General features: G+C 64.5%; 47 protein-coding genes, 1 pseudogene and 1 riboswitch. Of the genes and pseudogenes, 29 read left to right on the plus strand and 19 right to left on the minus strand.

Features of this window, described 5'->3' with window-relative positions; all coding sequences use genetic code 11:
• Positions 1 to 2,537: hypothetical protein (locus EYQ35_07315; protein ID HIF63943.1), on the minus strand; the 2,537-nt coding region annotated here is incomplete at its 3' end.
• Positions 2,538 to 2,804: 267 nt separating this feature from the next.
• On the opposite strand from EYQ35_07315, the gene EYQ35_07320 reads away from it, so the two are divergent.
• The 6 genes from EYQ35_07320 to EYQ35_07345 all read left to right on the plus strand — a co-directional run bounded on the left by EYQ35_07320 (position 2,805) and on the right by EYQ35_07345 (position 7,284).
• A complete protein-coding gene (locus EYQ35_07320) occupies positions 2,805 to 4,037 on the plus strand; it encodes an acetyl-CoA C-acetyltransferase (GenBank protein HIF63944.1) in 1,233 nt (410 codons plus the stop codon).
• Between the two features lie 67 nt (positions 4,038 to 4,104).
• Positions 4,105 to 5,025, plus strand: a complete 921-nt coding sequence (locus tag EYQ35_07325) for a TIGR03564 family F420-dependent LLM class oxidoreductase (GenBank protein HIF63945.1) — start codon at positions 4,105 to 4,107, stop codon at positions 5,023 to 5,025.
• The gene (locus EYQ35_07330; protein HIF63946.1) at positions 5,022 to 5,501 is read left to right on the plus strand and encodes a hypothetical protein; all 480 of its coding nucleotides are present in this window, start codon (positions 5,022 to 5,024) and stop codon (positions 5,499 to 5,501) included. The genes EYQ35_07325 and EYQ35_07330 overlap by 4 nt, the downstream gene beginning before the upstream one ends.
• 3 nt (positions 5,502 to 5,504) lie before the next feature.
• Positions 5,505 to 5,846, plus strand: coding sequence for a hypothetical protein (locus EYQ35_07335; protein ID HIF63947.1), 342 nt, complete (start codon positions 5,505 to 5,507; stop codon positions 5,844 to 5,846).
• A 17-nt stretch (positions 5,847 to 5,863) separates the two neighbouring features.
• The gene (locus EYQ35_07340; protein ID HIF63948.1) at positions 5,864 to 6,268 is read left to right on the plus strand and encodes a hypothetical protein; all 405 of its coding nucleotides are present in this window, start codon (positions 5,864 to 5,866) and stop codon (positions 6,266 to 6,268) included.
• 425 nt (positions 6,269 to 6,693) lie between these two features.
• On the plus strand, positions 6,694 to 7,284 hold the full coding sequence (locus EYQ35_07345) for a hypothetical protein (protein ID HIF63949.1): 591 nt from the start codon (positions 6,694 to 6,696) through the stop codon (positions 7,282 to 7,284).
• A 49-nt stretch (positions 7,285 to 7,333) separates the two neighbouring features.
• Here the strand turns inward: EYQ35_07345 and EYQ35_07350 are convergent, their stop codons facing one another.
• Positions 7,334 to 7,951, minus strand: a complete 618-nt coding sequence (locus tag EYQ35_07350) for a hypothetical protein (protein HIF63950.1) — start codon at positions 7,949 to 7,951, stop codon at positions 7,334 to 7,336.
• 83 nt (positions 7,952 to 8,034) lie between these two features.
• On the opposite strand from EYQ35_07350, the gene EYQ35_07355 reads away from it, so the two are divergent.
• Genes EYQ35_07355 through EYQ35_07365 form a run of 3 tightly spaced genes read left to right on the plus strand, consistent with a single transcriptional unit; the run spans position 8,035 to position 11,046 of the window.
• Positions 8,035 to 8,586, plus strand: coding sequence for a hypothetical protein (locus EYQ35_07355; GenBank protein HIF63951.1), 552 nt, complete (start codon positions 8,035 to 8,037; stop codon positions 8,584 to 8,586).
• Positions 8,583 to 10,187 (plus strand): GMC family oxidoreductase, encoded by a 1,605-nt coding sequence (locus tag EYQ35_07360; GenBank protein HIF63952.1) that lies wholly within the window; start codon positions 8,583 to 8,585, stop codon positions 10,185 to 10,187. Before EYQ35_07355 ends, EYQ35_07360 begins: the two co-directional genes overlap by 4 nt.
• Positions 10,168 to 11,046, plus strand: coding sequence for a hypothetical protein (locus tag EYQ35_07365; protein HIF63953.1), 879 nt, complete (start codon positions 10,168 to 10,170; stop codon positions 11,044 to 11,046). Before EYQ35_07360 ends, EYQ35_07365 begins: the two co-directional genes overlap by 20 nt.
• Here the strand turns inward: EYQ35_07365 and EYQ35_07370 are convergent.
• Positions 11,014 to 12,303, minus strand: coding sequence for a hypothetical protein (locus EYQ35_07370; GenBank protein HIF63954.1), 1,290 nt, complete (start codon positions 12,301 to 12,303; stop codon positions 11,014 to 11,016). The two genes, EYQ35_07365 and EYQ35_07370, sit on opposite strands and share 33 nt — an antisense overlap.
• 307 nt (positions 12,304 to 12,610) lie before the next feature.
• Positions 12,611 to 14,413 carry an apolipoprotein N-acyltransferase gene (gene lnt / locus EYQ35_07375; protein HIF63955.1) on the minus strand — a complete coding sequence of 601 codons (1,803 nt, stop codon included), beginning with the start codon at positions 14,411 to 14,413 and terminating at the stop codon, positions 12,611 to 12,613.
• Here lnt and EYQ35_07380 point away from each other — a divergent pair.
• Entirely contained in the window at positions 14,197 to 16,713 is a 2,517-nt protein-coding gene (locus tag EYQ35_07380) for a GAF domain-containing sensor histidine kinase (protein ID HIF63956.1), read from the plus strand. The two genes, lnt and EYQ35_07380, sit on opposite strands and share 217 nt — an antisense overlap.
• Positions 16,714 to 16,748: 35 nt before the next feature.
• Here EYQ35_07380 and EYQ35_07385 read toward each other — a convergent pair whose 3' ends face one another.
• A complete protein-coding gene (locus EYQ35_07385; GenBank protein HIF63957.1) occupies positions 16,749 to 18,143 on the minus strand; it encodes a sigma-54-dependent Fis family transcriptional regulator in 1,395 nt (464 codons plus the stop codon).
• Between the two features lie 385 nt (positions 18,144 to 18,528).
• Between EYQ35_07385 and EYQ35_07390 the strand changes: the two genes are divergently transcribed.
• The 3 genes from EYQ35_07390 to EYQ35_07400 all read left to right on the plus strand — a co-directional run bounded on the left by EYQ35_07390 (position 18,529) and on the right by EYQ35_07400 (position 22,600).
• The gene (locus EYQ35_07390; protein ID HIF63958.1) at positions 18,529 to 19,041 is read left to right on the plus strand and encodes a hypothetical protein; all 513 of its coding nucleotides are present in this window, start codon (positions 18,529 to 18,531) and stop codon (positions 19,039 to 19,041) included.
• The gene (locus tag EYQ35_07395) at positions 19,038 to 21,062 is read left to right on the plus strand and encodes a hypothetical protein (protein HIF63959.1); all 2,025 of its coding nucleotides are present in this window, start codon (positions 19,038 to 19,040) and stop codon (positions 21,060 to 21,062) included. Before EYQ35_07390 ends, EYQ35_07395 begins: the two co-directional genes overlap by 4 nt.
• 329 nt (positions 21,063 to 21,391) lie before the next feature.
• Positions 21,392 to 22,600, plus strand: a complete 1,209-nt coding sequence (locus EYQ35_07400; GenBank protein ID HIF63960.1) for a hypothetical protein — start codon at positions 21,392 to 21,394, stop codon at positions 22,598 to 22,600.
• A 129-nt stretch (positions 22,601 to 22,729) separates the two neighbouring features.
• Here EYQ35_07400 and EYQ35_07405 read toward each other — a convergent pair whose 3' ends face one another.
• Complete coding sequence (locus EYQ35_07405) at positions 22,730 to 23,005, minus strand: hypothetical protein (protein HIF63961.1); 276 nt, start codon at positions 23,003 to 23,005, stop codon at positions 22,730 to 22,732.
• Positions 23,006 to 23,091: 86 nt separating this feature from the next.
• Here EYQ35_07405 and EYQ35_07410 point away from each other — a divergent pair, with 86 nt between their 5' ends.
• Together EYQ35_07410 and EYQ35_07415 are read left to right on the plus strand one after the other, a co-directional pair.
• Positions 23,092 to 23,748: a hypothetical protein gene (locus tag EYQ35_07410; GenBank protein ID HIF63962.1), complete on the plus strand. Its 657-nt coding sequence runs from the start codon at positions 23,092 to 23,094 to the stop codon at positions 23,746 to 23,748.
• A complete protein-coding gene (locus EYQ35_07415) occupies positions 23,745 to 24,095 on the plus strand; it encodes a 4a-hydroxytetrahydrobiopterin dehydratase (protein HIF63963.1) in 351 nt (116 codons plus the stop codon). The genes EYQ35_07410 and EYQ35_07415 overlap by 4 nt, the downstream gene beginning before the upstream one ends.
• 49 nt (positions 24,096 to 24,144) lie before the next feature.
• On the opposite strand, the gene EYQ35_07420 is transcribed toward EYQ35_07415, so the two are convergent.
• The 4 genes from EYQ35_07420 to EYQ35_07435 form a co-directional block, all read right to left on the minus strand.
• Positions 24,145 to 25,569: an alpha/beta hydrolase gene (locus EYQ35_07420; protein HIF63964.1), complete on the minus strand. Its 1,425-nt coding sequence runs from the start codon at positions 25,567 to 25,569 to the stop codon at positions 24,145 to 24,147.
• 133 nt (positions 25,570 to 25,702) lie between these two features.
• The gene (locus EYQ35_07425) at positions 25,703 to 26,605 is read right to left on the minus strand and encodes an MBL fold metallo-hydrolase (GenBank protein HIF63965.1); all 903 of its coding nucleotides are present in this window, start codon (positions 26,603 to 26,605) and stop codon (positions 25,703 to 25,705) included.
• 21 nt (positions 26,606 to 26,626) lie between these two features.
• Positions 26,627 to 27,274, minus strand: coding sequence for a glutathione S-transferase family protein (locus tag EYQ35_07430; protein ID HIF63966.1), 648 nt, complete (start codon positions 27,272 to 27,274; stop codon positions 26,627 to 26,629).
• A 105-nt stretch (positions 27,275 to 27,379) separates the two neighbouring features.
• Positions 27,380 to 28,132 (minus strand): TVP38/TMEM64 family protein, encoded by a 753-nt coding sequence (locus tag EYQ35_07435; protein ID HIF63967.1) that lies wholly within the window; start codon positions 28,130 to 28,132, stop codon positions 27,380 to 27,382.
• A 114-nt stretch (positions 28,133 to 28,246) separates the two neighbouring features.
• Between EYQ35_07435 and EYQ35_07440 the strand changes: the two genes are divergently transcribed.
• Complete coding sequence (locus EYQ35_07440; protein HIF63968.1) at positions 28,247 to 29,365, plus strand: hypothetical protein; 1,119 nt, start codon at positions 28,247 to 28,249, stop codon at positions 29,363 to 29,365.
• On the opposite strand, the gene EYQ35_07445 is transcribed toward EYQ35_07440, so the two are convergent.
• A complete protein-coding gene (locus EYQ35_07445; protein HIF63969.1) occupies positions 29,366 to 30,385 on the minus strand; it encodes a fatty acid desaturase in 1,020 nt (339 codons plus the stop codon).
• On the opposite strand from EYQ35_07445, the gene EYQ35_07450 reads away from it, so the two are divergent.
• Positions 30,242 to 31,420, plus strand: coding sequence for an alpha/beta hydrolase (locus EYQ35_07450; GenBank protein HIF63970.1), 1,179 nt, complete (start codon positions 30,242 to 30,244; stop codon positions 31,418 to 31,420). The genes EYQ35_07445 and EYQ35_07450 overlap by 144 nt on opposite strands.
• Here the strand turns inward: EYQ35_07450 and EYQ35_07455 are convergent.
• Positions 31,417 to 33,087: an acyl-CoA synthetase gene (locus EYQ35_07455; protein HIF63971.1), complete on the minus strand. Its 1,671-nt coding sequence runs from the start codon at positions 33,085 to 33,087 to the stop codon at positions 31,417 to 31,419. The two genes, EYQ35_07450 and EYQ35_07455, sit on opposite strands and share 4 nt — an antisense overlap.
• 156 nt (positions 33,088 to 33,243) lie before the next feature.
• On the opposite strand from EYQ35_07455, the gene EYQ35_07460 reads away from it, so the two are divergent.
• The 6 genes from EYQ35_07460 to EYQ35_07485 all read left to right on the plus strand — a co-directional run bounded on the left by EYQ35_07460 (position 33,244) and on the right by EYQ35_07485 (position 38,235).
• The gene (locus tag EYQ35_07460; GenBank protein HIF63972.1) at positions 33,244 to 34,419 is read left to right on the plus strand and encodes an isovaleryl-CoA dehydrogenase; all 1,176 of its coding nucleotides are present in this window, start codon (positions 33,244 to 33,246) and stop codon (positions 34,417 to 34,419) included.
• A 60-nt stretch (positions 34,420 to 34,479) separates the two neighbouring features.
• Complete coding sequence (locus tag EYQ35_07465) at positions 34,480 to 35,565, plus strand: acyl-CoA dehydrogenase (protein ID HIF63973.1); 1,086 nt, start codon at positions 34,480 to 34,482, stop codon at positions 35,563 to 35,565.
• A gap of 106 nt (positions 35,566 to 35,671) precedes the next feature.
• Positions 35,672 to 36,376, plus strand: a complete 705-nt coding sequence (locus EYQ35_07470) for a DUF2461 domain-containing protein (protein ID HIF63974.1) — start codon at positions 35,672 to 35,674, stop codon at positions 36,374 to 36,376.
• 28 nt (positions 36,377 to 36,404) lie between these two features.
• Positions 36,405 to 36,809, plus strand: a complete 405-nt coding sequence (locus EYQ35_07475) for a hypothetical protein (protein ID HIF63975.1) — start codon at positions 36,405 to 36,407, stop codon at positions 36,807 to 36,809.
• A 30-nt stretch (positions 36,810 to 36,839) separates the two neighbouring features.
• Positions 36,840 to 37,610 (plus strand): SDR family oxidoreductase, encoded by a 771-nt coding sequence (locus tag EYQ35_07480; GenBank protein ID HIF63976.1) that lies wholly within the window; start codon positions 36,840 to 36,842, stop codon positions 37,608 to 37,610.
• Between the two features lie 10 nt (positions 37,611 to 37,620).
• On the plus strand, positions 37,621 to 38,235 hold the full coding sequence (locus EYQ35_07485; GenBank protein HIF63977.1) for a glutathione S-transferase family protein: 615 nt from the start codon (positions 37,621 to 37,623) through the stop codon (positions 38,233 to 38,235).
• Positions 38,236 to 38,311: 76 nt separating this feature from the next.
• Here the strand turns inward: EYQ35_07485 and ychF are convergent, their stop codons facing one another.
• A complete protein-coding gene (ychF, locus tag EYQ35_07490; GenBank protein ID HIF63978.1) occupies positions 38,312 to 39,412 on the minus strand; it encodes a redox-regulated ATPase YchF in 1,101 nt (366 codons plus the stop codon).
• A 79-nt stretch (positions 39,413 to 39,491) separates the two neighbouring features.
• A complete protein-coding gene (locus EYQ35_07495; GenBank protein ID HIF63979.1) occupies positions 39,492 to 40,724 on the minus strand; it encodes an aspartate aminotransferase family protein in 1,233 nt (410 codons plus the stop codon).
• Between the two features lie 79 nt (positions 40,725 to 40,803).
• Here EYQ35_07495 and EYQ35_07500 point away from each other — a divergent pair, with 79 nt between their 5' ends.
• The 5 genes and pseudogenes from EYQ35_07500 to EYQ35_07520 all read left to right on the plus strand — a co-directional run bounded on the left by EYQ35_07500 (position 40,804) and on the right by EYQ35_07520 (position 45,188).
• Positions 40,804 to 41,592: a hypothetical protein gene (locus EYQ35_07500; protein ID HIF63980.1), complete on the plus strand. Its 789-nt coding sequence runs from the start codon at positions 40,804 to 40,806 to the stop codon at positions 41,590 to 41,592.
• A 24-nt stretch (positions 41,593 to 41,616) separates the two neighbouring features.
• Positions 41,617 to 42,009, plus strand: coding sequence for a limonene-1,2-epoxide hydrolase (locus EYQ35_07505; GenBank protein ID HIF63981.1), 393 nt, complete (start codon positions 41,617 to 41,619; stop codon positions 42,007 to 42,009).
• Between the two features lie 36 nt (positions 42,010 to 42,045).
• Positions 42,046 to 42,237, plus strand: a riboswitch (cobalamin riboswitch).
• Positions 42,238 to 42,268: 31 nt separating this feature from the next.
• On the plus strand, positions 42,269 to 43,720 hold the full coding sequence (locus EYQ35_07510) for a hypothetical protein (protein ID HIF63982.1): 1,452 nt from the start codon (positions 42,269 to 42,271) through the stop codon (positions 43,718 to 43,720).
• Between the two features lie 104 nt (positions 43,721 to 43,824).
• A pseudogene (locus EYQ35_07515) lies at positions 43,825 to 44,370 on the plus strand (cell surface protein).
• 317 nt (positions 44,371 to 44,687) lie between these two features.
• Positions 44,688 to 45,188: a ribonuclease HI gene (locus EYQ35_07520; protein HIF63983.1), complete on the plus strand. Its 501-nt coding sequence runs from the start codon at positions 44,688 to 44,690 to the stop codon at positions 45,186 to 45,188.
• Positions 45,189 to 45,218: 30 nt separating this feature from the next.
• Here EYQ35_07520 and EYQ35_07525 read toward each other — a convergent pair whose 3' ends face one another.
• The 5 genes from EYQ35_07525 to EYQ35_07545 form a co-directional block, all read right to left on the minus strand.
• Positions 45,219 to 46,013 carry a metal ABC transporter permease gene (locus tag EYQ35_07525; protein ID HIF63984.1) on the minus strand — a complete coding sequence of 265 codons (795 nt, stop codon included), beginning with the start codon at positions 46,011 to 46,013 and terminating at the stop codon, positions 45,219 to 45,221.
• Positions 46,013 to 46,855: an ABC transporter ATP-binding protein gene (locus EYQ35_07530; protein HIF63985.1), complete on the minus strand. Its 843-nt coding sequence runs from the start codon at positions 46,853 to 46,855 to the stop codon at positions 46,013 to 46,015. The genes EYQ35_07525 and EYQ35_07530 overlap by 1 nt, the downstream gene beginning before the upstream one ends.
• Entirely contained in the window at positions 46,837 to 47,823 is a 987-nt protein-coding gene (locus EYQ35_07535) for a zinc ABC transporter substrate-binding protein (GenBank protein HIF63986.1), read from the minus strand. Before EYQ35_07535 ends, EYQ35_07530 begins: the two co-directional genes overlap by 19 nt.
• A gap of 50 nt (positions 47,824 to 47,873) precedes the next feature.
• Positions 47,874 to 48,620, minus strand: coding sequence for an SDR family oxidoreductase (locus EYQ35_07540; protein ID HIF63987.1), 747 nt, complete (start codon positions 48,618 to 48,620; stop codon positions 47,874 to 47,876).
• Between the two features lie 84 nt (positions 48,621 to 48,704).
• On the minus strand, positions 48,705 to 50,210 hold the full coding sequence (locus EYQ35_07545) for a hypothetical protein (protein HIF63988.1): 1,506 nt from the start codon (positions 50,208 to 50,210) through the stop codon (positions 48,705 to 48,707).
• A gap of 246 nt (positions 50,211 to 50,456) precedes the next feature.
• On the opposite strand from EYQ35_07545, the gene EYQ35_07550 reads away from it, so the two are divergent.
• Positions 50,457 to 51,604 (plus strand): MRP family ATP-binding protein (locus EYQ35_07550; GenBank protein HIF63989.1); only part of this gene is annotated, 1,148 nt, incomplete at its 3' end.

Genomic DNA, 51,604 nt, shown 5'->3' on the forward strand with positions numbered 1-51,604 from the left:
CCTTCGCGCACTCCGTCACCGCACACCGGCGGTAACGCGGGCGTGCTGTTGGGATCTGCCGGGTCTGAACCGGCCCGAGTTTCGGTAGTGTCAAAGAACCCGTCTTCGTCCCGATCCAGGGCCAGGCGCGTGCCCGAGCCGGGGGGCACACAGGTGTAAGTTATTTCCTGGCCGGCGGTAGCTGCCAGCAGGCGCACGTCGTCGGCTGCGAGTGCGGGCTCGCCGTTTATATCCAGCGAGAAGCTGCCGCCGTTAAGGTAAAGCGCGCCACGTTGTTCGCCCGCCAGCGTTCCCCTGGCCATGAGCTCGCAGTCGCCGGCTTCGTCGCGGGCAATGAGCAGGTCTATGCGGTCAATTATGGCCTGGGAGTTGAGATTGGCCGGCGTGGCCGTCAGCTGCTGGCCCACGGCCGGGGCCAGGCCGGTGTCGAACGCGAGCATGAAGGCTTCGAGCTGCCGCTGCTCGACGTCGTTGACCTGGAACACCGGTGCCGCGAAGAAATCGAAGAGCGTCGGGATGGCCCCGTCGTGCAGGAATCCGCTCTCGGCCACCTGCGGTCCGGCGGCATTGAACTCGCCGAGCTTGTCGTAGCCGTTACGAAGGTGGGGCACCTTGAATTCCTGCGACTCGCCTTCGAAGGTCGAAAATCCACCGGTGCCGAGCGGCAGGTTGTGGCAGCCTTCGCAGGTGGCGATGACGTCGTGGTTGCCGGTCACAAAAAGGCTGGCGCCGGCGGCTTGCTGGGCGGTGAAGCTGCCGTCGAGATTGGCCACCGGGTTTGGCGGGTAGCGTACTTGCAGGATGAAATCGGTGTAGGCCTGCATCTGTTGGGGCGTAAGCGGCAGGGCCGTGCCCATGAGACCCACAAATGCTCCGTTGAACTGCTTGAAGCTGAGGTCTTCGTTGAGCGGATCGCCGCCGCCGCCGTTGCGGTCGCCGCGCCAGTGCATGGAGCCGGCGCCGTCCATGCCCCTGAGGCTCTGCGTGGTCATCGGGCCCTTGGCGGGATGAAAGGGGTCTCCGCTGCCTATGATGGGGAACGGGTTGGGGTTGGGAACCAGCTGCCCGAAGGGGTCGCCGAGGTTCCAGGCCTTGCGGTCCATGTCGGCCGAGAAGTGACAGGTGGCGCAGGAGTTGTCACCGTGTCCCGAGGTGAGCGTGGAGTCGTAGAGAAAGCGCCGACCGTCGCGTACGTTGGCGGGTTCGGGGTCGTAGCCAAGGGCCACGGTGCCCAGCTCACTGGCGCTGCCGGTGTCCACCAGCGATATGGTCTTGTCAAAGAGGTTGAGAACGTAGAGCCGCGAGTGCCCCTCGTGCAGGGCTACTCCCACGGGGCCCGCGCCCACCGTGATGCGATTGGTCACAGTGCCGGTGGCGTCTATCTCGCCCACCAAGCCAGAACCGAAGGCCGCTATCCAGGCCCGCGTGCCCGCTGCGTTGAAGACGAGGTCGAGCGGCATGCCGAGGCTGTCCGCTCGTTCCGACGGCGGTCCGGGGCTGGTTAAATAATTGACGTGAGGGTTGAGGTGAACCGCCACCGGCGTGCTGCCGCTTATGATGCTGACCCGCTGCTCGGCGATGTGACCGCGCAGCACGGGCTCGAAGCGCACGTGGTTGCGCGCGTCCTGGTTTGTGACGTAAACGTCGCCCGTGGCCGGGTTGACGGCCATGTTGAACAGCATGGAGCCCACCCCGGTGGCAAAGCCGGTTTCAACCGGCGGGTCGGAGTCGGCGTCTATGGCAAACACGTCGCGGTCGGGCAGGTCGAAGGGTACAAAAGCACTCCAGTCGCGGCCGTCGGCGTCGAGCCAGTTGCCCGAGCCATCAAACTTGAGGATCAGCCCGGTCTCGGGCTGGTTGGGCGTTGAGCCTGGCGGAAAGGAAGCCGCGCCGCCGTTGGGCGTGACCAGCACTTCGGGTATGACAACCGTCTGGCTGCCCGAGTGCAGCACGGCCGCGTACACGGTCGAGCCATCGGGCGTGACGGCCAGCGCGCGCGGCTTGTCACCGAACAGCACCACGACGTCCGCTTGCGCGGAGGGCGCGTCGGCATCAATGACCCACACGTCGCTGCGGCCTACGCCGGGCGTTGTGAGCTGCGGATCAAAGGGCAGGGCCTGGCCGCGATGCGCGCAGGCCACGAAGATCTTGTTGCCCGCGCTGCCACCCACCACGATGTCGCGCGGCTCGTCCCCGACCAGGATCGTGGCCACTACTCGCGCGGTGGCTGGGTCGCTAACGTCGACCAGGCTGACGCTGTCTGACAGGTGGTTGGACACCCACAGTTGGTTGTTGCCGCGAGCGGCCAGCGCCACCGGCTCAAGACCAACCGCTACCACGCCAGCCCGGCTGAGGCTGCCGTTGGCCGACACTTCAAAAATCTCGACGCGGTTGTCGTGGGTGTTGGCGGCGTACAGCCGCGTGCCGTCGGCCGAGAGCACCAGCGGGCGAACAGGTACCGACTCGAACAGGGTGTATGATCCCTGGGCGTCGGCCGGCCCGGCGTTCAGGCCGATGAGCGCCGGGGAGACAGTTATCGCCAGCACAAGGCCTGCGAGCAGGCGCGGGAGGGGGCTGCGGAGGCACTGCATTGCACCTGTTTACTGTGCACGCAGGGTGTTTTGCAAGGCCAATTGCGCCTTGCACTGCCCGCGGGGGTTGGAAACAGCGTTTGCGCTTGGATAAACACTCAAGGGCGGCCCTGTTCTATCTGCCGCCGAGTGCGTATTTCCCCAGCCTCGACCGGGGGGGACGCAGCGCCGGCAGGGCAGGACCACGGGCCCGCAAAGGAGATCAAACAAGGCATGGGAAACGCTTACATTCTTGACGCCGTTCGTACGCCCCGGGGCAAGGGCAAGTCCTCGGGACGCCTGCACGAGACCCACCCCCAGGAGTTGCTTGCCACCTGCCTGAGGGCCCTGCCCGAGCGCAGCGACTTCGATCCGCGCGAGGTAGAAGACGTGGTCGTGGGCTGCGTGACCGAGACCGGAGAGCAGGGCGGCTGTGTCGCTCGGCACTCGGTGCTGGCCGCACAGTGGCCGCAGGAAGTAACCGGCGTGTCGCTCAACCGCTACTGCGGCAGCGGTCAGCAGGCCGTCAACTTTGCCATGATGGGTTGCGCGGCTGGTTTCCAGGACCTCGTGGTGGGCGGCGGCGTGGAGAGCATGTCGCGGGTGCCCATGGGCGCCGACAAGTCGGGTCTCGACGGCCACAACCCGGCCTTGAGGGAGTTGCACCCCTTGGTGCCGCAGGGCATTTCGGCCGACCTCATTGCCACCTGCGAGGGTTTTACCCGCGACGATTGCGACCAGTGGGCGGCTTCGAGCCAGGCCCGCTGCGAGCAGGCCGTGGCCGACGATCGTTTCGTTGCGAGCATGGTTCCAGTGTGCAACACCGATGGCGAGGTCATGCTCGACCGCGACGAACACCCGCGACCAGGCACGACGGCCGAGAGCCTGGGTGCCCTGCCCCTGTCGTTCGACCAGATGGGCGACTACGTGCAGAAGGGCGATGAACTCAGCTTTGACCAGAAGGCGGTGTCGGTTTATCCCGAGCTGGACGGCATCAATCACGTGCACCATGCGGGCAATGCCAGTGGCATTGTCGACGGGGCCTCTGCCGTGCTCGTGTGTTCGGATGCCTACCTGGCCGCCCACCCCGGCGCCAAGCCGCGCGCGCGCGTCGTGTCGATGGCCACCATGGGCGACGAGCCGGTCATAATGCTCACCGCGCCGGCCCCGGCCTCGGAGGTCGCGCTCAAGAAGGCCGGCATGACCTGGGACGACATCGATCTCGTGGAGGTCAACGAGGCCTTCGCCGCGGTCGTGCTCAAGTTTCTCAAGGAAACCGGCTATGACGGCGACAAGGTCAACGTCAACGGCGGGGCCATTGCCCTGGGCCACCCGCTGGGAGCCACCGGTGGCATGCTGATGGGTACGGCGCTCGACGAGCTCGAACGCCGCGACGCGACCACGGCGCTTGTGACCATGTGCATAGGCGGCGGCATGGGCATAGCCACCGTTATAGAAAGAGTCTGAAGCAACACGGGCCGTAAAACTACAGGGCCGTAAAACTACAGGGGCCACCACCCCGGGGGGAGACAGGATGAAGATAGGGATATTTGCCGGTGGAGGAGAGTCTACTCTCGAGGAAGCAGTAGAGCGCATAGTACAGGCCGAGCGCGACGGTTTTGCGTCGGCGTGGCTGGCCAACATTTTTGCACTCGATGCGCTCACGGTGCTGGCCCTGGCCGGCCGCGAGACCTCTCGCATAGAGCTCGGCACGGCCGTGGTACCTACTTACCCGAGGCATCCGCACTCGCTGGCCCAGCAGGCGGCCACAGTCAACGCGGCCTGCGGCGGCCGCTTGTCGCTGGGCATAGGACGTAGTCACAAGCTGGTCATCGAAGACATGCTGGGCTTGACCTACGACAAGCCCATCGGCCACATGCGCGATTATCTCGAGGTGTTGCGCTCTTTATCAGACACTGGCAACTGCGCTTACACGGGCGACCAGTACACGGTCAACGCGCCCCTGCAGGTAGAGGAAGGTGTGGGTTTCGGCTTGTTCGTGGGCGCGCTCATGCCGCGCATGCTCGAACTTTGCGGCCAGCTCTGCGAAGGCACTCTCACCTGGATGAGCGGTCCGAAGCATATCGAGAAAAACATTGCGCCGGTGCTCAACGCCGCGGCCTCGGCCGCCGGAAGGCCCGCCCCCCGGGTCATAGCCTCGTTGCCGGTCTGCGTGACCTCCGACGAAGTGCGTGCGCGCGAAGAGGCGGCGAGACTGTTTACCATCTACGGCAGCCTGCCGGTCTACAGGGCCTGCATGGACGAGGAGGGAGCCGACGGTCCGGCCGACCTCGCGCTGGTGGGTGACGCCGGGCAGGTAAAGGAGGCCATCAACAGGGTGCGCGACGCTGGCGCAACTGATTTTTACCCGGCGGTGTTTCCCTCGGGTGTCGAAGGCGAGGACTCCGAACGCGCGTCCTACGACCTGATGGCGTCACTGGGGGGCGAAGTCTGAAAACCGTAGACTACGTAGAGCGTACGCGTGAGCTCTACGAACCGCTGCCGGCTTACCGCTGGGTCGACAACAGCGGCGAGCCCGTGCCCTGGACTCCTCTGTCGCGGCCGCTGGCCGAGTGCCGCGTGGCCCTGGCCGGTTCGGGCGGGGTGCACCTGCAGGGGCAGCAAGCGTTTCACTTCAGCGACGACACCAGCATTCGCGAAATTCCAGCCGACAGCGACAGCGGCGACCTGCGCGTGTCGCATTTTGGCTACCCGGTGGGCGACGCGCGCAAAGATCCGAACTGCGTGTTTCCGCTTGAGCGACTGCGCGAGCTTGCCGACCAGGGTGTCATAGCCGGTGTCGCACCCACGGCCTTTACTTTCATGGGAGGCATATACTCGCATCGGCGGGTGGCCGAAGAGCTCATCCCTGCACTGCTCGACGGCCTGCGCAGCCAGGAGGTCGATCTTTTTCTGCTCGTGCCGGCTTGACCGGTGTGTCACCAGACCGTCGGTCTGGTTGCAAGGGCGGTGGAGGCGGCGGGCATAGCCACCATGACGGTATCGGTGGGCCTGGATATTACCCGCCTTGTGCGGCCACCGCGGACGGCGTTTCTCAATTATCCCATGGGCAACGAAACCGGCCGCCCCGGTCGCGCTGATGAACAACGGTCAATAGTGCAAAAGACCCTCGAGGCTGCGGCGAGTATCAAAAAGGCCGGCGAGATAGTCGACCTCGGCATGGTTATGGAAGGCGAGGCGCCGGGTGGTGGTCCCTGGCAGGACTGGGTGTACACTACAGACTTTCGCGATAGCCTGATGCGGTCGCGTTCGTAGATCTAAGGAGGAAAACAATGACGGAAGCTGGAAGAGACAAGACGCTGAGGGTTTTTGCGCTGCTGTTCGGGTTGCTGGCCATATCTAACTTTCTCAAGCCCCTGCAGTTGAGCCCCGACGTGGGCTTCGTGCTTTTCGGTACGCGACTGGAGGGCAGCGCCAACGCGATTGCCGGCCCGGCTTTCGGTCTCTACCTGGCTGCCTACGCACTGGCGCTGTGGCGACGGCTGCCGGCCGCGCTGCCACTGGCCCTGATCTACGTGGCCTACGTGGCGGCCAACCTCGTATTGTTCAACATGACGCCGCTGGCCGACGACAGCGGGCTGCTCTTTGGCCTGGCCTACACTGCCGTGGCGCTGGGCGTTTCGGGTGGCTCGGCCTGGCTGCTGTGGACCGGCCGCCCCCGGTCCGGCCAGGGCTGACGGCTGGGCTCCCGGGACCGGAAACTGGCCCCCCAGATAACCTGCCCCCCAGTTGGGGGGCAGGTTATCTGGCCATCAACTGGGGCAATTCGCAGCCCGGACACCTTAAGTTCGCCGATAAAAACAAACGAAGGTGCCGGGTTTCCGAGTTTTTGTCCCAAAAAATAATGCCGGGGGTCTGGCACGTTTTCTGCTTTACCCCAAGTATCTTTGCTTGAATTGGGGGGCGAGGAGAAAACAGGTTGATTGAAAGTGCATTAATGGTCGCGTTGTTTATTGCTGTCGGAGTTTTCTTTCCTTCCAGCTGAGACTCAGCGCTAGGGTATTGAAGGCTGGCTGGCCGCCTTCTGGCTGGCCGCCTTCTGGCTGGCCCCAGTTTCCGAGCCAGAGTTGGCGCGTACGAACTGTAGCGAAGGAGTTATCCTGTGATGAATGCTGCTGTAGAAGTAATTCGTACTGGTCGCTTGGTGACCGCGCTTGGCGCAGCCGCCCTGGCCGCCGTTTTCATATTGTCGGCTGTTCCGGCCGAGGCCAAGCGCGACGAGTGTCGCCACGCCTGCAACGACGTACGCAAATCGTGTAAGCGGAGCGCCAAGGCCATCCGCAAAGCCGAGAAAAAGGCCTGCGACGGCGAGCGCAAGACCTGCCGCGTTGATTGCCAGTTTGATTCTGACCCCAAGGATTGCAAGAAGCGCTGCGGCGACGATCGCAAGGATTGCAAGGACAGCGTCAAGGATCTCGAAGATATCGTCAAGAAGGAGTGCAAGGACGACCGCGAGACTTGTCGTAACGCCTGCGAGGCCAACGCCGGTAATCCTTGCTTTCAGGACTGTGGCTCGAGCATGGGTAGCTGCATTTCAACGGCTACTGATACCTACGACGCTTGCCGCAGCGCCTGCCTGGACGACGGCTTTCGCGACGAATGCCGCGACGCCTGCACGGTGGACAGGCTGTTGGCCGGCGAGTCCTGCTCTGCGGTGTTCAACACCTGCCACGCTGCCTGTATCGGCGGCTGAGAGCTGCAGTGGTTCTACTGCTGCGCGGACTCTGGGTTTGGAACCAGGCTTAGAGTTCGCGCACCAGCACGAACCAGCTCGACATCGATTTCTCGTCCTTGGTGGCCAGGCCTATGAATACGTCGTCGGCCACCCGTCGCATGTAATCGATCATGCGGTTGTAAACAAAACGCGATACCCCGCGACCGTTGGGCTTTATGTCCGGCCAGCCTTCGGCGGCTAGCAGGGGCAGGCGGTTGTAGTCAAAAGCGCAGGCCCCCAGCTCTGAGTCGGGCGTGTCGTGGGTGACGTAGTAGCCCGGGCCCACCACCTTCATGGTGGGGGAGCGGTTGTAGCCCCACAGCTCGTTGAGCGAGCTGTCGGCCTGCGAGCTGGGCCGGCAGCAGATCTTTTCAAACTCTGTGAACAAGGGCAGCGAGTTCTTGCCGTGGAAAACAACTGCTTGCATGGCGGGATGATCGATGGGCACGAGATCGCTGGTGACCACCGGGGGGTTGCTGGCCACCAGCTCCCACAATCGACTCTGCACCCGGGTTCCCGACAGCGAGCGCGCAGCCGCAACGGCCCGTTCGAGCGGCAGGCGGTTGAAAAAGTCCGCGAGGTCGACGGCCGACACCGAATCATCGGCGATAATAGAGAGTAGTTCGTTCTGCTTGTCGTCTGCCATTTGCTGCCCACCTCTTAACTTCGCCATGCTAGGTCGCCCGGCCGGTCGTGGCAATGGCAATGGCACCAACCTAAACTCGGCTCGTGTCCGCTTTCAGCCCCACTGTTTCCTGGCGAGACCGCGGCAGCTACGGTCTCAGCGACCGAGTGTTACTGGCTGTCATAGACGCGCTCTGCCCGCACGAAGAACCTTTTGATTTCGACGCCACCAGCGATGTCCTCAGCGAGGTGAAGAGCTTTCTGCCCTTTCTACCCGGCGCGCTCAGGCTGGGCTTGCCCGCGGGTCTCGCCCTGCTCGAGTTTGCAGGAACAGTGCTGCCGCCCCGGGGTTCGTCCCGGGGGCGCTTCACCAGCGCTGACAGGGACTCGCGACGAAACTCCCTGCAAGCCTGGCTGGAGGCTGGCGGTGTACGTGAAGCCATGGTGGCCGGCCTCAAGGCGCTCTCGCTGCTGTGTTTTTACCAGCACCCCTCGGCCCAGGCTTCGCTGGGCATTGATTGGCAGGCGCGAGCCGATCGGCTGACGCTTGAGCGTGGCAAGCTGATGGCCGCCGTGGCTGCGGTCGGCGGCGGTACGGATAAAGCTGCTGCGGATGCCGGCGATGCGGATAGTGGCGAGCAGGGGGCCGACCGGTGAGCGTGGGCCGGCAGGGGCAGGGTATGCTACCGCCCGAGTACTCCCTGGCTTACCCCAACGTGGAGTCCGGCCTCGACCTGGCGCCGCGGCTTTCTTCGCCCCGGGTCTATCACGCCGACGCCGTGGTGGTGGGCAGCGGCGCGGGCGGGGCCCCGGTGGCTGCGCGGCTGCGCGACGCTGGCCTCGACGTGCTCCTGCTCGAAGAGGGCGGGCTCTACCGCACGGCTGATTTCGTGACCGATCCCCTGGAGTCGGCCCGGCGCATGTATCGCGACGCGGGCACCAGCCTCATCCTGGGACAGCCGCCCATAACCTTTGCCGAGGGCAGGTGCGTCGGCGGTTCTACTGTTATCAACGGCGGCATGTCCTGGCGCACACCCGGGCGCGTACTACAGCACTGGGATCGCAAGCTGGGCCTGGACGGTTGCGATGAGAAGAGCATGCAGGGCTGGTTTGAGCAGGCCGAGCGCATATTGACTCCGGAGACCCAGCATCCCGAAACCATAGGAAAACCGCTGGCGCTGTTCGCCGACGCGGCCCGTCGCAAGGGTTGGGACCCGGTCGACAACCAGCGCAACATGCAGCGCTGCATGGGGCTCAACAACTGCGGCTTCGGTTGTCCGACGGGAGCCAAGCGATCGATGCTGGTCACCGAGATTCCTCGCGCGCTGGCCGCCGGTGCGCAGCTGGTAACCAACGCCAGGGTGGACCGCGTACTGAAACGCCGCCGCCGCGTGGCTGGCGTGGCGGGTAGTTTTGTCGACCTTCACGGGCGTAGGCAAGGCCGCTTCGAGGTTCGCGCGCGCCTGGTGGTGCTCGCGGCGGGCGCCCGCAACACGCCGGGCCTGTTGCTCAGGAGTCGGCTGCGCGGTCCGATGACCGGCCGCGGCCTGCACGTGCACCCCAACGCCAAGGTGGTGGGGCTGTTTGACCAGCCGCTCGACAGCTGGGTGGGCACCCACCAGGCCCACCAGGTCCATCGCTTCATGGACGAGGGCATACTCATGGCCGCCGCCGGTGTTCCACCGGGCATACTGGCGGCGGGCATTCCCGGCCTGGGCGAGGAACATGGCCGCTTGATGGCGCGCTACAACCACATGCTGACCGCCGGTTGCCTGGTGGAGGACAGCGGCGAGGGCCGTGTCCGCCTGGGCCCGGACCGCCGGCCGCTGATGACTTTCAAGTTGTCGTCGCGGGATCTCGAGGTGCTGCACCGCGGCGTTCGCCTGCTCGCCGAGGGTGTATTCGAGGCTGGTGCTGAGCGCGTGTTGTTGCCCTTTGCCGATCTTCCGCTGCTCGAGTCGGCAGACGAACTCGAAAAGATTGACCAGCGGCCTCGGTCGCCGCAGGGGCTCGAACTGATGACGGTGCACATAATGGGCAGTTGTCGCATGGCCGTCGAAGAGCGCCACGGGCCCTGCGACCCCTGGGGGCGCGTGCGTGGCATAGAAGGGCTGGCGGTGGCCGACGCAAGCGTTATCCCCTCGCCGGTGGGGCTCAATCCCATGGAAAGCATCGTCGCGTTGGCGCTGCGCAACTGCGAGCGCTGGATCGAGGGCTACAAGAGCCAGGGAGGCAACAGTGCTGTTCACTCGTCCTGACGGCGTAAAACTGGGCGGGCTCGACCCGGTGCGGCGCATGCTGCCCTTCATCCTGCCCACCCGTAACCAGGCCGCGGTACTGTGCCGTCAGCAGGTCGAGGTCGCCCCGCTCCGGGAGTTCCTGGCCGATTGGAATCGCGACCGCGAAGCGGCCCGGCAGGCGACGCTGTTTCATCTCGTGCTCAGGGCGCTCGCCATGTCGCTGCACGAGCGCCCTCGGCTCAACCGCTTTGTCATGGGGGGCAGGCTATGGGCCCGTAAGGGCTTGTGGATTTCGTTTTCGGGCAAGCAGGGCATGAGCGATGACGCGCCGGTGTACACCCGTAAGCGTGAGTTCGCGGCCAACGAGGACCTGGCCTCGGTTGTGGATGGTCTGACCGCGGCATCGGTCAGCGGCCGCTCGGGAGTGGAGACCGATTCGGACAAGGAGGTGTCGTTGCTGCTGAGGCTGCCGGCTCCCTTGCTACGCCTGGTCATCGGCCTTGCGCGCCTGCTCGATACCCTCAACCTGCTGCCGGCCGCCATGCTGCGGGCCGATCCGTTGTACGCCTCTGCCTTCGTCGCCAACCTGGGCAGCGTGGGCATCGACGCCTGCTATCACCACAACTACGACTACGGCAACATCCCTATCTTTGTAACGATGGGGCGGATTCACAAGGCGGTAGTCGTCACCGCCGACGACCAGTTGCAGGCCAGGGAAGTTTTCGAGCTCAAGTTTACTTACGACGAGAGGGTGGAAGACGGTTTCTATTGTGCGCGTGCACTCGAGCGCCTGGCCGAGCTGCTTGCCCACCCCGAACGGCTGCTCGAGGCCCCGGATCTTCCGTTATCTGCCGCTGGCTCCGGTTCGGCTTGCTGACCTGGCCTCTTTGTCCAGCGACGAACAGTTGGTCAGGTATTCGCGCAGGATGCGCGTGGTAGTGCTGCCGCCCTCCATGTTGTAGCCCAGCTCTGGCGGATTATTGTAGCGCGCTTTCTGCACTGCCTTGAGCAGCGATTTGCCGTCGAGCTGCCAGGGCTCAACGACCACCGCCTGGCCTTCTTGTTCGAGGCGCCGGGCCCGGCGGGTCTGGCTGCCGCCCGGCTGCCGGCGCGGGATGATCACGGCCGGTGTTGAATTCTGCAACACGTCGAGGCTGGCGTTGAAGCCTGCCTCTCCGACCACGACCTGGGCCTGGTTCAGCAGCGGGACAAGGTTCTCGACACTGCGCTGTAGTTTCACGTGGCGGCTTGAGCGGGTGAGGTGTCGCAGTTCTTTCCAGTCCTCTTCGGATATGGATGGGCCTGTCACAATCCTGGTCTCAAGGCCTTCTTCTCTCCACAGCCTGCCGTGTTCGAGGGCGGCGAGTTTGAGCAGCTTGGCTGAGTCGTGTCCGTTGCCGCCGCTTACCAGTAGCTCGGGGGTAGGGTTAGGCGGGGCGGGGGTTGAGCGGCTGTCGAGTTCGCTCACGTCGACGAAGCCGGTGTGAAGAATCTGTACCGGCAGGTTCATCGCTTCGGGGCTGCGGTCTTGAATATTCACGTGACTGGGGTCGGTGTGCACGAGCAACATGTCAAAACAGCTGTTGAGCAGCTCCAGCGTATCCTGGTCCACGAAGGCGGGCTCGCCCACGTCATCGGGGCTGCGAACACTGCAGGCCATCACTGGCACCGTGTTGCTGGCCAGGGCGGCGTTTATAAGCGGGACGAGCTCAGAAGCCAGGGTGATGAGCTCCAGCGGAAAACGGTCGACGAGCAGGACCTCGGGGCTGGTGGAGGCAAAAAGATCGAGCAGTTTATCTCGGCGCAACACCAGGGTCTGGTCGAGGTCGCGGCGTCGGTCCAAGGTCTGAATGCCCCCGTCATCGGCTAGCGTGGCCGCCGGCAGCTCTCTGACCAGCACGTTGGCTGGGGCGACAATTCCTTTGGGTATGGGGGAACCCAGCACGAGAGTGACTCTGAAGGACTGGCTGAGGCTGTCGGCCAAGCCGAGGCTGTGACGCAGGGCACCGAGAGACCAGGATGGCTGGCTGTAAAAGAATAGCTTTGGTAGCGGTAATGACATTGTGCGATGCCCCATTGTTTGACCGGTTTGCTTTCTTGACCGGTGCCTCTCACGAAGCAAAGGCCATGCCATTTGCGGGGCGCCGGTAATAGGCTGCTGTTTTGTGCAAGCCAGCAGGGGGGATTCGGAGTTACAGCCCGGTAATAACGTAGTTCCTTGCGCTATGACCCCCTGGGTTCACACTCTTTCGGGGGGGTCAGCAGCAGGGTGAAATGGGGCAAATGGGCTTATTGCACCCAACTGCGTGGGTATATGCCGCAGACAGTAGGCTTGGGTGGTGCATTTCTGCTAGTTAATCCGCAGCATCCGGATTGGCATGATGGTTGCTTATTTTAACCGCGTGTCGCTGTGGTGGTTCCCCCGAAAGCTACTACTTCGGTCACTGGCGGTCGGCGGCGTAAGCCGCCGGCCGTTTTTTTTGTGCCGCGGCCCCCAGCGCTGCAAGCATGAGCAGAACACTTAGCCACGGCAGCCAGTCTCCCCCCAGGCTGTAAGGCCCAGGCCCAGGCCCCGGCTGTACCACGAACAATCCCACGCGCGCCGAACCCGGTCGGAGCGATCCCGCGAGCGAAGCGTCAGCGGCCAGCAGTACGCTGCTGCCGGTGGTCGTTGAGCGCAGCAGGGGCAATCCGTTTTCCACCGTCCTGGGCGTGGTGAAGGCCAGGTGTTGCAAGCGGCCCGCTCCGGCGTCGAACCAGGAATCGTTAGACAGGTTTACCAGCAGGTCTGCCCCCGCGCGCGCCGCGCTCCGTGACGCCCCGGCAAACACAGCTTCAAAGCAGATCAGCGGGGCGATGCTCCACCCGTCGAGTTCAAACAGCACCCGCTTGCTGCCCGGCAGGTAGTCGAGTGGATTGGCGCCTGGCAACCAACCGGGCCTGTACTCCATCCACTGCAGCAGCCTCATCTTGTCGTAGACTTTCCATTCGCCCACCGCGGGGTCGAAGAAGTAGGCCGAGTTGTACAGATGGGCGCGGCCGTCGCCGCGATCTTCGTTGCGCACGCTTCCCAGCAGTACCGCCGCGTTCTGCTGCCTGGCGAGCTCCTCGACGCGTTGCTTGCTGCTCGCGTCGAAGAAGCGGGGTATCGCTGCTTCGGGCCAGACGATGAGGCGCGCGTCGGCAAGTTCGGGTCGGCGGCTGAGCTCGAGCTGGAGATCGAGGTGCGAGCTCTTTTTCGCGGGGTCCCACAGGTCGTGCTGGCCCAGGCCCGGTTGTATGACGGCGACCTTGAGAGGGCTGAGTCCTTGTTCGTCGGCCGCCGGAAGCCCAACGAGAGCCGAGAGTACAAAAACCACGAGCACCGCGCCCGCCACCGCGGCCGAGCGCAGGGCCTGGTCGAGGCGCTGGTTTTCAATCCACGTCACCGCCAGTGCTCCACCGAAGGCTGCCGCCAGCCAACCGGGCAACCAGGTACCGCCCAGGCGGATGAGGGCGTAGGACGAGGGCAGGTCGTGGAAGGCCTGGCCCAGCAGCCCCCAGGGATTGCCGCCCAGCAGGCTGGCGCGGGCAAAATCCCAGGCCGTCCAGGTAAAGGCAAAAGCCACTACGCGTGCGATCGGGGACAGCGGGTGCAGTCTCGAGGCAAAAAGCGCGAGCAGGGCGGTAAAAAGGGCCACGTGCAAGCCGGTAAACCCGATGGCAAGGGCAGCGGCCTCGGCCCCGCCGACCTCAAAATAGCGCAGTGCGGCCTGGGCTATCCATGCCCCGGTTCCACCGAGGGCAAAAGCCCAGCCGAACAGCAGCCCGGCCAGCGCCGCGTGCCAGGGCCTGAGCGGCCTGGCCGGATCCAACAGCAGCAGCGCCAGCGGGGCTGGTGCCAGCAGTGCCGCCCACGAGAGGTCAAACGGCGGAAACGCAGTGATGTATAATAAAGCGGCTGCCAGGCACCGGGCCGGCAGCCGTGCCAGGGGAGGGGGTAGGCTGGAATCCTGCACGGCAGGTCTCTCGATACTCGCGGGCTGATATGACTGCAAGCAAAGAAAGCCGTTTCGCAACGATACTCGCGCCGGGCCTTGTACAGGTCCTGGTCGCGCTCGTAGCCTCGGTGGTGGTCGCGACTGCGATTTTCGCTTCGGTAGACCGGGTGGGCAAGAGTTTTCCCGGCTTCTTCGTCTGGGAGAACCTGGTTGTACCGGCGCTGGGCGAAGCCAACTGGACCGGCGCGGAATCGGGCGTGGAATACCTGTCGTGGCTGCGCTCGGCCGACGGGCGCACGCTGCGCAACGGGCGCGAGCTCACCGAGATGGTGGAGGGGCTGAGCCCCGGTACCAGCCTCAGCTACATTTTTGAGAAAGAGGGACGGCTGACGGAGGTCGAAGTCGAGGTGATGCGTTTTGGCTGGCGCGAGTGGGTCTCGGTGCTGGGCCTGTTCAACTTTGACGCCGCAGCGCTACTCATCCTGGGCATAGTTGTTCTCTACATGAAGCCCGACGACCCGGCCGCGCGCGCGCTGTTTCTCTTCAGTGCCAACGGGGCTGCTTACCTCGCGGCTTCGGCCGACATGCAGGGCAGTTACCTACTGCGGATGCCGTACTTCTTTTTCTTCAACCTTGTACCAGCCACTACCTTCTACCTCGTGAGTTGTTTTCCGGTGGGTCGCATCAGGCGGCGCTGGGAGGACGGGGTGTTCGCGGCCTTGCTCGGCCTGGGCTTCGCCTACGGGATTGCCACCAACTACTTCTATTTTCGCGATCACGATCTCTTGCTCGTCCTCGAGCGAATGAGTTACCTGCCCGTAGCGCTGGGCGCTGTCATGGCCCTGGCCTTCTACGCCTACTATTTTTTCACCACCGACAGCCTGGTGGTCAGGCAGCGCACCAAGGTGGTGTTGTTCGGCACCGCGTTGGCGTTTGCCCCGATGGCCGTGGTCCTGCCGGCCGTCTTTGTCGGCGGCGCGGCCTTGCCCGTGAACCTGAGCACGGTGCTGTTCGTGGTCTACCCGGTCAGTATTGGCTACGCGGTGGCCCGCCACGACCTCTTTGGCATAGACAAGGTGATCAAGCGCGCCCTGGTCTACACCGTGCTTTCAGCCCTGGTGCTGGGCGTCTATACACTGACCCTGGGTACGGTGGACTACCTGTTCGAGGGCCTGACGGCCGCCGCTTCGCGGGTGGCCGAGGGCGTGCTCATCCTCGGCCTGCTCGTGGTGAGCAACCCCAGCCGCGCGCGCATCCAGGCCTTCGTTGACAGGATGTACGACCGGCGCCGCTACGATTATCGCGGGGCGGTAAGGTCGGCGTCGCGCAGCTTCAGCTCTATCCTCATCTTTGAAGAACTGGTTCGGTCGGTGCTCGAGCTGGTGGACGAAACCCTGCAACCGGTGTGCGCCGACATACTGTCGGTCGACGAAGACGGCGCCGTTTACCGCCGCGGCCGCCTCGTGCACGCGGCCGGAGGGCAGGGCGGCGTGCGCACGGGGCTGGGTGGCGCAGCTGCCTCCAGCCTGGCCCCGCTGGCGAGGGAGTTGAATCAGGTCGACCTGCTGGCCGAGGCCCAGCAGGCCGGCGATGGTCACGAGGCCGACGTTGAGGCAGCCATGCTCGACCTTGACGCGGTGTTCGTTCTGCCCATGAGACTGGAGGGTCGACTGGTGGGCATGGTGTCGGTCGGCCAGCGGCGGGCGGGCGGTTATCACGGCGGCGACGACGTCGAACTGCTGCGGACGGTTTGCGACCAGCTGTCGGTGGCACTCGAGAACGCGCAGGCCTATTCGCGTATCGATCAGCTCAACCGCGGGCTCGAGGAAAGCAATCTCGAGCTCAACCGTACCAACGTCGAACTGCGCGAGACCCAGGGATTGCTGGTGCAGAAAGAACGCCTGGCAGCCGTTGGCGAGTTGTCGGCCGCCGTCGCCCACGCCATACGGAATCCGCTCGCGGGCATCAAGGCCGCAGCCCAACTGGCTATATTTGAAGCCGACGATGAAGAAAGCTCCGACCCGGACGAACAGGTCGCGCTCAGGGACATAGTGTCGGAGACCGATCGTCTCAGCGACCGCATAGCAGCGTTGCTCGATTACTCGCGTCCCTTTGAGCCCAGCCTCGCGCCTGGATCGATGGAGAAACTAGCTGGCGAGGTCATGGCCCTGTCAGCCGGCAAGGCGACCGAGCGGTCCATTGAGCTCCACCACCAGCCCGAACCCGGACAGCCGCTGGTGCTGATGGACAAGGTGCTGTTCGAGCAGGTGATAATGGAGTTGGTGGCCAACGCCCTCGACGCGTCTCCCGACGCGGGCAGGGTGCAGCTGACCAGCGGCCACGACGAAGAACACGCGTGGCTCGAGGTGACGGACAGCGGCGCGGGCATAAAGCCAGACAAGGTTTCGCGTATCTTTGACCTGTTCTTCACCACCAAGGCGGGGGGCACGGGCTTCGGGCTGGCCACGGTCAAAAAGATCGTCGACCAGCACGGCGGTACGGTTACGGCTGAGAACGCGGAGCAGGGCGGGGCGATCTTTCGCGTAGAGCTCCCCCGGGCCTGAACCAGCAGCGCGATGGTGGGAGTTGCGCGCGGCGCTCAGCGCAGCGCGTGCTTGTCTAGCCGGTAGCGCAGCGTGTCCCTGGACATCCCCAACAGCTTGGCGGCCTGCACCTGGTTGTTGTCTGCGTATCTCATCGCGCTGGTGAGCAGGTTGGCCTCGACGGTTTCCAGCGGAATCGGCCCCTGCGAGAAATCGACCTCAAAGTCGGCCGTTGCCACGGTGCCCGTGTTTTGCGTGCGAGTCCCGGCAGCCGGAAAAAATGCGAGATCCTGGACTTCGAGGTCACCGCCGTTGTGCATCACCAGGGCGCGCTCCAGGGTGTGGCTGAGCTCGCGAATGTTGCCCGGCCAGGGGTAGGCAAGCAGGGCCCGCATGGCGTCGGCACTTATCTTTGGCGCGGCCACGCAGTAGTCGGCCGCGTGTTGGGCCAGGAAGTGTTGCGCCAGGATCTTGATGTCACCTTCGCGTTCCCTCAGTGCGGGGAGCTTGATGTTGACCACGTTGATGCGGTGAAAGAGATCCTCGAGGAAGTTGCCTTCGGCGACCTCTTTTTCCAGGTCCATGTGGCTTGCCGCCACTATGGTGCAGTTGATCTTGCGGTCGCGGGTGCTGCCCAGGCGACGCACGACCTTTTCGTCGATGATCTTGAGCAGCTTGGATTGCAGGGGGCGGGCCATGTGGCCGATCTCGTCGAGAAACAGCGTGCCGCCGTCCGAGGCTTCGACCAGGCCGGTCTTGGATGTATTGGCGTCGGTAAACGCGCCCTTCTCGTATCCCATGAGCTCGGCCTCGAGAAGGTTCTCTGGAATGGCCGTGCAGTTGACCTCGATGAAGGCCTGGTCGGCCCGTGGCGAGGCGTTGTGCACAGCCCGCGCCACCAGTCCCTTACCTGTTCCCGTTTCACCCGCGAGCAACAGGGTGGGGCCTTCGCCGTCGGCCTTTTTCATGCCGGCGAGCCTGGTCACCAGCTGCCGTACCTGGTCGATGGCCGGCGACCGGCCGATGATGCCCCCCTGCTCGGGTACCGACAGGTCGCGTTCGCGGTAGTATTCGAGTTCCCGACGTACGCCGGCACCTTCCAGGCAGCGGTTTATGACGAGGGCGAGTTCGTGCAGGTCGACGGGCTTTCGCAGGTAGTCGGCCGCCCCGTCGCGCATTGCCTTCACGGCGTCTTCCACCGTGCCGTAGGCGGTCATCATGATCATGACCACATCCGGCCAGGACTCGTGCACCCTGGCCATCAGTTCCATGCCACTCATGCCCGGTAGCCTGTTGTCGGTAAACAACAGGTCGGGGGGACCATCCGGGATCACCGCCAGGGCCTCTTCAGCCGTTTCGAACTCACGGGCCTGGTGGCCCAGCTTGACCAGGGCGCGGGCCAGCGTGCGCCGCAGCACCTCCTCGTCTTCAACCAGTATTATGTCAGCCATTGTCTAGTCAGCTCCTCTGCCTGCCGGTCAGCGGCCAGCAGTCAGCAGTCAGCAGGCTCGCCAGCTTCGAGCGCCCCCCCCGTGTGGGGCCCGGCTGAACCCACATTGGGGCAAATCACTCACTCCAGTGTAGCCAAAAAGCGCCATAAATAAAGGCTCTACTACTTGGCACAGCAACTGCATGCAAGTTCCGTGAACGGACAGGCCCGCTGCGGTTTTTCCAATACCAGCAAGGCTTAGAGCCTGCCAGTGGCAGGTTCTGCCGGGCTTCAGTTGGGATCGCGGAGGGAAAAATTTTCCCCGGATGGGGGGCCATGAAGGTTGAGGTGTGCTTTTGCCGTTGACTATCATGCTTTCTGGATGGAGTGTTGAATCGGAGTAGAACTTGAGATTCTCTATTAAAACCCGTGCTAGTTGGCGCTTGCTGGCCGCAGTTATACTGCTGGCGGCCTGCCCCTGCGCGCAAGCAGGCCTCACCGACCCCAACCTTGCCATAGGCCGGGTTACGGCCACGCCGTCGGGCTCGGGCTCGGTGGTCGACGTTGTGGGCAACTGGGAGTTTGACGCGCTCATGCAGGTGGAGTTTCCGCTGACGCTGGTAGCGAGCCAGGGCGAAAACTTCGTGCGGATACCTGTTGACGGCCAGGGAGCGGACAGCGGCAGCCTGCCAGCACTGGTAGACGGGCTCGACCCCTTGGAGATCGAGGCGCTCGAAGCCGCGGCTTTGCCGGCGGCCGAAGCGTCGCTGCTGCGCGTGGAGCCGCATCGCATCACGGTGGCGCTGCCGGCACTCATCGGTGACGGCCTGGTGTCGATAGAAATTTACGTGGTCGTACCCGACCATGGTGGATTTGTGAGCAACCGCGTGTCGGTTGAAGTTGCGGGGATAGATCCGTGAGGCGTGTTTTACCCAGGCTGCTTGTAGCTTCGACTGCCGTCCTCTTGCTGGGCTCCCCGGTGGCGGGCCAGGTTTTCAACGGCGACCCGGTAGATCCGGCCACGGGCCTGGCCTATCCCATGCTGCCCGGCCTCGAGCTGGCGCTGCCCGGACCCGACCTGCGCTGGAACACCGGCGACGAAAGCATCGATACTTCAATCACGGGCGACGTTGACCTCGTGATACGCGTGGGTACGGTGAACTCCGCTGTTATTCCCGCGCCGTCTTCGCCGCTGCAACAGGTGTCGGCCGGTGGCCTGGGGGCCGACGGCGGGCAGTTGCTGCCTTTCACAGTGATGGCGAGCGACGGTTCGCTGCCCGGTAACGTTGCCAGCTCCTCGGAGCTCGACTCCCGCGGCGTGGCCGTGTTTGCCTTTGCTGACCTCGACGGCGACGGGTTCATCGGACCCACCGACTCCGACGGCTCGGCCGACAATGCGCTCGAGCTGCAGGAAGCCTGGGCCTACGCGGCGCAGCAGACCGGCTTGCTGGTCGCCGGTCGCAGCCAGGGTACCATCGGCCTGCAGCTGGGAGCTCCGGCCAGCATGGGCGGCCTCACGGTGGCTCTTTGTGCCGGCGCCTACACGGGCGTAGACGGCAACAGTCTTTTCATTGACGGCACGCCCTTGTTTACCGCCTGGCCGTTCTACCCGCCGCTTGATCCGGCCAGGGTGGTGGGCAACGGAAACGCTCCGCCGCCCGACCCGCTGCTGCCCTCGCACGTAAAGTTTGAACCCGGACACAACTGGCTTCCCCCTCCCGGCCATCCGCTGGTGGGTACTCCCTTTGCTTTGCCGCTCGACGGTAGCTCGGTGTCGATAGACCGGGCCGTGGTCTTTAGCGGAGAAGCAGTAGGAGCCGCCTTGTTCGTGGAGGTCGACCCGACTGCTTTCATGCCGGGTGCTCGCAACAGGCTCAGGCCGGCACCGTCGATAGACGGAAGCGGCAGGGTCCTGGTTCTGCCGGTTGAAACGACGAGGCTGGCCGTCGACGGGGCTGTCAGCCGACGGACTTACAGGCTGCTACCGGTTGACTCGCTGGGCAACGTGGCTGACCCGCCCGTTACAGGATTGTGGCTTACGCTCAGAGCCAGCGGCGCCGTTGCTGTGCATTCGCCCGATGCCGACGGCGACCGCTTCCACGAGAGCCTGGTGCTGGTGAGCGCGGCTGGACTGCAGGTGACTCTCGACGACGTGGGCCTCGACGGTACCGGGCGAATTGAAGTAGTGCAGGGCACTTCGGGCGCACAGCGGTTACTGGCGGTAGCCGGTGCGCTGGCCACAGACAGCGACGGCGATGGCGTTGGTGACGATGGCAGCGGCAGCGGCGTGGAAGGCGACTTTTTCTGCAACGAAGAGCTCGTCAGTCTCGGCGCGCCCTGCGATGATAACTGTCCCTTTACCATCAACCCTTCCCAGTTTGACGACGATGGCGACGGCGTGGGCGACTGTTGCGACGGATCATGCGTCATAGACCCGGCCGGCGACGGCTGTTCGGAGTGCGCGCCCGCGTCCCCGGATTTCGCCCCGTCGAGGTCGTTCTCGCGCGCGGTCTTGAAGCTTCGCAATCCGCCGAACGGCCAACCCCAGAGAGTTCGTTTGCGCGCGCTGTTTACGACCAGGACCGGTGGCTCGCTGGCTCCCGACGCAGAACTGCTGACGATACTGTTGGAGAAGGACCAGGTGGAGCTATACCGCGGCGTGCTCGATTCGCAGATGGAGCCTGGCGCCGGCATGACCCCGGGCTACTCGTATCGCGACAAGGCTGGCCTGGTCGATGGGCTGCGCAGGGTTCGCTTGAAGAACAGCTCCTTGTCGCGCTGGCGTGTAGCTTTAAAGGCCCGCGGCCTGGGGCTGCTGGCCAACCCCGGCCAGGGTACCGTGCGGCTGTCGCTGGATATAGGCGACGACGCCTTCTCTCTGGTCTTTGACTGCCAGTCGGGTGGTGTGACCACCCGCTGCCGTTATCGCGGCGCTAGCTGAGCGGCGGTCTATTTCTTTTAGGGCTATCGCCCTGCTCGTCCGCAATCCCTCTGCGGACTGTCTCTCCTCTGCCAAACCCGCCTGATGGTCTTATCCAGGCGTGCCTTTGAGGGCCCTGTTTCTACTTACCCCTTGCCCCGGCAGGGGGGGGGGAAGCCCCATCTGCGGGGGAGTTGCCCCACTTTGCCACCTCTGATGGGGGGTAGGGGCGCTGGTTTTTCCCTAAAATCGGGTTTCCGCCGTTGGTATGCCGATTGCTTATAGGGAGGCACCCCCTGGGCGTTTTTGGGGATAAATAAGCCCCTGGGAACATAAAGGAGGAACGGAAAATGATTACAAGAATAACTGCAATAGCAGGGATGGTAGCGATGCTGCTTCCCTCGGTAGTGGTAGCTGCCGTGTTGAACGTGCCTGGGGAATTCTCACGCATAGACGACGCGGTTGATGCTGCTTCTGCTGGTGACACGATCGTCGTCGCACCGGGTACGTACACCCGGCGCGTACGCGTTCGCAGGGTCGATAACCTGACCATCGACGGTGGCGGGGCTGCCATCATGCAGGTTGACTCTGATGACGACGCATTTCGGGTGCGTGAGTCTGACAACGTCACCATCAACGGTTTCATCATCAACGGTGGCGAGCGCGGCGTGAGGGCAAAACGCTCTTCGGGCCTTACCGTGACCAATAACGAAATGAACAACGTTGAGGAAGGCGTGCGACTGCGCGAGTGCTCTGGCGCCAGCGTTGTGGGCAACACCGTTAACGGCACCAGCAGGGGCCGTGGTATACGGATCGATAGGTCCGACGACGTAACTGTCGACGGCAACGCGATCTCAGGTGCGGCGCGTGAAGGCTTGAGGGCCAAGCGGGCCAACGGTCTCTGGATCACCAGCGGTAGCTTTGACGGTAACCGCGGTGGCGTGAGACTGACCCGTGTGGGCGCTGGCAGCAGTGGCTCCCAGCTGACCGGGGTAACGGCCAACGGCAACACGCGTACCGGTATCAGGGTCAAGGGCGATGCTGGCACCTCGGTGTCCGGTAACACGGCTAACGACAACGGTCGTTACGGCCTGCGCCTTGAAGGATCCTCGTTCTCGCTGGAAGCTGCCCAGGCAGACAACACTGCCAGCGGTAACTGCAGCGGTGACTTCCGCGTCAACAACCAGACCGTGGGTGGTGGCTGTGGTGACTCGACATCGACGAGTTCCACCAGCAGCACGAGTATGCCCGGAAGCTCGACCACGAGTATGCCCGGAAGCTCGACCACGAGTATGCCCGGAAGCTCGACCACGACCATGCCTGGCACGTCGACCACGAGTATGCCCGGAAGCTCGACCACGACCATGCCTGGCACGTCGACCACGAGTATGCCCGGAAGCTCGACCACGACCATGCCTGGCACGTCGACCACGAGTATGCCCGGTGCCTCGACAACCACGGTGATCGCGCCGACAACCACGGTGATCGCACCGACCACCACGGTGATCACTCCGACCACCACGGTGATCGCACCGACCACGACGGTTCCCGCGACCTGACAGGTTAACAATCCGTACCTCGGCTGGGGGCTGACTATAGCCACCCGCCTGCTGGCAGGGATGGAGCCCGGGATCGAAAGATCCCGGGTTTTTTCTGTTTGGGGCTGGTCGAAAGCCGACCGCGGGGGCCTATTCGCAGCTCTCGCGTGTGGTAGGACTGCGCTGGCAGGCCATGCTGTCGCGCATGCCCGCCGACACGAAGGCGCAGGCGTTCATGATTGCCGCCTGCCGAGCCTCGGCCACGGTGCTTGCCGCTACCGTGCGGCACTTGTCTCGGCCCTTGTAGCTCACGCAGACCTCGCAGCTGTGTTCCGACATCTGTACCGTGCCGTAAACCAGCACTACGGCGAGACCGCCGAACAACAACAGCCCCGCCAGGCCCGCGCGTGGAATCTTTATGGCCATCGGGGAGCAAGTTAGCAGTCGTCGCCTTGAGCGGCAACGCGCGGGCGGGTCTTGGACGGGGGACGCGGCGAGTCTATAAAGCCCGTGTGAGCGACGAATCCGGATCGATGGCGCAGGCCGAACGCCTGCTACGCGGACTCAACGAAACGGGCGCCGCGCCTCTCGAGCTGGTCGAGAAGCTGGCCGAGCTCGCCCGCGGTGGCGCCGAGGCGGCGCTGCTGGGGGCGTTGCAGTCGAGCGAGGGCGATCGCAGGCTTGCCGCAGCCCTGGCGCTGGCCCGCGCGGGCCTGGTTGGTGCGGCTAAATCCGGCACTGTATCTGCCGGCACTGTATCGACCGGGGCAGTATCGACCGGGGAGCAGGTGCAGCGGGCCTTGCTCGCGGGCCTTGCCGACACCCGCAGCGACAGGCGCTGGGCCGCTACCGTGGAGCTGGCTGGCCTGCTGGTCTCGGCGCCAGCCGCCTTGCAGCTGCTCAGTGTTCTTTCGCGGGAGGGGAACCCCCTGCAAAGGCGAATGGCGTTTTACTGCATGGCCCGCGCCAGGGCGGGTGAAGAAACGGTTTTGCTCGACGGGCTGGCCGACGAGGAATCGCTCGTGGTGCTGGCGGCTCTTTCGGCCCTGGGGCGGCTGGCCGGCATCTCGGACGCTGCACTGGCGTCGGTCGAGCGCCTGGCCGATGACCACTGCGATTCAGCGGTCAGGAGAGCGGCGTCGGAGTACGCCCGGAGGTTGAAGAGATGACAAGCAGCAACAGCAACACCGAAGAACTGGCAGCGGCTCACTGCTCGCCCTGCGCCGAGGGGTCACCGGCCATGGACGCGGGCGATGCCGCCGAGCTGCTCGAGGCGCTGGATGGCTGGAGTATACAAGACGGGCACCACCTGCAGCGCAGCTGGGAGTTCAAGAATTTCGTAACAGCCCTGGACTTCGTCAACCGGGTGGGCGAGGTCGCCGAAGCCGAGCAGCATCACCCGGACATCACGCTCGCCTGGGGAAAAGTGGAGGTCTGCGTGCACACCCACACCGTGGGCGGCTTGAGCCGCAACGACTTCATACTTGCTGCCCGCATCGACCAACTGCGGCGCTGAGTCTACCGGCTACCGAGTCTACCGGCTGCCGAGCGGCCGTCGGCGCGTTTCAGTGCAGCGTGTCGGTGGCCGGGTCTTCGTCGCCTTTGCCGCCGTTTGCCGCGTCGGCCTTGGCCTTACCCGCCTTGCGGGCTTTGGGCTTGGTCGTCTTGGACTTCCTGGCCTCTACCCGGGCGGGCTCTTCGCTCGAACTACTGTCGTGGGCGACATCGGCGGCCGGTGACTTGTCCTGCCTCGCCTCCAGCCAGCTGCCGTAGAGCCATCCCAGGAACCGGTCGGCCGCGTCTATGACGGCCTGGCTGCGCAACGAGGGAAATATCTCGAAGGCGTGCTGGGCACCGGGGATCTCGGCGTACAGTACCTTCTCGTTGGAGGCTTCTTCGAGCGCCGAGCTGAACTGCCTGGCTTCTTCCACCGGCACCAGGCTGTCGCGTTCGCCGTGTATGATGAAAAACGGCGGCGCGTCTGCGTGCAGGCGATCAAGCGGCGAAGCCTTGCGGTACTCGTCCGGCGCTTCTTCGATGGACGCCTTCATTACCTTTTCCTCGAGCACCTTGAGCAGGCCCTGGTTGTAGAGGTTGGCGTTGCGGTTGGTGAAGTCGTAGACGCCGTAGAAGGGTACGCAGCCGGCTACCGAGGTGTCGACGTCTTCAATACCGGGTTGGTACTCGGGGTCGTTGGCCGTCAGTGCTACCAGCGCCGCGAGGTGTCCGCCCGCCGAGCCGCCGGTCACGACAAGGAAGTCGGGGTTGGCCCCGTAGTCGGCGCCGTGTTCTCGTATCCAGGCTATCGCGTGCTTTATGTCGACCAGGTGGTCGGGGTAGGTGGCGTGCGGGCTGAGCCGGTAATCGACGCTCACGCAGACCCAGCCGCGTGAGGCCATCTGCTGCATGAGCGGGAGTCCCTGTTCATTCTTGCTGCCGATGACCCAGCCGCCGCCGTGAATCTGCAGCAGGGTGGGGCAGTTGGAGGGAGCTGAGCGGCTGCGGTAGACGTCCAGCCGCAGGTTGATGCCGCGCACGCGCCGGTAGTGGATGTCGGCCACGCGTTCCACGTCGGGCAGGGCAATGGGAAACGGCCGCACAACGGGCTTCCAGCGGATCTCGCTGTCAAAGGCTTGCCGCCTGTCGTCGGGGACCGTGTCGCGGTAGTCGGCTCCAAGGCCACGCCTGAGCACCGACTCTACCAGCGCGGGCGTTTCAGTGGCGCCCCACCACTCCTTGAGCAGGGCGACCCAGGAGCCCAGCAGCAGGAGCATGCCGATGTTGCCAAAAAGCGAATCCAGCGCGCCGCCCGAAACCAGCATCATGGCGAGCAGGGCCTGCAGCGCGACGTGCTGAGGGGCGAGCTCGCCCACTATCCACCCGGCAAAGAAACTCAGCGCCGAGGCCTTGTCGCCGGTGTAGGTGGGCCGGTAAACATTCCAGGTAAACCAGGCGCTCAGGGCGCCGAGTATCAACATCATCAGGGCCATAGGGGGTCTCCGTGGGGCCGCGTCAGCCGCGGCCGCGGCCCGAGCCTATAAGCGGGGCTGTTCTTACGCCAGCCCCACCCGCGCGGTCCCGTCAACGGTTCCAGGGCTGGCTTCCAGGGGCAGCGGCCGGCGGTCAGGGGTCGGCGGTGACAGCGCCGCTGGCTTCCTGCCAGGCGCGGCTGACGACGAAGTCGCGATCAAGCTTGAGCAGTAGCGGGATTTCCATCGTGTCGTAACCTTCGTCGAGCTCCAGCCTGGTCATGGCCAGGGTTTTCTTCAGCGTCCATCCCGCCGCGGCGGCGCGCTGGCCCTGCTCCCAAAGCTCGGCCATGAAGTCGCGAAAAGCTCGCAACCCCGCGCGGTCGGTGGCCTCGCCGTGACCGGGTATGACGCGGTCGAAGTCGAGCTCCAGCACCCTGTCGACGGTGGCCGCCCATTCACGCACCGAGCCGCCTGCCTCGAGATCGATGTTGGGATAGCGCTTGTTGAAGAACAGGTCGCCGGTGTGCAACACTCGGTCTTCCACGAACAGCACCACGAGATCGCCGTCGGTGTGGCCTCGCCCGGGGTAAAGCGCGCGGATGGTTTTGCCGCCGATGCTCATCTCGTGCCGGGTCTCAAAAGTGGTGTTGGGCAGCTTGCGGTCGTCGCCCTCCCAGAAATCGGCATCACGGGTTAGCATGTGGTGGAGGGTGCGCTCGGTGGCCACTACTTTGGGCGCGCCGTCGAAACCGGGATTGCCGTGGCTGTGATCGAGGTGGTAGTGGGTGTTGAGTATGGCCTGCACCGGGCCGCCGCCCAGTTCTTCGGCAAGCTCACGGATGGCCTCGCCCTGGAAAGCGAAGGTCATCGTGTCGACTACCACCGCGCCCTCCGACGTCGCCAGCACGGCAACGTTGCCGCCAAGGCCCTGCAGCATGTACACGTCACCGCTGACCTGCTCGTGTTCGAGCCCCGACAGCTTCCAGCGCAGGGCACCCACGGTAACGGCCGCGAGCAACGCCACGACGAGCAGCGCTCGTAAGCCTTTCTTCATCCTATCGCCCGGTCCCCGCGCCTAGGCGGCTTGCTGGAATAATTCGCGTTCTTCCGCGATGAGTTTGGCCACAGTCGGTCGTTCGACGACGCGCTGGTACAGCCCGGCGAGCCCTGGCCAGCGGGCGCTGTCCACCAATTCCGAGGCGTGGGCCATGTTGATCAGCATGCTCACGACCGAGATGTCGGCTATCGAGAAGTCGCCGGCCAGGTAGTCGTTGCTGCCCAGTTCACCTTCTATGTAGTCGAACAAGGGCGGCAGCTTCTCGTCGATGGCGGTTCTGACCACCGACTCGTCGCAGTCCTTGCCGAAGAAGGCCGGGCCGACCACGCGTTGCCTGAAGATGTCGGGTCCGATGACACTCACCAGCGCCGTGTCGGCGTACTCTTCAAACCAGCGCGCGCGAGCCAGCAAGCGGGCGTCAACCGGGTATACGGCCGGGTCGGGGTGTGTTGCCTCGAGGTAGGCAATGATCACCGACGAGTCGGGCATGGTCCAGCCGTCCTCTTCGAGCACGGGGATCTTGCCCAGCGGGCTGATGGCGGCAAAGGCGTCGTCGCCTGCGCCCGGCATTATGGGGTTGAGATCGTAGGGGAGGTTTTTTTCTTCGAGCACGATGCGCACCTTGCGTACGAAGGGGGAAGGGCCGATTCCATGGATTTTTAACATGCTGTTTTCTCCTGCCGTTGTTTTTTGCAGGCTACACAGCCTGTCGGAACAACGGGGACACGCCGACTATAGGGAGCTACCCGCGGCTGCGACAAGGCTCGCTGCTCAGTTTGTGCTGTCTTCGTCGAGGTCCGCGAGTCCCGCACGCGCGTAGCGGGTCACCATGGCGGTGACGGCCACCGTGGCCAGCAGGCCCACGAGCATGGTGGCGTACCAGCCTGGTCCATGGCTGCTGTTGCCACCGGCGAGTTGCACGGCTTCGCCGCCGGCCGCGCCGTAGTAGACGTACAACAACGTGCCCGGCAGCATGCCGGCGCAGGCGAGCAGGTAGTCACGGGCGCGTATCGAAGTGAGACCGAGCGCGTAGTTGAGCAGGTTGAAGGGGAACAGCGGCGACAGTCGCAACAGGAAGACCACGCGCAGGCCACGCTGTGCAACGGCCGCCTCCATGCTGGCCAGGCCCGGTCGCTTGCGCAGGCGGCTTTCGACCGCCGGGCGGGCGAGGTAGCGCGAGACCAGGAAGGCGAGGTTCGCTCCCAGCGTGGCGCCGACCATGACCAGGGCGGTTCCGTTTGCCACACCGTATACGGCACCGGCGGCAAGCGTCATGAGCGAGCCCGGCACCATGGCAACCGTGGCCAGCGCATAGACGGCGACGAACACCGCGGCCCCGGTAGTGCCGCGACCGCGAATCCACTCGAGCAAAGCGGGCAGGTCGTCGCCGGCCAGGTGGGCCACGGCGGCCAGCCCCAGCAGCGCAGCTACGGCGACTATACTCCCCGCCTTTGCACGGCCACACGTTTTACCGGAAGTGGGCGTGGTTTCCCCGGCTGTTTTTCTGCTTGCTCGGCGGCTCATTTAACGCTCTATCTTCGCTCGTTATCCGTGTTTGTTCCAACTTTGTAACAACGGCGAATATAACGAGCCCATTCGGTCTTGAAAATTCGCCGCCCTACTTACTAATAGTGGGGGGTGTCGAATGAATTGAAATCGTGGCTGCGACCTGTGGGGCTTACAAGGGAAACCCTGTCAGTGCTGCTGTTGTCTGCGTTGTTCCTGGGGGCGCCGGCCTGCACGCCGGTGCTGCAGACCCCGGTGGTCTCGGCGGCGGCGGTGAGCGAGGAAGGCCGACGCCAGAAGGAGCTTTTCGTCGAGCTCTTCCAGGCACGGCGACAGCGCCTGTCGCGTGTTGCATCGCGGCTGCGCGTGCAGGGCGTGGAGCTTTGCGGCGAACAGGTTGGGCCTTACTACGGCTTACTCGTACGCAGTCGCGATGACATTGCCGAGAACTTCAGGGACGCGGCCACGACCGTGCTTGGCCTGGGCAAGCGTCCGACTATCGAGCTGATCGAATCTGGCTCGCCGGCCGAGACGGCCGGCCTGAAGACGGGCTGGGTCGTGGGTTCGATCAACGGCCACGCGGTGCACAACGGCGAAGAGGTGGCGCGCTTCACCGAGGAGGCGAGGGCTGCGGGGGCTGCGCTTGAGCTCGAGCTCGGGGGCGAGCAGGCCGGCCGGCGGGTGACGGTAGAGCCGGTGACGGCCTGCGCGTTTCCTGTGATTATGAAGGTGGGCGATCCGGTAAACGCTTTTGCGGACGGCAGCCGCGTAGTCATCTTCAGCGGCATGATCAAGTTCGTGGAAAGCGACGAGGAGCTGGCGCTGGTGGTCGGCCACGAGATGGCGCACAACGTGCTCAGCCATGTACGCAAGCAACAGGGCAACTACGCGGTGGGCCGACTGCTCGGGCTGCTCGTTGATATCGGCGCGGCCGCCGCCGGCGTCAACACGGCGGGTACCGGCGAGATGATGGGCGCGTCTATCGGCGCTAACGCTTCCTCGCTGGGTTTTGAAGCCGAGGCCGATTACATGGGCATGTACGTTGCGGCCCGCGCCGGTTACGACGTGTCGGGGGCGCCGATGCTCTGGCGGCGCATGGCCGTTGAACACCCGGGGTCTATTGATGGCGCGTTCATGGCTTCGCACCCGAGCACCACGGAGCGCTTTGTTGCCCTCGAGCAGACGGTGGACGAGATCAAGCGCAGGCGTGCTGCCGGTGAAGAACTCATACCCCTGCGACTCGAGGAGTAATCAGGGGCGGCCAGCGGCCAGGCGCAGCGTGTCCGCGTAGCCGCGCACGATACAGGCCCCGTCGAGTACACCGCGCTCCTTGAGCAAACGGTGCATGGTGGGCAGCCTGTAAAGCGGCACCGCCATGAAGAGGTGGTGTTCGAGGTGGTAGTTCACCCGGTTGGGCGCGAGTAGCAGGCGCTCCCACCAGCTCGCCAGCGTGGTGCGCGCGTTCTGCAGCGGATCGGCCGGGTCGGCGATCATCGAGTGCTCGTTGATCGAGCGTATGCGCATGGCCAGGCTGTAGGTCGTGAGCCAGGCAACCGGCCAGAGCAGGTAGAGCAACGGGTGGCCGAGGGCCGTGAGCAAGGCCAGCAGCGCCGCGTTGGTGGAGAGCACGCCCAGCAGGTTGTTGTAGGTAAAGCCGTCTGCCGACTCGCGACGGCGGGCGCGGCCCTTGCTGATCGAGAGGTCTCTTTGCAGTGTAGCCTTGGCGCGTTTCCAGCCGGTTTGTCCTGACAGGTCGCGCCACAGCTTGCGCTTCATGCTGGCGCGGCTGATCGGGAAGGGACGCGTAAGGTTTCGATCGGGATCCTTGTCGGTCCAGTTGAAGCGGTGGTGCTCGAGGTGGTAGGGCCGGTAGGGGGCGATGTCTGACCAAACCGGGTAGGCACACAGCCAGTTGCCCACCAGGTCGTTGGCTGGACGCGTGGAGAGTAATGCGCCGTGCGAGGCTTCGTGCATGAGCACGGCGAAGCCGAGCTGGCGGGCGCCGATGACGAACAGGGCGAAGACCACCGTCAGCAGGTTGGGCCAGGCGGCGACCAGCGCCATGGCGGCAGCCACGATGCCCCAGTTAACCGCCAGCGACCACAGCCCGCGAAGGTTGTTCACGCGATGCAACTCGCGGATTTCGCGTTCGGTGAGCACCGCCTTCCAGTCGCGGTCGGCCGTGGAAGGGGCCCGCCCGTCGGCGGCCACCACTATTCCGTCACCGCTGCGCTGCCAGTCCACCTGAACCGTGTTTGCCACGCTCGACATGACCCCGATGGTGACGGCAATGACCCCCTGCGTCAAGAGAAGAGGCTGTCTTCCCCTTTCGGGGGGGAGGCGGTGGTGTTAGAAGGCGGCATGCGTTTTTTGTTTTTCAGGCTACCGGGTTACCTGCTCTTCACAGCACTGGTATTGGCGGGAGTGCAGGCGCTGCACAGCGACGACATGCAGCGCACTTTTCCCGCGGCGGGTTCTTTTGTAGAGGTTGACGGACTGAGCTTCCACGTGCTCAGGCAGGGGCAGGGCAGCCCCGTGTTACTGCTGCACGGTTGCCCGGGTTTTGCCGACGATTTTCGCATCACGGCTGACGGCGGCCCCGGCGTTTTCGAGCTGTTGGCGGTTGATCACGACGTGATCGCTATTGACCGCGTTGGTTACGGCTACACCGATGGCGGGGACGACGGCGTCCTCGGCCTGTTTGGCCAGGCCGACCTCTTGCCGGGCCTGCTGGCTGCTCTCGGCGTCGACAGCGCCGTGCTGGTGGGGCACAGCTACGGCGCTTCGCTGTCACTGGCCACTGCCGTCCGCCATCCCGAGGTCGTAGACGGCATGCTCTTGCTGGGTGGCGCCGTTTACGGTGAGGGAGTTGAGCCGGGGTTTCTTGAACACCTCGCGGCGGCTCCGGTGCTTGGTCCGCTGGTGAGCCGTTCGCTGGCGCCCCTGCTGGCTCCCCTGGTCGAGGAAGGCCTGGCCGAGGCCTTTGCACCCGACGCGCTTCCACCGGGCTACGCCGGCCGCTTCGCCATTCACCTTGCCCGTCCCGGCCCCATGGTGCAGCGCGCCCACGAGATTATGGGGCTTGCCCCGGCGCTCGACGCCATCGCCCCCGCTTACAGGGGCATAAAGGTGCCGGTCACCATCGTGGTGGGAGGCGAAGACACTCGTGCGCTGGCCAACAATCGCCGCCTGGCCGAAAATCTTGCGCAGGCAAAGTACGTGGAGATACCCGGTATCGGGCACGAGATTCCACATCTGCGCGCGCGCCTGGTGGCCGACGAGGTCCGCGGGTTGCTCGTCCGCTAAGCCCCTGCCGCCTGGTCCTGGTCCACCAGTTCGAGGGCCCGGGCTGTCACGCTCTTGTAGTCCATCTTGCCCGCGGGCGTGCGTCCGAGAGAATCGACGCAGAATACGCGCTTGGGCACCTTGAAGGCCGCCAGCAGTTCGCGTACGTGCTGGCGCAATTCATCCTCGCCGGCCTGTGTACCCTCGGCCGGGGTCACCAGCGCCGTTATGGCCTGGCCCCACTTCTCATCGGGCAGGCCGACCACTGCCGCGTCTTCTACCGAGGGGTGACGCTTGAGCACTTCTTCGAGCTCCTCGGGGTAAACTTTTTCGCCGCCGGTGTTGATGCACTGCGAGCCTCGTCCGAGCAGCACCAGGGTCCCGTCTTCGGCCACGGTGGCGTAGTCGCCGGGCATGGAGTAGCGCACGCCGTTTATCACGGGGAAGGTCTGCGCGCTTTTTTCCGGGTCCTTGTAGTAGCCGGCCGGAATGGGGCCGCAGCGCGCCACCCGCCCGCGCTCGCCTGAGCCCGGCACGACCTCGCGGCCGTCGTCGGTGAACACCTTCACGTTGTCGCCCACGGTAAAACGAGCCGTTTCGGTTTTCGTTTCGGCCGTCTGCACCGAGGTTCCCATGCCGGTGGCCTCCGACGCGCCCAGGGCATCGACCAGCGCCATGCCCGGGTGGTGGTCGAGGAGTTTCTCCTTGGTTTCGGGAGTCCACATGACCCCCGAGGACACCATCATCACCAGGCTCGACAGGTCGTAGGCTTTTTTAGCACCCGTCTCTGCCTGGCCAGCGCGTTCTTCGAGCGCCGCGAGCATCGGCCGTGCGAATACGTCGCCCACCATTGAGATCACCTGTACGCGGTCGCGTTCGACCGAGCTCCACAACTCCTGCGCATCGAAGCTGCGCGAGGGCAGGGTCACCACGCAGCCACCGCCCATGAGCGCGTTGATGGCGGTGAACAAACCGGTGCCGTGCATCAGCGGGCAGGCCGGCAGCAGGAACACTGTGTCGCCGTCACCCACGCGTGACAGGTGCTCGTCGAGGTCGGCGGGCTTGTTGGCTCCGGTCACCAGTTCGCCGCCACCACCGAGCGTGCCCCACAGGGCGGCTTGCGGCCACATCACCGCCTTGGGCATACCCGTGGTGCCGCCGGTGTAAAGAAACACCATGTCCTCGCCGCTGCGTTCGATGTCCAACGGCGAGTCGTCGCCCGACAGCGCGTCGTCCCAGCTCGTCGCGAAGCCCGCGAGCGGGTTTTCGTCTGCCACCTGGACGAGCGTGGTCAACGATTGGTTGCTCTCCACCAGGGCCGCGACGCTGTCGGTGAAACAGCCTTCAAATATGATCGCCACGGAGTCGGAGTTCTCCAGTATGTAGGCCAGCTCCTCGGCCCGGTAACGGTAGTTGACGTTGACAGGCACCAGCCGGGCCTTGAAGGCCGCGGCCAGGGTGATCATCCACTCGGGGCGGTTGTAAGCGTAAATGGCCAGCTTGTCGCCGGCCACCGCTCCACGGTCGAGCAGGAAGCGCGCGAGCGCGTTCGAGCGGCGATCGAATTCGGCCCAGGAGATCGCCAGGCCGCCGTGCAGCAACGCGGGCCGATCGGGCACAACGCGTGCTACGCCCTCCCATACGTTGGCAAAGTTCCAGTGTTGATTCGAGGCTGCGAGGTCGTTCATGAAGTACTCCTTACAGCCGCGGTGTTAACACGAGGGCCACGGTTGCTGCAACGTCCGCGGTTCCCGAATCCCCCGCGGAGGCTGGCTTCAGCAGGGGGTAGCGGGCAATTATGCACGGGCGACCGGGTGCGACCAGCACCATTGGAGAAACACTGTATGGACCTTGGTTTTTCAACTGAACACGAAAAGTTTCGCAACGAACTGCGCGTGTGGCTGAGCGATAACCTCGAGCAAAGCTGGAGCGAGTCCTTGCGTGATAGCGGCAACGACGAGCACGCGCTCATCGAAGTACGTCGCCAGTGGCAGCGGCGTATGTACCAGGGGGGATATCTTGGCATGCGCTGGCCCGCCGAATGGGGAGGCCGCGGTGCCACCGAGGTCGAAGAGGCCATACTCGCGCAGGAAATCGCGCTGGCCGACGCGCCGCCTATCCTCAACGCGCTGGGGCTGGGCCTGTGTGCGCCCGCGCTCATACACCACGGCAGCGAAGAACAGCGCCGTCGCTTCATTCCGCCCATGCTCAACGCCGACGAAATCTGGTGCCAGGGGTTCAGCGAACCGGGAGCGGGCAGTGACCTTGCTTCGCTCAGGCTGAAGGCCGAGATCGATGGCGATTTCTTCGTGCTCAACGGCCAGAAGTGCTGGACGACTTACGGGCCATGGGGCGACTGGATCTTCGTGCTTGCCCGCAACGATGCCGAGGATCGCTACGGTGGCATTTCATTCATACTCGTCGACCTGCACAACACCGAGGGTGTTGAAGTGCGACCGCTCAAGCAGATAACCGGCGAGAGCGAATTCGGCGAGGTGTTTTTCGACAACGCGCGCGTGCCGCGTTCGCAACTCGTGGGCGAAACAGGCCAGGGCTGGAAGATCGCGATGACGGTGCTGGGTTACGAAAGGGGGGGCGCGACCTTGGGACCGGCCACCGAGCTGGGCACGGACCTCTTTGCTTTGCTTCGCACCTGTCGCGAGCTCGGCATCACCGACACGGCCAGTCGGGCTAAGCTCGGACTGCTGGTTGCCGAGTGGCAGGTGTTGATGGCTAACGGCTACCGCACGCTCGCAGGCCTGAGTGAGGGCAATCCACCCGGCCCCGAATCGTCGATACAGAAACTGGTGTGGAGCGAACTCGACCAACGCTTGCGCACTACCGCCATCGAGTTACTGGGACCCGGCGCGCAATTGTCGCGCCACGATCCGTCGGCGCGCGCCGACGTCGACTGGCCGCGCAATTACCTGTGGGCCAGGGCCGAGACTATTTTTTCGGGCAGCTCGGAGATACAGCGAAACATCATTGCCAAGCGAGTGCTCGGTCTGCCCCAGGGCTGAAGGGACGCGGGCAGACAATCGGCAGACAACGGGCAGAGAACCGGACGAGAGAAAGAAAACATGAGATTCGATATTTCAGAGGACCAACAGCTACTGCGCGATGCCACCCGCGATTTTATCGCCGGTGAGTGTCCCATGGAGGCAGCACGGCGCCTGGCCGAGGAGAGCGACGAGGGCTACTCGACCGACCACTGGGCCAAGCTGGCCGAGCTCGGCTACCTGGGGCTGGTTGCCGGCGAGCAGGCCGGGGGCCAGGGCATGGGCGCGGTCGAGCTGGCCGTCGTGGCCGAGGAAATGGGCCGAGCGTGTTTTCCCGGCCCCTACCTCGACGTGGTCGTGGCTGCGCGCGTACTTGAGCTGGCCGAGCGTGACTCGGTGGCGGCCGACATCGCCGCCGGAAAGCTGACCGTGGTGCTGGCCACGCGCGACACCGTGTGGCCAGGCGAGAGTGGCGGTGCGACCTTCGCCGACGGCAGGGTCACCGGCAGCAAAGTCTTCGTGCCCTTTGCCGCCTCGGCCGACAAGCTACTGGTGACCACCCACAAGGGGGTGGCGCTGGTCGACGGGCCGTTCCAGCTGGATGCCATGACTACCATGGACGAGGCAACACGTTTTGCCCGCGTGAACTTCGACAACACGGCTGAGCTGCTGGGTGACAACGCGCTGGTAGAGAAAGCCAACGAGCTGGCCACCATAGGGTCGGCGGCGATGGCGCTGGGCGTGTGCCAGGTCACTCTCGAGATGACGGTGGAATACACGCGCGAGCGCGAGGCCTTTGGTCGCCCCATCGCTGCTTTCCAGGCGTTGCAGCATCGCATGGCCGACATGCTGCTGCGCGCGGAGGGTTCACGGTCGCTGGTTTACCGGGCGGCCTGGGCGCTCGACGCCGGCCAGTCGGAGGCCGCGCTCATGCTGGGCAGCGCCAAGGCCTGGGCTGCCGAGTCGGCGCTGGCCAACTCGCGCGAGTGCCTGCAGATGCACGGTGGCAACGGCTTCACCTGGGAGTATTCTGTTCACCGCTATCTCAAGCTGGCCGGTACGCTCGACCAGTTTAACGGCGCGCGCGACGAGATGCTCGAAAGCGCGTTGCTGGCAGCCGAGGAACTGGCCCGGGAAAACGCGGTTGGTACAGCCGCGGCTGGCTGACCCCGGGAAACGGAGCACTGGCGTGACGAAGAAAACAAAGAAGACCGCGGCTGGTAAGAAGCGCAGCCCAGGGAAACGCAGCCCCAGTAAACCACCTCCGCTGGTAATCGGCCCCTTCGAGGGATTTCCGGTCGACACGCTGCGTTTTCTTTCCGAACTCAAGGCGAATAACGAGCGCGATTGGTTCGAAGACAACAAGCAGCGTTATCGCGAAAACCTTCTCGCCCCCATGTGTTCGTTCATAGAGGCCATGGATTCGGAGTTGGCCCGCGTGTCGGACTGCTTCGTGGCGGACTCCCGGCCCCACGGAGGGTCGATGTTCAGAATATATCGCGACGTGAGGTTCTCGAGGGACAAGAGCCCCTACAAGGAGCACGCCGCCTGCCAGTTTCGGCACATGGCCGGAAACGACGCGCACACCCTCGGTTTTTACGTGCACGTTGCGCCCGACGAGGTTTTTTTTGGCGGCGGCATCTGGCGCCCGCCATCGGGTCCGTTGGCCCAGGTGCGCGAGGCCATAGCCGATGACCCCGATGCCTGGAAGAAGGCCACCCGTTCGGCCGCCTTCAAGCGTCGCTTCGGCGAGGTGAGCGGAGATTCGCTCAAGCGCCCACCGCGCGGCTTTGACGCCGAACAGCCGCTGATCGTAGACATCAAGCGCAAGAGTTTTTTTGCCGTGCAGAGGGTCGCCCCCCGCACGATAGAAGAACGTGGCTTTGCGAGGGAAGTGTCGCGCGCTTTCGTGGCGCTCAAGCCATTGATGTCTTTTCTTGCGACCGCCGTGGGCGTGTCGTTTTCGCTGGACGAGTAACAGGCCGACGACGGCCGGGGAGAACAGTATGGAAGTTGAAGGCGGATGTTATTGCGGTGCCGTGAGGTACCGTGCCGAGGGCGAAGCAGCCTTCAAGGGGCAGTGCCACTGCCGCGAGTGCCAGTACATATCGGGTGGTTCACCCAACCTAGTGTTGGCCCTGCCCGAAGAAGGCTTTGCCTACACCAAGGGTAGCCCGGCGTCGTTCAAGCGCAGCGATCTCGAGAACCCGGTCACGCGAGAGTTCTGTGGCGACTGCGGCACGCACATGCGCAGCATTGCGCCGGGCCTGCCCCTGGCCCTGCTCAAGGTGGGCACGCTCGACAACCCCGCCGATTTTGTGGGACCCGACATGGCGATTTTCACTTCCGACAGCCAGCCGTTTCACATGGTGGCCGAGGGCGTGCTTTCTTTCGAAGGCATGCCCGGCTGACGGTCATCAAGGGTTACAAGGAGCGTTGTCATGAAGGATTTGTTTTCCGTAGCCGGTAAGACGGCGTTGATAACCGGCGGAAGCCGGGGCATTGGCTTGATGATCGCCCGCGGGTTGGTCGAGGCTGGCGCCAGGGTGTACATCAGCTCGCGCAAGGCGGATGTCTGCGAGCGGGTTGCCGCCGAATTGTCGGAGTTCGGCGAGTGCATCGCGCTTCCCGCCGACTGCAGCACCGAGCAAGGCTGCAACGGGCTGGCGGCCGAACTGGCCGAGCGCGAGAAAGAGCTCAACATCCTCGTTAACAACGCCGGGGCCAACTGGGGCGCGCCCATGGAGGATTTTCCCGACTCGGGCTGGGACAAGGTGCTGGCACTCAACGTCAAGGCCGTGTTCCAGCTCACGCGTGCGCTCGTGCCGCAGCTCGAGGCGGCGGCGCGCAAGGGAGACCCGGCGCGGGTCATCAACACGGGCTCGATCGACGGCCTCAAGCCTCCCATGCTCGACACCTTTTCTTACTCTGCTAGCAAGGCGGCGGTGCATCACCTGACGCGGGTGCTTGCAAAAAAGCTCGCCGCTAAAAACATAACGGTCAACGCGATCGCGCCTGGGCCATTCGAGAGCAAGATGATGGAAGTCACGCTCGAGAACTTCGGCGAGGCTATTATCGCCTCCTGCCCGATGGGCCGCATCGGCGAGCCCGAGGACATGGCGGGCGTGGCCATCTACCTGGCCTCGCGGGCCGGTGCCTACGTGACCGGGGTCGTCATTCCGGTGGACGGCGGCATCTCGACCACGACGTAGGCTGGCAGCCGTGATCAAGCTCTGGTACGCGCCTCTTACCCGCTCAATCCGGGTGCTGTGGTTGCTCGAGGAACTCGCTGTCCCCTATGAACTCGAGAGGGTGGAGTTCGAGGTTCCGTCGAGCAGGTTTTTTGCGCAGGACACGCCTACCGGCAAGTTGCCGACCATCGAAGACGGCGGCCTCGTGCTGTGCGAGTCAGGCGCTATAGTTGAATACCTCGTTGAGCGTTACGGGGAAGGGCGTCTTGCCCCGCCACCGGGGACGCCGGAACGGGGGCATTACCTGCAGTGGATACACATGGCCGAGAGCACGGTGTTTCCGCCCGTCGGCATATTGGTGTGGCTTTCGCGCTACCGTACCGACGGGGACGAATACGCGGCCCTGCAGGAGTCTACTCGCGCGAGGGCCGAGGCGGGGGTCCAGTTCGTAGAAAATGAACTTTCAAGCCGCCAGTACCTGCTGGGCGACGATTTTTCGGCCGCCGACGTGATGATGGGGTTTTCGCTGGTCGCCGCACGGTTCGTGGATGTCATCGACGATCGCTACCCGGCCGTCCAGGCCTACCTGTCTCGCCTTGAGCAACGCCCGGCTTACCGTGAAGCGGTAAAGATCGGCGGGGGGTAGCAGGTGTCGTGCCGATTGTGCGCCTGCCTGTGAAAGTCCAGCCGCCTTTTAACGCTGGCGGTACGAGGCTTTGCCGTCAGACGTTGAACCTGAAGTGCACCACGTCGCCGTCCTGCATGACGTAGTCGCGGCCTTCAACGCGTGCCTTACCTGCGTCTCGACAACCCGCTTCTCCGCCTAGCTTCACGTAGTCGTCAAAGGCGATGACCTCGGCGCGTATGAAACCGCGCTCGAAGTCGGTGTGAATCACGCCCGCAGCCTGCGGTGCCGTGGATCCACGCTTCAGCGTCCAGCCGCGAACTTCCTTGGGGCCGGCCGTCAAAAAACTGATCAGCCCCAGCAGCGAGTAAGCGGTGTGCACCACCTGGTCGAGCCCGCTGCTCTCTATGCCGTAGCCCTGCAACATCTCCAGCTGTTCCTCGTTGCCCAGGCCGGCTACTTCCTGTTCGAGCTGCGCGGAGATAACGACTACGGGCGCGCCGTGTTGATCGGCGTGCTCGCGCAGCGCCGCCACCTGGGGGCCCTCGCCGGTGGGGTCGTCTTCGCCCACGTTTGCGCAGTAGATCACCGGCTTGGCGGTGAGCAGCCACAGGTCGGCAAAAAAACTTTGTTCTTCATCGCGGTCGGGTACTTCGAACAAGGCCGCGGGCCGTCCCTGGTCGAGATGGGCGGCCAGCTCGCGCGCCATTTCGAACACGGGCTTGAGCGACGGGTCACCCCGGGACTGCGACTCGAGTTTGCCTAGTCGTTTTTCCAGGGTCTGCAGGTCGGCCAGCAACAACTCGGTCTCAATGATTTGGACGTCGCGAGCCGGGTCGACGCTGCCCGCCACATGGGTGACGTTGGCGTCTTCAAAACAGCGCACCACGTGAACCACGGCCTGGGTCTCGCGTATGTTGGCGAGAAACTGGTTGCCAAGGCCCTCGCCGAGGTGGGCGCCTTCCACCAGTCCCGCTATATCGGTGAACGTTACCGTGGCGGGAACGAGTTTTTCGGGGTTCACCATGGCAGCCAGGGCCTTCAGGCGACTGTCGGGCACCGGCACCACGGCGGTATTGGGTTCGACCGTACAGAAGGCGTAGTTGGCCGCCGCCGCCTGCTCACTGCGCGTGAGGGCGTTGAACAGCGTCGATTTTCCTACGTTGGGAAGTCCTACTATGCCTGCTGAGAGAGCCATCGTCGGCGTATCCTAGCCGTAGCAGGCCTGCGCGTCCACGCGCGCAGCTGGATTCCAGGGAGGCGGTCGATAACCGACCTCAGTTGTAGCGGGCCGATTTGCCCTTGGACTCGCCGTGCGAGCTGACCGCAAAGCGCAGGTCGTCAAGAAATCGTTCGACGATCTGGGCGTGGTTGGGGGTGACCATCATGTGCAGGGCCGGCGGTCGCTCCTGCCGGTCAAGGTGCCAGCCGCGCGCGTCCATGACGTCGCCGATCGCGCCCATGTCGTACTGGTCTGAGCAGAAAGCCATCAGGCTGGCGGGTGGATCGCCTACCAGCCGCAGCCCGTCGATAGCAGAGATACCCGCTTTCAGCGCGGCGCTGGTCTGCGCCACCACGCGAGCGCGCTCGAGGTAGCCCTCTTCGCCCAGGTAGTTCATCACCGCCCAGGCAGCCGCGATGGCCGAGGCCGGTCGCGTGCCCGCCACCGCCAGCGAGCCGTACATACCGCCGGGCCAGTCGTCAAAAAAGAAAGCCTGGTGGTTGAGCAGCGTATGGGCGTCTCGGTGTATGACCACCGACGCGCCCTTGGTGGCGTAGCCGTACTTGTGCACGTCGGCCGACATGCTCGTGACCCCGGGCACACGAAAATCGAAAGCCGGCAGCGGCACGCCGGTCCTTTCGAGAAAGGGCAGTATGAATCCGCCCACGCAGGCGTCCACGTGGCAGAACGCGTTGTGCTCGGCGGCCAGCGCGGCAAGTTCTTCTACCGGGTCTATAAGTCCGTGCGGATAGTTGGGCGCCGAGGCCACGAGCATGGCGGTAGCGGGTCCCACGAGTTGGCGGGCGCTGTCGAGGTCGGCGCGCAGGTCGTCTGCCAGCTCGATGCGCCGGCAGGGCATGTCGAGGTAGTGCGCGGCCTTGATAAAAGCCGGGTGGGCCGAGGCGGGCACGAGCAGCTCGGGCTCGGCAATGTTTCGTTCCGCCCGTGCATGGTCGCGCGCCGCCTTAACGGCAGCCAGGATGCTCTCGGTGCCGCCCGAAGTCATGCAGCCGCGCGCGCCCTCGGGGGCGTTGAGCAGGTCGGCGGTCATCTCGACGACTTCTTCTTCCATCACCCGCAGGCTGGGAAAGCGGAAGGGGTTGAGCGCGTTCTCGAAGAGGAACTCTCGGTGTGCGGCCTCCAGCACTTCGTCCACGTCTTCGCCCGCCGGGAACACCAGGCTCCAGGTGCGTGCGCCTCGCCAATCGGCGTCGTCCTGTTTGAGCCCGCGCATTCGGTCCATGACTTCCTGCTTGGACATTCCGTTGGGGGAGAGTTTTGCAGCCATGCCTTCTTCTAGCAGCACGCGAGCTTTATGGGGAGCGCCGCGGCAGCCGACCTTGCCAAGGGGTGGCGATGATGGCTGACTGTCAACCGTGAGACTCACCGACGAGCAACTGGCCGATTTCGGTCGCGACGGGTTTTTGAACGCTGGCCGCGTGTTCAGCGAGGGCGAACTTGCGGAGATAGGCGGCGAGTACGACCGCCTGGTGACCGCCGACTCGCAGACCCTGGGCAATGACCGCGACGGTCGTTACCCCTACCGCGCGATGATGCAGTTTCGCAGTCCCGCGCTGCGTTCTTACATCAACCATCCCGAGCTCATCGAACTCGGCCTGCAACTGGTAGGGCCCGACCTGCGCTGCTGGTGGGACCAGGGCATCAACAAGAGCCCGGGCGCGGGCAGCCACATCGACTGGCACCAGGACAACGGCTACCAGAGCGGCAGCCTGCCCGAGTATCTCACCTTCTGGCTGGCGCTGGACGATTCGGATCTTGAGAACGGTGGCCTGCTCGTTGTGCCCGGTTCGCAGGCCACGGGCCTGCGCGCGCACGAGCTGCGCGGCGTGCACTGGGTTATCTCCGACATCGACGAGAGCGGGGCTGATGAACCCGGGGCCGTGTCCCTGGAAGCGAAGGCGGGCGAACTGCTGGTATTCTCGTCGATGCTGGTTCACAAGACCGTTGGCAACCATAGCGCCGACCGCCAGCGCAGGGCCTGGGTGATCCAGTACGCCCCCGGCGACGCGAGCAACGACGAGACCGGGGAGGTGTACGACAACCGCGCCTGGGTGGCTCGCGACGGGCAGCGCGTGGAAGAACCCTGGTCGGAACGTCGTTTTGATCTGGCCCGCAATGCGCTCGACGAGGGCTGACACACTACGTATCGCGGGCGGCACATGGGAGGCACGATGGACGACAAGCAACACGACAACGAGCGGGTGATCCGGGATTTCGTGGAGGCGTGGTCGCGGCTGGACGCGGACGAGCTGGTCGCTTACTTCACCGATGATGGCGTTTATCACAACATGCCCATGGGCCCGGTAGCGGGTCGCGACAACGTCAGGGAACTGATCAAGGGTTTCTTGTCGACCTGGACTGAAACCACCTGGGACTTGCTCAACCTGGTCAGCACGGGAGACGTGGTGATCGCGGAACGCCTCGATCGCACCGTGGCTGGCGACAAGTCGGTGGATCTTCCCTGCGTGGGGGTTTTCGAGATGGAGAATGGCAAGATAAAGGCCTGGCGCGATTATTTCGACTTCGCGACTTACAGCCAAGCGATGGGCTGAGGCGTTGATGGTTTGACACCGGCGCTGCGCGTGCCTAGCGTGCGCGTCGAGTCGTCTGGAGGCACCGTTGCCGGTGTTTCCAACGGGAACGAGGTGAAAATCCTCGGCTGCCCCGCAACTGTAAGGGAGGACGAAAGGCGCAACGGCCACTGGGCTCACACCCCGGGAAGGCGTGCCGAGTAGATCGATCCCCGAGCCAGGAGACCGGGATGACTCGCAGATATATCTTCAAGTCCGGCGCGGGCCGGCAGGAGGAAACATGCGGGTATCGTTGGCGGCGCGGGTCGCCGTTAGTTCATTTTTAAACGCTGGCGTGATGACGGCGACGTCTTTCGCGCTGGCAGTGGGGTTTGCGGTCGGGGCGGGGCCGTCCTCGGCCCAGGTCAGCGCACAGGTGGGCTACATTTACGATAGCCAGCTGCTGGGCGACACCACCCAGGGTTGCGTAGCGGCAGCTCCCGGGGGCATTTTTGTCGCCGTTGGACCCGGTTTCACTGCTGGCGCGCAGCAGCTGGTGTTTGTCACTCCCTCGGGAGCCGAGCGTGTGCTGGCCAGCGGCTTCAATTCGATTTCTCACTGCGCTTACGATTCGGCTGCCGACGTTCTCTACCTGGCCGACAACGCCCTCGAGACCGGCGGTGTCACGGGCGACACGGTGTTTGCGCTGGGCCAGGCTTCTACTGCTTCGGGGCTGACCGCGCTGGGCAACGAACTGGTGGCTGCGGGTACGATACCCTCGGCCTCGGGTGTGGCCGTGGGCCCGGCGGGCGCGGTCTACGTTGGCGACGCCGTTGGCAATGGCGCGGGGCGCGTGGTGGCGCTGAGCAGCAGCGGCGCGACGGATTTCGTAGCCTCGGGCATCGATTTTACTTCCGGCCTGGCTTTCGACAGCGACGGCAGCCTGCTGGTGGCCGAATCCACGGGTAGCTTCGAGTCGAAGATCAGCCGTTACGATTCCAGCGGTAGCTTTGTTGAGACGGTGTCCGGACCGACCTTTGCCCACGGAAGCTACGACCTCGCCTTTGACCGTGACGGCAGCCTGCTGGTAACGGGCTCTTTCGGCGGCGACGTTGTCCGGCTGGCGGCGGGTGGCGGCAGTTCTTCTTTCGCATCGGGCCTGACCTTTACTTCTGGTCTCGACATCGATGCTTTCACGGGCCGCGTTGTAATGCTGTCATCGACCTTCAGCGGGGAAGATGAAGACAGCTCCCTTCACATGTTCACTCCGGTGGACTCGTTGGTGGCCGGGCGCGGGCACCCCGAGCGCAACTGCCTGGTCGAGTTCTACGGGCTGGAGCTGCTACCGCGCAAGCCGGGACGCCCGGCCAGGCACGCTATCTGTCGCGACGGTGACCCCTGCGACGCCGACCGACTGGTCAACCAGTCCTGCCTGTTTCCCGTAGGGATCTGCGCCAATGTCGTTGACGTCGACCTGCCCGACTGCAGCAGCAACGGCCTGGCCTCTATCACCCTGGACGCCAGGCCGGCGTCGGCCGAGCTGGCGGAGCTGGCGACCCGTCTTTCGGCTGCCTTACCCTTGAGCGAGTCGAGCTGTGCGTTCAGTGACGGCCTGCGCGTTGACCTCAGGCTGCGGCCGTCGGGCGTATTCAAAAAAAGCCGAGCGCGCGTTCGCAGCCGTGCCCTTGGAGTTGACGTCGGCATGCGCGATCGCGACAAGGTCAAGCTGCTGTGCCTTCCGGCGGTAGGGTGATGTCTTACCTCACGGCAAAGAATTGCTGCGCCGTTGCAGTGGCGGCCCTGCTGTTGTTGTCCGCGGCCGAGCTTTGCCTCGCCGCCGACCCCTGGGCCGATCGCGTGCGGAGTTTTCAGCCGGGCGCCGGCGCGGGTTTCGGCGCTGATCAGCTGCCCACCATTGTGCTGGGCCCTCCTGTTGGAGCTGGCGCGCTCGAAGGTTCGAGCCACGTCGTGTCGCTGGGTAACGGCGGCAGCCTGACGCTGTCTTTTCGCGACAACCTGGTTTTTGACGGGCCGGGCGACGATCTCGTCGTCTTCGAAAACGCTTTCTACGTGGGCGGCAACGCAGAACAGGTGTTCACCGAGTTCGCCTTCGTGGAAGTCAGCGACGACGGGCGGCGTTGGCTGCGGTTTGATTTCGACCCGGCCACTGGACTGGGGCTGGCCGGCCGGACGCCGGTGTGGGCGGGCGTAGAAGTCGACCCGCTGGGGCCCTCTGCTGGCGGTGACCGTTTTGATATTGCCGACCTGGGGCTCAGCTTCGTGCGTTACCTGAGACTGGTCGACGTGGATGGGCAGGTGGCCGACCTCGGCGACAGCCTGCCTCCTGCGGGCAGTGCCGGCTTTGACCTCGACGCAGCCGCGGCACTCAACAGCAGCCGGCCCGGCAGGGTTCTCGGCCGCGTGTTGTCGGCGGGGGCGCCGGTAGCCGGGGCGCGTGTAAAACTGGTTCCACTCGGCGACGGGCGTCGACTCCGGCGAAGGACCCGCGCTTCGGGGCGCTTCAGGTTCGCGCGTGTTCTGCCCAGCGGTGACTACAGGCTCAAGGCCCGCCTGCCCGGCAAGCCATGGACGACGGCGCTTGTGTACCTTGACCTCGAGCAACTGTTGGTCTCCCGTGACCTGCAGCTGCAGTAGGCGCTGCCCGCTGCCGGGCCAGCCGCTTGTGCAACCGCTGGCGGGCGAAGGTATAACTCGCCGCCATGTCTGACACGCGCAGCTACAAGCAATTGCTCAGCCCGGCCGAGGTGCTTGAGCGCCACAGTGGCGGTCCCGACGACGGGGTATTTACCGACGGAAGCTGCGAGGGCAATCCTGGCCCGGGTGGTTGGGGCTGGGTGCGGGTGGACCAGGGCAACATCGTGGCGGAGCGCTGGGGCCGTGACCCTGCTACCACCAACAACCGCATGGAGCTGGCCGCCCTGATAGACGCCTACGGCGAAATCGGCGCCGCCGAGAGCGTGGTGGTCTACAGCGACAGCCAGATCTGCGTGAAGACGGTGAACGAGTGGGCCGCGGGTTGGAAGGCCCGCGGATGGAAACGAAAGGGTGGCCCCATAGCCAACCTCGAGCTGGTCAAGGAACTCTACGCCTTGGCGCAGGCGCATCCGGATGTGAATTTGCGCTGGATTCGCGCCCACGACGGTTCGCGTTGGAACGAGTACGTTGACGCGCTGGCCAACAGCTACATGCGCGAACGCTGATCGCCGGTCGCTGTTGATTCAGCTGTTGGTTCAAGCGCGTTGGGGTCGCAGGGCGAGGCTGGCGAGGAACAGCAGCAGCGCCAGTACCACCATGGTCGGGCCCGCGGCGGTGTCTATGCGCCAGGAAAGCGCCAGTCCGGCCACGGCAGTGCCCGAGCCCAGGCTGGCGGCCAGGGCCAGCTGCCAGCGAAAGTTTATCGTCCACAGGGCGGCCGTCGCCGCCGGTATGACCAGCAGGGCTTCGATGAGCAGTATGCCAACCAGCCTCACACCCACGATCACCGTAACAGCGAGCAACACCAGCAGCAGGGCGTCAAGGCGGTCGACGGGTCGGCCATAAGCGCGGGCGATCTCCTCGTCGAAGGCGATGAGCAGCATCTCCCGAAAGAACAGCGCCAGTACCAGCAGGATGGCGGTCGCGGCAAGGGTGAGCAGCAACAGCTCGTTGCCGCTTATGGAGAGCACGTCGCCGAACAGGTAGGCGAACAGGTCCTGGCGGTAGCCGTCTTTCAAGCTCAACAACAGCAGCCCCAGCGCCATTGAGCCCGAGAAGAACACGCCTATGACGGTGTCTTCGCTCAAGGCTCCGCGCTTGGCGCTACGCTGCACCGCGAGCGCCACGATGACGGCAAAAACGGCGGCCGAAAGCACCGGATCGATGCCCGCGAGCAGCCCTATCGCTACCCCGGCGATGGCCGAATGGGAGATGCCCACGCCGATAAAGGCAAGGCGCCTGAGGACGACAAAGAAACCCAGCGTGCCGCAGAGCAGGCCCGCCACCAGCGCCGCCGCGAGGGCTCTCTGCATGAAAGCGTATTCGAGCATCAGTCCTTTGTGCCGTCGTTGTCGGTGTGGGAGTGCTCCGGGCCGGTGGCGTGATCATGGAAGGCGAACTCACCGGCGAGGAAGTTGAACTCGCAGCTGTAGGCTTCGCGCAGCGCGTGGCTGTGCACCACGTCGGCCGGGTTGCCGTGCGTGTGCATGCGCTGGTTGATGCACACCAGCTGGTCGGCCTGACCGGCCAGTGCCAGCAGGTCGTGCGACACCGCCACCACGGTGAGCCCGAGTTGCTCCTGCAGGCGCCGCAGCAGGGCGTAGAATTCGTGCTCGGCCGGCAGGTCAAGGCCGGCCGTGGGCTCGTCGAGCACGAGCAGTCGGGTGCTGGCACAGAGGGCCTGGGCGAGCAGCACGCGCCGTTGTTCGCCTCCCGAGAGTTGACCGACGGGTCGCTGCTGGCGGTCGGCCAGCCCCACCCAGTCGAGCGACCTCGCAACTTCTTTCCAGTCGTCAGCGCGCGGTCGCTTGAAGGGACCGAGGCAACACAGGCGACCCATCATGACCACGTCGGCCACGGTGGCCGGAAAGCGTGGGTCGATGGATTGACGCTGGGGAACGTAACCGAAGGCGTGCGGGTCCTGCCCTTCGGTACCCGGTTCGATTCCGAACACGCGTACGCTGCCCGAGCTCACCGGCCACAGGCCGAGTAATACTTTGAGCAGGGTGGTCTTGCCCGCGCCGTTCGGGCCCACGATGCCCAGGAACTGGCCGGCCGTGACCGACAGGCTTATGTCCTGGAGTACGTTGCGGCCGGCCCGCTCAACGCTGACATCGATGAGCTCGACAACCGCTTGCTGGCTGTCGGCCAGGCTCACTGTTGTGCTCCACAGGCCGACGCAAAAGCTCCGGCCAGCGCGCGCATGAGCGCAAAGTAGTCGCCGCGCGACGGATCGCGCGGGTCACCCAGGGGGTCAGCTGTTACCACTGTGGCCGAGAACTCCTTTGCCAGCGTGACGGCGTTGCGACGCCCGACACGCGGCTGCACAAGTATAGCCGGTACCGAGTGGCGACGCGCGGATTCGACCAGCGCGGCCAGTTGGCGGGCCGAGGCACCGGCACCGGGTGAGTGTTCGACGATGCCCAGTTCCTCGAGGTCGTAGCGGCCGGCAAACCACGGCCACGCGTCGTGCCAGGCCAGGTAGTATCGGCAGTGCGCAGCGTTGAGGGTGTCACGAATCTGCTCGTCGAGCTGGCCGAGCTGGTGGGCCAGTGACTGTCCACGCGCCTGGTAGTACTCGGCACCACCAGGATCGAGGCTCACAAGCGCGTCGACCAGGGCCGGCAACACGTGGTCGCGTACCAGCAGCGGGTCGAGCCACAGGTGGGGGTCGCGGTCTGTTTGGCCTTCGTGGTGGGCGTGGCCTTCGTGGTGGGCGTGGCCAGCGGGCGAGGGCAGTCCGGGCAGCTCGCCGAGCACGAGCAACGCTGGCGCCGTTTCAGAGTCGGGCAGCAGTCGCCTTGCCCAGTCGTCGAGGCCGCCCACCATGACCAGCAGTCGGGCGGAGGCCAGGCGCTGCACGTGGCTGGGGCGGGGGGTAAAACCGTGGGGGTCATCGCCGGCAGTCAGCAGGGCCGACGCGCTCACCCTGTCGCCGCCTGCTTCGTCCACGAGCCAGGCCAGGGGAAGCAGGCTCGTAATCACCGGCAGCGCGGCCTCGGCAAGTTCGTCGTTGGCAACCGGCTCGTTGGCAACCGGCTCGGATGACCGCCTGGCCACGAAGGCAAGCAATCCAATCACCAGCAGGGTGGTCGCCACCAGCAGCGCGGCGGTTCTGCGCATGGCCAACGTGGAACTCATGTTTCTATGATCATGCCTGCCCGACCCGTCGACGGGGTTCGCGGGCACGGTCAGCTGCGGCCGAAGCCACCGCTCACGCTTATGGCCTGCCCGGTTACCCAGGAGGCCTGCTCGGAGGCAAGAAAGGTTATCATCGCGGCTATGTCCTGCGGCCGTCCCAGGCGGCCCAGCGGGTAGAAGCCCGCCGCTCGCGCGCGGGACTGCTCGTCGAGGTAGGCGATCATGGGTGTGTCGGTCACCCCGGGGCACACCGCGTTGACGTTTATGTTGTAGCGTCCGAGTTCGAGCGCCAGCCCGCGCACCAACGATATGACAGCGCCCTTGGTGCTGCCGTAAACAGCCATGCGTTTCTCGTTGCCCTTGCCTGCCTCGGACGCCAGCGCGACGATGTTGCCCGACTGTTGCTCGACCATAATCTCCGAAGCCGCCCGGCAGCAGTTCATCGTGCCCAGCAGGTTGATGTCGATCAGTGCTTTCCAGTCTTCCGGGGTTTCGTCCTTGAAGAAGTCTATGCCACCGCCAATCCCGGCCGAGGTGACGAGTACGTCGAGCTGTCCCCAGGTTGATGCTGCGTCGGCGGCCGCGGCCTTGCAGGCGTCGAAGTCGCGAACGTCGAGTACAACGCCGAGTGTTTCGTGTGCCGAGGTTTCTTCGAGGGCCGTCGCCAGGGCCTGCTCGTTGACGTCGGCCAGCAGTACGCGGGCGCCCTCATCGAGCATGTAGTCGACCGTGCAGCGCCCCAGCCCCGAGGCTGCGCCGGTTATCAATACGACCTTGTCACGTAGTCCCAGTTCCATGGCGGTTCTCCCGCGCCGAAACTAGGCCCGCACTCGCGTGCTTTCAAGCACCGGGCTTTCAGCCCGAGGCGACAGGGGAGCCGTTTAGAAAGGGCAGTTGAGCGTGACGGGCAATCCGACCGCGACCTGGAGTACCATCAGCGCGTCGGTCGAGGCCACGGCGCCACTGGAATCCGTGTCACATACCTCGAGCTCGCAGCTTTCGAGGCCCACCGAGGACCTGAGTATATACGAAGAGTCGAGTGCTGTAACCGTGCCGGAGTCGTTGGGGTCGCCGCAGGCCACGCGTTGGCAGCTGTGGTCGCAAAGCTCGCCCGAGTCCCACTCGGTGTCGCCGTCATCGCACTGCTCGAGTGCGTCCAGCGTCCCGTTGCCGCAGGTGATGCTCAGGCGCGGGCATTCAATCTCCACGTCCAGTCCCACGGCCGCTTGCAGAAGCAGCAGCGAATCGGTCGCCGATACCCGGCCGTTGCTGTCCACGTCGCAGACTTCGAGCGCGCAGGAATCCAGTCCAACAGCTACCCTGAGGGTGAACAGGGCGTCGATGACGCTCACCGCTCCACGCGAATCGTCCGGGTCACCGCAGAGTACGGCAGCGCAGTTGTTGCGGCAGGACTCGCCGATCTCGTGGGCGCGGTCTCCGTCGTCGCAACGCTCGCCTATCTCGATGAGCCCGTTACCACAGGGAGAGGTGTCGGGGTGTATGAGGTCGATGACCTGGAAAACCGGGTCGTGGTGAGTATCAAACAGGCAGTCTACCAGCGCGGCCAGCGAGAAGACCGGAGCCTGCGGGTTTACGCACTCGTTGGGAAAACCAAGCTCGGACAGGTCGATGGCCCGGCAGTTTCCCGGCAGCTGGCGAAGCAACTTGTTGTGCGCCACGCGCAGGTTCTCGTCGGTGCCTGGGTGACCGGTCGCCGTGGCATCGAGTTCTTCCTCGGCCCTGCACTCGGTGCTGGCCGGCACTTTGCCGCGCTCCTGCTTCGAAAGGCAGCGTTCGCGTGAGCGAAACTCGTTGGTGACCATGTCGGCCGCTTTGTGAGCGAGCAGGTCCTGGCACTCCCTCTGTCCCCTGCTGAGCTCGAGCTCGAGAACGGGGTACTCAACGCGCAGCATGTTGGCTATGTACTGGTCCACGGCAACGATGATGCACTGCTGGTGGTCGAGCGCCGTGTAGGCAAGGCTGTCGAAGCCGGTGCAGAAGCCGGGCCAGCCCAGCGCCAGCAAGCTCATGCCGGTGCAGCTGCGGTCGATTCGTTTGCCGAAAAGCTTGCGGGCCCTGACCAGGCGGTTATCGGTTGATTCGTTGCCGGTGGGCTCATCGGCTACCGCCAGGCAGTCGGTCTCGGCCGGAAGCTGGCCCCGCACCACGTCGCGCCTGCAGGCCTGGCGGGCGTTGAGCGTGGAAACCATGTATTCGGTGGTGGCAAAACCGGCCTTGTTGCGGCACAGGGTTAGCTCATCACTGAGCTGGGCGTGGGCCATTGCAGCCGGCAGCAGCAGTGCGGCCGCTGCCAGCAGAGAAAAAGTTGCGGCTTTGCAAAAAGCTGGCCTGTGAAAAAACGACCTGTAATTTATGACTGAACGCATAGTTGTGTACCCCGAAAGGGGGGCTGCTCCTGCCAGCGACGTTAGCCCTGATTTCAGACAAGCGTCAAGGCGCCAATAGCCGTTGTTCTCGGCACGTATGCCGGAGTCGCCGCGCAGACAGCACTGGCTTGACTCCGCAGGCCGTGACGGCGAATCACTGACCATGCCCTTGGAGGTCTTCAATGGCAGTTGCCGGGGCGTTTGCGTTTCTCCGGCTACCCCCCGAAAGGGGGAGAGGGCGATAAAATGACGACAAATGACGTACGCGAGAAGCTGGCCGGGATAAAATATCCGGGGTTTACGCGCGATATAGTGTCCTTCGGCGTGGTCAAGGAGATAGATCTCGACGACCGGCGGCTGCAGGTTCGACTGTCTATAGTTACCCGCGACGAAGAGGTCGCCGGGCGCATAGTTGCCGACGTTGAGCGGGTGCTCGAAGGGATCGAAGGATTGCCTGTTCTCGATCTCGTGGTGGAGCGGGGGCAACAGGACGGTGCCGCTGCCCAGGGCCACGAGCACGGTGGCGAGCAGGGGCACTCCCACGGGCATTCTCATGGCGCTGGCGCCGCCGAAGCTCACGGCCCGGAAGGCATACCCGGGGTTGCCCACGTACTGGCGGTCGCGAGTGGAAAAGGCGGGGTGGGCAAGTCGACGGTGGCGGCCAACCTTGCCCTGGCCCTTGCGGCGCGTGGCGAGCGAGTAGGCCTGCTGGACGCCGATATTTATGGGCCCAGCCAGCACCTGGTCATGGGCGTTAGTGACGAAGACCGCACCGGTCGTGATGAGCAGGGGCATTTTGTGCCGGTAGAACGCCACGGAGTGAAGCTGGTTTCGATGGGCTTGTTCGTGGGCGAGGGCGACGCCCTGGCCTGGCGCGGCCCGATGCTGACGCGGGCGCTCAAGCAGTTCATAGAAGAATCGGCCTGGGGAGAGCTGGACTACCTGGTGCTCGACCTGCCGCCGGGCACCGGCGACGTGCAGCTGACGCTTACCCGTGGAATCAAACTCGACGGTGGCGTGGTTGTCACCACGCCGCAGGACGTGGCCCTTGCCGACGTCGTCAGGGGAGTGAAGATGTTTGAGCAGGCCGGTACGCCGGTGCTGGGAGTGGTGGAAAACATGGCGCTGCACAGCTGCCCGTCCTGTGGCCACGAGACGCGTATTTTCGGTAGCGACGGTGCCGAGGCCCTGGCGCGCAGCGCGGGCCTGGCGATGCTGGGCTCGGTGCCGCTGGACCGAAGCCTGCGACAGTCCTGTGACAGTGGGGTACCGGTGGTCGTGGGCGACCCGGAGAGCGATACGGCGAAGATTTTTAAGTCAATCGCCGCAGCGGTGGTAGACCAGCTCGACGATGGCCAGAGGAGCGGGCAGGCCAACGGCTCGGGTAATGGATC

This window comes from Candidatus Binatota bacterium, assembly GCA_012960245.1.
Classification (GTDB): Bacteria; Desulfobacterota; Binatia; order UBA1149; family UBA1149; genus UBA1149.

Bases quoted from the DNA above. Each gene is read 5' to 3' on its own strand.
- EYQ35_07320 (HIF63944.1), top strand. From the start codon at position 2,805: ATGGGAAACGCTTACATTCTTGACGCCGTTCGTACGCCCCGGGGCAAG.
- EYQ35_07325 (HIF63945.1), top strand. From the start codon at position 4,105: ATGAAGATAGGGATATTTGCCGGTGGAGGAGAGTCTACTCTCGAGGAA.
- EYQ35_07340 (HIF63948.1), top strand. From the start codon at position 5,864: ATGACGGAAGCTGGAAGAGACAAGACGCTGAGGGTTTTTGCGCTGCTG.
- EYQ35_07350 (HIF63950.1), bottom strand. From the start codon at position 7,951: ATGGCAGACGACAAGCAGAACGAACTACTCTCTATTATCGCCGATGAT.
- EYQ35_07370 (HIF63954.1), bottom strand. From the start codon at position 12,303: ATGGCATGGCCTTTGCTTCGTGAGAGGCACCGGTCAAGAAAGCAAACC.
- EYQ35_07380 (HIF63956.1), top strand. From the start codon at position 14,197: ATGACTGCAAGCAAAGAAAGCCGTTTCGCAACGATACTCGCGCCGGGC.
- EYQ35_07385 (HIF63957.1), bottom strand. From the start codon at position 18,143: ATGGCTGACATAATACTGGTTGAAGACGAGGAGGTGCTGCGGCGCACG.
- EYQ35_07400 (HIF63960.1), top strand. From the start codon at position 21,392: ATGATTACAAGAATAACTGCAATAGCAGGGATGGTAGCGATGCTGCTT.
- EYQ35_07405 (HIF63961.1), bottom strand. From the start codon at position 23,005: ATGGCCATAAAGATTCCACGCGCGGGCCTGGCGGGGCTGTTGTTGTTC.
- EYQ35_07415 (HIF63963.1), top strand. From the start codon at position 23,745: ATGACAAGCAGCAACAGCAACACCGAAGAACTGGCAGCGGCTCACTGC.
- EYQ35_07420 (HIF63964.1), bottom strand. From the start codon at position 25,569: ATGGCCCTGATGATGTTGATACTCGGCGCCCTGAGCGCCTGGTTTACC.
- EYQ35_07425 (HIF63965.1), bottom strand. From the start codon at position 26,605: ATGAAGAAAGGCTTACGAGCGCTGCTCGTCGTGGCGTTGCTCGCGGCC.
- EYQ35_07430 (HIF63966.1), bottom strand. From the start codon at position 27,274: ATGTTAAAAATCCATGGAATCGGCCCTTCCCCCTTCGTACGCAAGGTG.
- EYQ35_07435 (HIF63967.1), bottom strand. From the start codon at position 28,132: ATGAGCCGCCGAGCAAGCAGAAAAACAGCCGGGGAAACCACGCCCACT.
- EYQ35_07450 (HIF63970.1), top strand. From the start codon at position 30,242: ATGCAACTCGCGGATTTCGCGTTCGGTGAGCACCGCCTTCCAGTCGCG.
- EYQ35_07445 (HIF63969.1), bottom strand. From the start codon at position 30,385: ATGTCGAGCGTGGCAAACACGGTTCAGGTGGACTGGCAGCGCAGCGGT.
- EYQ35_07455 (HIF63971.1), bottom strand. From the start codon at position 33,087: ATGAACGACCTCGCAGCCTCGAATCAACACTGGAACTTTGCCAACGTA.
- EYQ35_07460 (HIF63972.1), top strand. From the start codon at position 33,244: ATGGACCTTGGTTTTTCAACTGAACACGAAAAGTTTCGCAACGAACTG.
- EYQ35_07465 (HIF63973.1), top strand. From the start codon at position 34,480: ATGAGATTCGATATTTCAGAGGACCAACAGCTACTGCGCGATGCCACC.
- EYQ35_07475 (HIF63975.1), top strand. From the start codon at position 36,405: ATGGAAGTTGAAGGCGGATGTTATTGCGGTGCCGTGAGGTACCGTGCC.
- EYQ35_07480 (HIF63976.1), top strand. From the start codon at position 36,840: ATGAAGGATTTGTTTTCCGTAGCCGGTAAGACGGCGTTGATAACCGGC.
- ychF (HIF63978.1), bottom strand. From the start codon at position 39,412: ATGGCTCTCTCAGCAGGCATAGTAGGACTTCCCAACGTAGGAAAATCG.
- EYQ35_07495 (HIF63979.1), bottom strand. From the start codon at position 40,724: ATGGCTGCAAAACTCTCCCCCAACGGAATGTCCAAGCAGGAAGTCATG.
- EYQ35_07505 (HIF63981.1), top strand. From the start codon at position 41,617: ATGGGAGGCACGATGGACGACAAGCAACACGACAACGAGCGGGTGATC.
- EYQ35_07510 (HIF63982.1), top strand. From the start codon at position 42,269: ATGCGGGTATCGTTGGCGGCGCGGGTCGCCGTTAGTTCATTTTTAAAC.
- EYQ35_07520 (HIF63983.1), top strand. From the start codon at position 44,688: ATGTCTGACACGCGCAGCTACAAGCAATTGCTCAGCCCGGCCGAGGTG.
- EYQ35_07525 (HIF63984.1), bottom strand. From the start codon at position 46,013: ATGCTCGAATACGCTTTCATGCAGAGAGCCCTCGCGGCGGCGCTGGTG.
- EYQ35_07535 (HIF63986.1), bottom strand. From the start codon at position 47,823: ATGAGTTCCACGTTGGCCATGCGCAGAACCGCCGCGCTGCTGGTGGCG.
- EYQ35_07540 (HIF63987.1), bottom strand. From the start codon at position 48,620: ATGGAACTGGGACTACGTGACAAGGTCGTATTGATAACCGGCGCAGCC.
- EYQ35_07545 (HIF63988.1), bottom strand. From the start codon at position 50,210: ATGCGTTCAGTCATAAATTACAGGTCGTTTTTTCACAGGCCAGCTTTT.